The organism is Pseudomonas sp. AMR01 (genome assembly GCF_041946035.1).
Lineage (GTDB): Bacteria > Pseudomonadota > Gammaproteobacteria > Pseudomonadales > Pseudomonadaceae > Aquipseudomonas > Aquipseudomonas antarctica_B.
The window spans coordinates 170,029-225,439 of sequence record NZ_JAUTYR010000006.1 but is presented as its reverse complement, the minus strand read 5'-3'; the positions used below and the strand labels follow the sequence as shown (position 1 = coordinate 225,439).

General features: G+C 55.5%; 57 protein-coding genes, 1 tRNA gene and 1 pseudogene (2 of these 59 running past the window's edge). 24 read left to right on the top strand and 35 right to left on the bottom strand.

The genetic code is table 11. The features are described 5' to 3' along the window. Window positions 1–241 carry the 3' portion of a LysR family transcriptional regulator gene (locus Q7C20_RS08830; protein WP_375066792.1) on the top strand. 698 nt of this gene lie to the left of the window's left edge, so 241 of the gene's 939 nt are visible here — the last part of the coding sequence; its start codon lies off the left edge, out of view; its stop codon occupies window positions 239–241. Window positions 242–1,066: 825 nt separating this feature from the next. Here the strand turns inward: Q7C20_RS08830 and Q7C20_RS08825 are convergent. Beyond that, a complete protein-coding gene (locus Q7C20_RS08825) occupies window positions 1,067–1,264 on the bottom strand; it encodes a hypothetical protein (RefSeq protein ID WP_375066791.1) in 198 nt (65 codons plus the stop codon). Window positions 1,265–1,547: 283 nt separating this feature from the next. Further along, window positions 1,548–2,054, bottom strand: a complete 507-nt coding sequence (locus tag Q7C20_RS08820; RefSeq protein WP_375066790.1) for a hypothetical protein — start codon at window positions 2,052–2,054, stop codon at window positions 1,548–1,550. Between the two features lie 184 nt (window positions 2,055–2,238). Here Q7C20_RS08820 and Q7C20_RS08815 point away from each other — a divergent pair, with 184 nt between their 5' ends. Next, window positions 2,239–2,502 carry a hypothetical protein gene (locus tag Q7C20_RS08815; RefSeq protein ID WP_375066789.1) on the top strand — a complete coding sequence of 88 codons (264 nt, stop codon included), beginning with the start codon at window positions 2,239–2,241 and terminating at the stop codon, window positions 2,500–2,502. 3 nt (window positions 2,503–2,505) lie between these two features. Here the strand turns inward: Q7C20_RS08815 and Q7C20_RS08810 are convergent, their stop codons facing one another. From Q7C20_RS08810 to Q7C20_RS08795, 4 genes are all read right to left on the bottom strand, one after another. Then, window positions 2,506–2,961, bottom strand: a complete 456-nt coding sequence (locus Q7C20_RS08810) for a hypothetical protein (protein ID WP_375066788.1) — start codon at window positions 2,959–2,961, stop codon at window positions 2,506–2,508. A gap of 83 nt (window positions 2,962–3,044) precedes the next feature. Then, the gene (locus tag Q7C20_RS08805) at window positions 3,045–3,467 is read right to left on the bottom strand and encodes an RDD family protein (protein ID WP_375066787.1); all 423 of its coding nucleotides are present in this window, start codon (window positions 3,465–3,467) and stop codon (window positions 3,045–3,047) included. Window positions 3,468–3,549: 82 nt separating this feature from the next. Next, window positions 3,550–3,975 carry a hypothetical protein gene (locus Q7C20_RS08800; protein ID WP_348059345.1) on the bottom strand — a complete coding sequence of 142 codons (426 nt, stop codon included), beginning with the start codon at window positions 3,973–3,975 and terminating at the stop codon, window positions 3,550–3,552. Between the two features lie 172 nt (window positions 3,976–4,147). Continuing rightward, window positions 4,148–4,756, bottom strand: coding sequence for a TetR/AcrR family transcriptional regulator (locus Q7C20_RS08795; protein ID WP_375066786.1), 609 nt, complete (start codon window positions 4,754–4,756; stop codon window positions 4,148–4,150). Between the two features lie 462 nt (window positions 4,757–5,218). Between Q7C20_RS08795 and Q7C20_RS08790 the strand changes: the two genes are divergently transcribed. After that, a complete protein-coding gene (locus Q7C20_RS08790) occupies window positions 5,219–6,211 on the top strand; it encodes an LLM class flavin-dependent oxidoreductase (protein WP_375066785.1) in 993 nt (330 codons plus the stop codon). Between the two features lie 134 nt (window positions 6,212–6,345). Here the strand turns inward: Q7C20_RS08790 and Q7C20_RS08785 are convergent, their stop codons facing one another. From Q7C20_RS08785 to Q7C20_RS08760, 6 genes are all read right to left on the bottom strand, one after another. Beyond that, window positions 6,346–7,782, bottom strand: coding sequence for an NAD(P)(+) transhydrogenase (Re/Si-specific) subunit beta (locus Q7C20_RS08785; RefSeq protein ID WP_375066784.1), 1,437 nt, complete (start codon window positions 7,780–7,782; stop codon window positions 6,346–6,348). Next, window positions 7,779–8,102 (bottom strand): NAD(P) transhydrogenase subunit alpha, encoded by a 324-nt coding sequence (locus Q7C20_RS08780; protein ID WP_003170836.1) that lies wholly within the window; start codon window positions 8,100–8,102, stop codon window positions 7,779–7,781. The genes Q7C20_RS08785 and Q7C20_RS08780 overlap by 4 nt, the downstream gene beginning before the upstream one ends. 15 nt (window positions 8,103–8,117) lie before the next feature. Continuing rightward, entirely contained in the window at window positions 8,118–9,239 is a 1,122-nt protein-coding gene (locus Q7C20_RS08775; protein ID WP_375066783.1) for a Re/Si-specific NAD(P)(+) transhydrogenase subunit alpha, read from the bottom strand. A 273-nt stretch (window positions 9,240–9,512) separates the two neighbouring features. Then, window positions 9,513–10,307: an acetoacetate decarboxylase family protein gene (locus Q7C20_RS08770; RefSeq protein ID WP_375066782.1), complete on the bottom strand. Its 795-nt coding sequence runs from the start codon at window positions 10,305–10,307 to the stop codon at window positions 9,513–9,515. A gap of 56 nt (window positions 10,308–10,363) precedes the next feature. Then, entirely contained in the window at window positions 10,364–11,044 is a 681-nt protein-coding gene (locus Q7C20_RS08765) for a type 1 glutamine amidotransferase domain-containing protein (protein ID WP_375066781.1), read from the bottom strand. 38 nt (window positions 11,045–11,082) lie between these two features. Then, window positions 11,083–11,529: a cupin domain-containing protein gene (locus tag Q7C20_RS08760; protein WP_375066780.1), complete on the bottom strand. Its 447-nt coding sequence runs from the start codon at window positions 11,527–11,529 to the stop codon at window positions 11,083–11,085. 214 nt (window positions 11,530–11,743) lie between these two features. On the opposite strand from Q7C20_RS08760, the gene Q7C20_RS08755 reads away from it, so the two are divergent. Further along, window positions 11,744–12,625 carry an NAD(P)-binding domain-containing protein gene (locus tag Q7C20_RS08755; RefSeq protein WP_375066779.1) on the top strand — a complete coding sequence of 294 codons (882 nt, stop codon included), beginning with the start codon at window positions 11,744–11,746 and terminating at the stop codon, window positions 12,623–12,625. Between the two features lie 57 nt (window positions 12,626–12,682). Here Q7C20_RS08755 and Q7C20_RS08750 read toward each other — a convergent pair whose 3' ends face one another. Further along, window positions 12,683–13,660, bottom strand: coding sequence for a helix-turn-helix domain-containing protein (locus Q7C20_RS08750; RefSeq protein ID WP_375066778.1), 978 nt, complete (start codon window positions 13,658–13,660; stop codon window positions 12,683–12,685). Between the two features lie 285 nt (window positions 13,661–13,945). After that, window positions 13,946–14,710 carry an SDR family NAD(P)-dependent oxidoreductase gene (locus tag Q7C20_RS08745; protein WP_375066777.1) on the bottom strand — a complete coding sequence of 255 codons (765 nt, stop codon included), beginning with the start codon at window positions 14,708–14,710 and terminating at the stop codon, window positions 13,946–13,948. A 309-nt stretch (window positions 14,711–15,019) separates the two neighbouring features. On the opposite strand from Q7C20_RS08745, the gene Q7C20_RS08740 reads away from it, so the two are divergent. Next, the gene (locus Q7C20_RS08740) at window positions 15,020–15,241 is read left to right on the top strand and encodes a hypothetical protein (protein WP_375066776.1); all 222 of its coding nucleotides are present in this window, start codon (window positions 15,020–15,022) and stop codon (window positions 15,239–15,241) included. Next, window positions 15,238–16,731 (top strand): cytosine permease, encoded by a 1,494-nt coding sequence (locus Q7C20_RS08735; RefSeq protein ID WP_375066775.1) that lies wholly within the window; start codon window positions 15,238–15,240, stop codon window positions 16,729–16,731. The genes Q7C20_RS08740 and Q7C20_RS08735 overlap by 4 nt, the downstream gene beginning before the upstream one ends. 55 nt (window positions 16,732–16,786) lie before the next feature. Here Q7C20_RS08735 and Q7C20_RS08730 read toward each other — a convergent pair whose 3' ends face one another. Further along, window positions 16,787–17,434, bottom strand: coding sequence for a TetR/AcrR family transcriptional regulator (locus Q7C20_RS08730; RefSeq protein WP_375066774.1), 648 nt, complete (start codon window positions 17,432–17,434; stop codon window positions 16,787–16,789). 354 nt (window positions 17,435–17,788) lie between these two features. Between Q7C20_RS08730 and Q7C20_RS08725 the strand changes: the two genes are divergently transcribed. After that, window positions 17,789–18,658, top strand: a complete 870-nt coding sequence (locus tag Q7C20_RS08725) for an NAD(P)-binding domain-containing protein (protein WP_375066773.1) — start codon at window positions 17,789–17,791, stop codon at window positions 18,656–18,658. Window positions 18,659–18,719: 61 nt separating this feature from the next. Here the strand turns inward: Q7C20_RS08725 and Q7C20_RS08720 are convergent, their stop codons facing one another. Genes Q7C20_RS08720 through Q7C20_RS08710 form a run of 3 tightly spaced genes read right to left on the bottom strand, consistent with a single transcriptional unit; the run spans window position 18,720 to window position 20,532 of the window. Continuing rightward, on the bottom strand, window positions 18,720–19,616 hold the full coding sequence (locus Q7C20_RS08720; RefSeq protein ID WP_375066772.1) for an alpha/beta hydrolase: 897 nt from the start codon (window positions 19,614–19,616) through the stop codon (window positions 18,720–18,722). Window positions 19,617–19,653: 37 nt separating this feature from the next. Next, window positions 19,654–20,163 (bottom strand): phytanoyl-CoA dioxygenase family protein, encoded by a 510-nt coding sequence (locus Q7C20_RS08715; RefSeq protein ID WP_375066771.1) that lies wholly within the window; start codon window positions 20,161–20,163, stop codon window positions 19,654–19,656. 12 nt (window positions 20,164–20,175) lie between these two features. Then, on the bottom strand, window positions 20,176–20,532 hold the full coding sequence (locus tag Q7C20_RS08710) for a hypothetical protein (protein WP_375066770.1): 357 nt from the start codon (window positions 20,530–20,532) through the stop codon (window positions 20,176–20,178). Between the two features lie 197 nt (window positions 20,533–20,729). Here Q7C20_RS08710 and Q7C20_RS08705 point away from each other — a divergent pair, with 197 nt between their 5' ends. Then, window positions 20,730–21,476, top strand: coding sequence for an SDR family oxidoreductase (locus tag Q7C20_RS08705; protein ID WP_375066769.1), 747 nt, complete (start codon window positions 20,730–20,732; stop codon window positions 21,474–21,476). A gap of 205 nt (window positions 21,477–21,681) precedes the next feature. Here Q7C20_RS08705 and Q7C20_RS08700 read toward each other — a convergent pair whose 3' ends face one another. From Q7C20_RS08700 to putA, 3 genes and pseudogenes are all read right to left on the bottom strand, one after another. After that, window positions 21,682–22,410 carry a methyl-accepting chemotaxis protein gene (locus Q7C20_RS08700; RefSeq protein ID WP_375066809.1) on the bottom strand — a complete coding sequence of 243 codons (729 nt, stop codon included), beginning with the start codon at window positions 22,408–22,410 and terminating at the stop codon, window positions 21,682–21,684. 129 nt (window positions 22,411–22,539) lie between these two features. Further along, window positions 22,540–23,307, bottom strand: a pseudogene (locus Q7C20_RS08695) (MCP four helix bundle domain-containing protein); the annotation flags it as partial. Window positions 23,308–23,515: 208 nt separating this feature from the next. After that, entirely contained in the window at window positions 23,516–27,487 is a 3,972-nt protein-coding gene (gene putA / locus Q7C20_RS08690) for a trifunctional transcriptional regulator/proline dehydrogenase/L-glutamate gamma-semialdehyde dehydrogenase (protein WP_375066768.1), read from the bottom strand. A gap of 429 nt (window positions 27,488–27,916) precedes the next feature. Here putA and Q7C20_RS08685 point away from each other — a divergent pair, with 429 nt between their 5' ends. After that, a complete protein-coding gene (locus Q7C20_RS08685; protein ID WP_375066767.1) occupies window positions 27,917–28,693 on the top strand; it encodes a hypothetical protein in 777 nt (258 codons plus the stop codon). Window positions 28,694–28,824: 131 nt separating this feature from the next. On the opposite strand, the gene Q7C20_RS08680 is transcribed toward Q7C20_RS08685, so the two are convergent. After that, on the bottom strand, window positions 28,825–29,787 hold the full coding sequence (locus Q7C20_RS08680; protein ID WP_375066766.1) for a LysR family transcriptional regulator: 963 nt from the start codon (window positions 29,785–29,787) through the stop codon (window positions 28,825–28,827). Window positions 29,788–29,931: 144 nt separating this feature from the next. Between Q7C20_RS08680 and Q7C20_RS08675 the strand changes: the two genes are divergently transcribed. From Q7C20_RS08675 to Q7C20_RS08665, 3 genes are read left to right on the top strand one after another with little or no spacing between them, the layout of a single operon-like run. Next, window positions 29,932–30,183 (top strand): hypothetical protein, encoded by a 252-nt coding sequence (locus Q7C20_RS08675; RefSeq protein WP_375066765.1) that lies wholly within the window; start codon window positions 29,932–29,934, stop codon window positions 30,181–30,183. A gap of 26 nt (window positions 30,184–30,209) precedes the next feature. After that, complete coding sequence (locus tag Q7C20_RS08670; protein WP_375066764.1) at window positions 30,210–31,376, top strand: efflux RND transporter periplasmic adaptor subunit; 1,167 nt, start codon at window positions 30,210–30,212, stop codon at window positions 31,374–31,376. 10 nt (window positions 31,377–31,386) lie between these two features. Next, window positions 31,387–34,557, top strand: coding sequence for an efflux RND transporter permease subunit (locus Q7C20_RS08665; RefSeq protein WP_375066763.1), 3,171 nt, complete (start codon window positions 31,387–31,389; stop codon window positions 34,555–34,557). Between the two features lie 252 nt (window positions 34,558–34,809). Here the strand turns inward: Q7C20_RS08665 and Q7C20_RS08660 are convergent. Then, window positions 34,810–34,897, bottom strand: a tRNA-Ser gene (locus tag Q7C20_RS08660). Between the two features lie 284 nt (window positions 34,898–35,181). Between Q7C20_RS08660 and Q7C20_RS08655 the strand changes: the two genes are divergently transcribed. Next, window positions 35,182–35,853, top strand: a complete 672-nt coding sequence (locus Q7C20_RS08655; RefSeq protein ID WP_078743256.1) for a Bax inhibitor-1/YccA family protein — start codon at window positions 35,182–35,184, stop codon at window positions 35,851–35,853. Window positions 35,854–35,914: 61 nt separating this feature from the next. Here Q7C20_RS08655 and murB read toward each other — a convergent pair whose 3' ends face one another. The 8 genes from murB to Q7C20_RS08615 form a co-directional block, all read right to left on the bottom strand. Further along, a complete protein-coding gene (murB, locus tag Q7C20_RS08650) occupies window positions 35,915–36,934 on the bottom strand; it encodes a UDP-N-acetylmuramate dehydrogenase (RefSeq protein WP_375066762.1) in 1,020 nt (339 codons plus the stop codon). Beyond that, window positions 36,931–37,395: a low molecular weight protein-tyrosine-phosphatase gene (locus Q7C20_RS08645; RefSeq protein WP_375066761.1), complete on the bottom strand. Its 465-nt coding sequence runs from the start codon at window positions 37,393–37,395 to the stop codon at window positions 36,931–36,933. Before Q7C20_RS08645 ends, murB begins: the two co-directional genes overlap by 4 nt. Then, the gene (kdsB, locus tag Q7C20_RS08640) at window positions 37,395–38,159 is read right to left on the bottom strand and encodes a 3-deoxy-manno-octulosonate cytidylyltransferase (protein WP_375066760.1); all 765 of its coding nucleotides are present in this window, start codon (window positions 38,157–38,159) and stop codon (window positions 37,395–37,397) included. The genes Q7C20_RS08645 and kdsB overlap by 1 nt, the downstream gene beginning before the upstream one ends. Then, the gene (locus tag Q7C20_RS08635) at window positions 38,156–38,341 is read right to left on the bottom strand and encodes a Trm112 family protein (protein WP_003174668.1); all 186 of its coding nucleotides are present in this window, start codon (window positions 38,339–38,341) and stop codon (window positions 38,156–38,158) included. Before Q7C20_RS08635 ends, kdsB begins: the two co-directional genes overlap by 4 nt. Window positions 38,342–38,365: 24 nt before the next feature. Then, on the bottom strand, window positions 38,366–39,376 hold the full coding sequence (lpxK, locus tag Q7C20_RS08630) for a tetraacyldisaccharide 4'-kinase (protein ID WP_375066759.1): 1,011 nt from the start codon (window positions 39,374–39,376) through the stop codon (window positions 38,366–38,368). Beyond that, a complete protein-coding gene (locus tag Q7C20_RS08625; RefSeq protein ID WP_348061838.1) occupies window positions 39,376–39,804 on the bottom strand; it encodes a biopolymer transporter ExbD in 429 nt (142 codons plus the stop codon). The genes lpxK and Q7C20_RS08625 overlap by 1 nt, the downstream gene beginning before the upstream one ends. Next, window positions 39,801–40,436 (bottom strand): MotA/TolQ/ExbB proton channel family protein, encoded by a 636-nt coding sequence (locus Q7C20_RS08620; protein WP_348061839.1) that lies wholly within the window; start codon window positions 40,434–40,436, stop codon window positions 39,801–39,803. Before Q7C20_RS08620 ends, Q7C20_RS08625 begins: the two co-directional genes overlap by 4 nt. A 109-nt stretch (window positions 40,437–40,545) precedes the next feature. After that, window positions 40,546–42,771, bottom strand: coding sequence for a DNA internalization-related competence protein ComEC/Rec2 (locus Q7C20_RS08615; protein ID WP_375066758.1), 2,226 nt, complete (start codon window positions 42,769–42,771; stop codon window positions 40,546–40,548). 135 nt (window positions 42,772–42,906) lie between these two features. Here Q7C20_RS08615 and Q7C20_RS08610 point away from each other — a divergent pair, with 135 nt between their 5' ends. The 5 genes from Q7C20_RS08610 to Q7C20_RS08590 all read left to right on the top strand — a co-directional run bounded on the left by Q7C20_RS08610 (window position 42,907) and on the right by Q7C20_RS08590 (window position 48,435). Further along, window positions 42,907–43,431 (top strand): DUF2062 domain-containing protein, encoded by a 525-nt coding sequence (locus Q7C20_RS08610; protein ID WP_375066757.1) that lies wholly within the window; start codon window positions 42,907–42,909, stop codon window positions 43,429–43,431. 277 nt (window positions 43,432–43,708) lie between these two features. Next, window positions 43,709–46,462, top strand: coding sequence for a response regulator (locus tag Q7C20_RS08605; protein WP_375066756.1), 2,754 nt, complete (start codon window positions 43,709–43,711; stop codon window positions 46,460–46,462). A 70-nt stretch (window positions 46,463–46,532) separates the two neighbouring features. Continuing rightward, window positions 46,533–47,522 carry a 2-hydroxyacid dehydrogenase gene (locus tag Q7C20_RS08600; protein ID WP_375066755.1) on the top strand — a complete coding sequence of 330 codons (990 nt, stop codon included), beginning with the start codon at window positions 46,533–46,535 and terminating at the stop codon, window positions 47,520–47,522. Window positions 47,523–47,593: 71 nt separating this feature from the next. Further along, complete coding sequence (locus Q7C20_RS08595; RefSeq protein ID WP_375066754.1) at window positions 47,594–48,034, top strand: hypothetical protein; 441 nt, start codon at window positions 47,594–47,596, stop codon at window positions 48,032–48,034. After that, on the top strand, window positions 48,031–48,435 hold the full coding sequence (locus Q7C20_RS08590) for an META domain-containing protein (protein WP_348058692.1): 405 nt from the start codon (window positions 48,031–48,033) through the stop codon (window positions 48,433–48,435). Before Q7C20_RS08595 ends, Q7C20_RS08590 begins: the two co-directional genes overlap by 4 nt. 130 nt (window positions 48,436–48,565) lie before the next feature. Here the strand turns inward: Q7C20_RS08590 and Q7C20_RS08585 are convergent, their stop codons facing one another. Next, entirely contained in the window at window positions 48,566–49,027 is a 462-nt protein-coding gene (locus Q7C20_RS08585) for a TlpA disulfide reductase family protein (protein WP_348058690.1), read from the bottom strand. A 116-nt stretch (window positions 49,028–49,143) separates the two neighbouring features. Between Q7C20_RS08585 and arsC the strand changes: the two genes are divergently transcribed. Genes arsC through Q7C20_RS08570 form a run of 3 tightly spaced genes read left to right on the top strand, consistent with a single transcriptional unit; the run spans window position 49,144 to window position 50,511 of the window. After that, a complete protein-coding gene (arsC, locus tag Q7C20_RS08580; RefSeq protein WP_375066753.1) occupies window positions 49,144–49,497 on the top strand; it encodes an arsenate reductase (glutaredoxin) in 354 nt (117 codons plus the stop codon). Continuing rightward, the gene (gene wrbA / locus Q7C20_RS08575) at window positions 49,494–50,108 is read left to right on the top strand and encodes an NAD(P)H:quinone oxidoreductase (protein WP_375066752.1); all 615 of its coding nucleotides are present in this window, start codon (window positions 49,494–49,496) and stop codon (window positions 50,106–50,108) included. The genes arsC and wrbA overlap by 4 nt, the downstream gene beginning before the upstream one ends. Further along, on the top strand, window positions 50,092–50,511 hold the full coding sequence (locus Q7C20_RS08570; RefSeq protein WP_375066751.1) for a DUF2069 domain-containing protein: 420 nt from the start codon (window positions 50,092–50,094) through the stop codon (window positions 50,509–50,511). The genes wrbA and Q7C20_RS08570 overlap by 17 nt, the downstream gene beginning before the upstream one ends. A gap of 88 nt (window positions 50,512–50,599) precedes the next feature. Here the strand turns inward: Q7C20_RS08570 and Q7C20_RS08565 are convergent, their stop codons facing one another. Both Q7C20_RS08565 and ttcA read right to left on the bottom strand, forming a co-directional pair. Beyond that, complete coding sequence (locus tag Q7C20_RS08565; protein WP_348058682.1) at window positions 50,600–51,271, bottom strand: DNA-3-methyladenine glycosylase I; 672 nt, start codon at window positions 51,269–51,271, stop codon at window positions 50,600–50,602. A 67-nt stretch (window positions 51,272–51,338) separates the two neighbouring features. Then, window positions 51,339–52,163: a tRNA 2-thiocytidine(32) synthetase TtcA gene (gene ttcA, locus Q7C20_RS08560; RefSeq protein WP_375066750.1), complete on the bottom strand. Its 825-nt coding sequence runs from the start codon at window positions 52,161–52,163 to the stop codon at window positions 51,339–51,341. Between the two features lie 366 nt (window positions 52,164–52,529). On the opposite strand from ttcA, the gene Q7C20_RS08555 reads away from it, so the two are divergent. Beyond that, complete coding sequence (locus Q7C20_RS08555) at window positions 52,530–53,132, top strand: Yip1 family protein (RefSeq protein WP_375066749.1); 603 nt, start codon at window positions 52,530–52,532, stop codon at window positions 53,130–53,132. A 129-nt stretch (window positions 53,133–53,261) separates the two neighbouring features. Beyond that, complete coding sequence (locus Q7C20_RS08550) at window positions 53,262–53,756, top strand: SprT family zinc-dependent metalloprotease (RefSeq protein WP_375066748.1); 495 nt, start codon at window positions 53,262–53,264, stop codon at window positions 53,754–53,756. A gap of 103 nt (window positions 53,757–53,859) precedes the next feature. Here Q7C20_RS08550 and Q7C20_RS08545 read toward each other — a convergent pair whose 3' ends face one another. Continuing rightward, on the bottom strand, window positions 53,860–55,035 hold the full coding sequence (locus Q7C20_RS08545) for a CaiB/BaiF CoA transferase family protein (RefSeq protein WP_375066747.1): 1,176 nt from the start codon (window positions 55,033–55,035) through the stop codon (window positions 53,860–53,862). Window positions 55,036–55,192: 157 nt separating this feature from the next. Between Q7C20_RS08545 and tusD the strand changes: the two genes are divergently transcribed. Continuing rightward, window positions 55,193–55,411: the 5' portion of a sulfurtransferase complex subunit TusD gene (gene tusD / locus Q7C20_RS08540; protein ID WP_375066746.1), read on the top strand. It continues 174 nt past the right edge of the window; only the first 219 of its 393 coding nucleotides appear in the window; it begins with the start codon at window positions 55,193–55,195; its stop codon lies beyond the right edge, outside the window.

Here is a 55,411-nt window from a genome sequence, read left to right as displayed (position 1 = left end):
AGCACTGCGCGATTCGGCGCTCAACCACCTGGGCATCGCCCTGCTCCCGGACTTCAGCGCCCACGCCGCACTGGCAAGCGGCAAGCTGGTACAGGTGCTGGAAGACTGGACACTCAAGGGCGTGTTTGCCGATGAGATTTACTTGATTCGGCCTTACTCGCCGCATGTGCCCAAGTCGGTGAGTGCGTTGGTTGGCTATCTGAAGGAGAAACTGTCGGGCGGTTTTCGGTTCACCCGATAGTTATCAGGCATTGACCGAACAGCAGGCGATAGAACCCGTGGCGAGCGGGCTTGCCCCGCGTTGGGCTGCGAAGCAGCCCCAAAACCTGCGGCCGAAGAACGCCTGACTCACCGCATTTTTCCTTCCAGGGTCGCTTCGCAACCCAACGCGGGGCAAGCCCGCTCGCCACAGGGACAATGTTCGCCGTTAACGGGCTGGCATCAACCAGATATGGCCGGATTTCAAAGACGTTGAGAGGGCTGCTGCTTAGAGCCTTTGCTGAGCTGGGCTGTGATGATGACGACAAGGCGCACTTCATAGGACATGAACACAACGTTACGCGAAATGGAAAAGGGACGGGCACAGTAGGTGAGCATCCAACCTTGTTGCAAAAAACATATTCGCTACAAGCATTTCACGCGGTTTTCACAGTTGAGCGCCTAGTCTTAACACAGCTCCTAAGTGAACACCTTTTAAGCCCGCGCCCCCATCGTGGGCTTTTCTTTGTCCGGGATTTGGCGCTGCGTTCTACTGCGACACGCTCAATCTTCCCTCGCTAAAAATTGAGCGCCTTTACCTCGAGCAATCAGCGTTACACAACGTGCATGCCGACTGCATCTTGGCTACGTTTTGCCAGGCCGCACTGATGACAGTCGCGCCCATTCTCCGCGCAAGAAGCACAATGCAATGGTGTTCGGGCTCAAACTTGCTCCAACGTGAAGGGCCGTGCGCCTCGCAGTAAGGCCACCTTCTGGGGGGTTCTTAGGGTGTTGCCGTCGGTGCCGAGTTTACGGTCCCGTTTCAGCCGTAACCCGGCAGAAGCCGGGTTTTTTGACCTTAAAGTCATCAGCTGTGGGGGTGCTCGCTTGCCACTGAACCTGCAGCGTCCACGTCCGACATATCCTCCTCCAGGACTAACTCGTCTTCCGGCGGCGGCGCAGCCGTATTCTCGTCACGCGTAGAGTCGTGACCTGCCTCGTTATCGGTGCCGCGCGTCACGGCCTGCTGTGAAATGTTGCCCGGCGCTTTCTCATTGATTTCCATGTTGGCTCTCCACTTTTAAGCTCGGGATATCCGCGCTTAAGGTTAAGAGAAGTCACAGCATTCAGAGTGCCAAGCTTTAGACGAATGGGGGTGAGGAAATAGACGATTACTTGGGCTGGGGCAGCGCCCGCAGCGGGCCTGCTCATATTCGCCGCCCTGTTCGGCAGCGGCGAACGCGAGCTGCTTAACCGGTTGATACGCGTGAAGCGAGTCTTTGGCCAGAGAGGGAAGTCTTTTTTAGAGCTTCCTCAACTGGCAAAAGACGCACGCTCACGCGCAATCGTTATTTGGCTTGGCGAAGCACGAGCTCCGACAGACGAGTCTTAACCCGGAAGCAGAACTCACGAATTTGAAATTGATAAGCGGGCATGACCATGTAGTTTAAATCAGGACCTAACGAGTCTTTGATTTCCATGTATTTGGCAGTCTTGGCAGCAATGATTTGGTATTCCGCCTCGTACTTGTTGTAAGACGCTTTGTTGTAAACCTTCAAGACATCCAGCTCTTTACGGCATTGCTCGGCGCGATTCTGGTTCAAGTTCGTTTCTGATTCTGACTGAGCACTGTCTGCAGCGACTGGCGCTGCGGAATCAGCACTGGCGTGCGCAGGTGCAGCCTCATGGCGCACAGTCCAGTTTTCTGGTGTTGAATGTGCGGCTTCAGGGGGGGCTTCCTGGACGACGGCAGGAGGTGGAGCCACGTTAGGTTTTTCTGGCGTTTTCGTAGCGCATCCCGACAGGGCCAGTCCTACCACTACAACGATGCCACACATTTTATCCATCGGTTCCACCAAGAGGTCATTACGGTTGGCTGAGTCGTTAGGTTCTGGGTAAAAAGTAATAAATCACTCAATGATCGAGTGTAAATTTTCTACCAGCCTCAAGGTGCTCAGTCGCTCTTCCTTGAGTACGCAGATGAGCAATAGTAGTAAAAAAACAAAAAGATGACGAGTAAAAGCTCGCCAGAAAATCCACATGACCCGGATGCTTGCATCCAGCAGGCGGGACATGCCGCATTGGACCGAGGGATCAATTGCTATGGATGTTGTCCCGTACCTACTCTTGGCAGCTATGGTGGTGGTGATCTTCTACGCTCGCAAACGCGCGCGGCAAAAGCTGGATGCAGAGTTCCGCGCAGCGCTTGCGATGCTGAATATCGACCAGTACGAGTTTTTGGTTGATAAGGTGAAGACGCCCGGCAAAAAGCCAAGCGCAGCGCAGGGTTCGGTTCTTGCGTGACGATCAAGAACGTTCGGGCTTTGCCGCAAAGCACCCATCAACCTCATTCTGGCAATCAACCGTAATATCAGTCAGAAAAGGAGCTATCTCCACATGCCCCATCAGCTTAAGCAGAACTGTGGCTGACTCACGAATAGACTGCCAATCTTGATGATCGAATATCAGCCGGTCGCGACAACGAACAGCATCTTCAGACAGGCCATTGCATAGTTTCCAGAGATTTTTGAGGCCGCGTCTTAATTCGCTTGGCATAGCGTTACCACAGGCGACCAAAGTATGGTTCAAAGGCAACATTGTCATGGACCAGGCTTCGCATGCAGGGCAGTCCGGAATAGTTTCTCGCTGCTGGTCTGCACTCATCGCCAAGAATTCCAGAGCAGGAAACGCTTCACAAACGGCGAGCACCTGCTGGTATTCACCCTCCCCATACCACTCCCAGATTGTCGTCGCAAAGCCCATCTCGAAGCTCCTGAACCGTTTCCACCGCCATCCAAATCCGCCTGTCGTCCCTCTTTGGTTTTGCAGGCCTGCAGCATTTATAGTTACTTGGATCGCACAACTATAGTGGAGGCAAGCATGTCTCCTAAGCGCTTGCGTGAACCGAAGAAGATAAATATCCAGTCAACAATGCTCAGGATGGGCGTGGTGACATTTCGCATAAAGGATTGATATAGATTGCAGCTAAGGTAGCTGCGCTCGTCGATTACTGACATCCCCAGCAGCTTTTTACCGATGCTCTGACCGTTTGGCATTGCATCTGAAAACAGGTAATACGCCGCGGCGGATCCGAAAGCCAGGATCGCGACCGCGTTGGGAGATACACCGACAAACTCAGCTGCTCTTCCCACGACATACAACAAAAAGAAGGTGATTAAAGAGTCAATCCACTGCCCTCCCAGACGTCGCCCCAATCCGGCGAGGTTGTTTGGCTTTCGGTACTCAATTTGAGTATTACTCACTTCCATGCGTTAACGCTCCGAGGGTATTTGATTTAAATATTTACAGACAACAAGCCAAGCGCGGGCGCGGGATTTGAACATGTATGACTTACTTAAAGCAGCCCGTTCGGCGCATCTGCAGGCTGTAGATCCAAATAGCAAACAGCAGGACTGCTTGTTGGGTTGCCGGCAGCACGAACCAGAAAGCCTTCACGTACAGGTCGGACGTTATCAGGAAAATCTCCGGCAGCATCAGCGGGATCAGCGCCAGCCCGAAAACTAAAGAGCCCAATAGGAACCACGACGATTTCGCACTACGGCGACACAGCAACACGCCACTGATTGCCAACAGAATGCAGGTCAGTGCAGCGGGTGGCATCAGGATTACCGGAACATCACCCATTCTGGCCAAATTCCAGCCATCACCGACGAGCCAGTAACCGATTTTAATTGTGAGAAAAAAGCAATAGACCGCCGATAAGACGTCCACCACCTGGCTTGAGTGGTTTCGTCCCTGAGATATACTTTTGTCCATAAATACCAGATCTAGCGATAGGCCGGACAATCCAGCCAACCACTGCAGTTTACCAAACGTTCAACTGATCACGAAGCTACTCGGTGTTCGCCTGTTATCTGAGAAATTTCGATGTCGATGTGTTTAGTCTGCATCTATTGCTCATTTCCTTCAGCCATTTCAAGACAGCTACTTAGACTGTAGCGATAGTAACAAGGCCCAATACGAGCTTCACTAACCACTCTTCAGCAGTGTCCCGGCTGATTTGGCCGCTGCACGCGGACTCTGCAAGACGATCTGCCGCCCCAAATATTGCATTGACTACGGCAGTGGTAGTGCCCAAATCATCGCTCTGTTGAAAAAGAGAACGTCTGCATACTTGGATGTAAGCATTTTCGCACTCGTTTTTTGCTTTCTCCATTTCCTGGGAACCAGACAACGCAGCGGAGACACTCCAAAGCGTTGCACCCTGCCCCATTACACAGTTTAAGTGTGAGGCCGCTATTACCCGGGCTTTCTCTTCAGTGCCTTTAGGGCTCTGCGCGATAGCTGACTCCAAGGCCTCAAGTTGCTCCTTGGAAAACGCTCGATATAGGTCTGCCAGTAAAGCGGCCCTATCAGGAAAGTGGCTATACACCACCGGCTTGGTCACCTGGGCGCGCTCGGCTAAGCGAGGGAGGGTCAGAGCATCCGTGCCCTCAAGCTCGACAATTTCACAAGCCACAGAGATGAGCTGGTGATAGCGCTGCTCACGTGGCCATCTCTGACGCACTTTTTTTTCATCGTTCAAATTCTGACTCATGACCCTTGACGCCTATATACCCAATGTACATACTAAAAGTACATAAAGAACGGTGAAAAATCAATCGTATCGCGAACGCGACCAAATACAACGGTTAATCGAACTCGAACCTGACGAAGGTGAGCCTAACCAATTCCGTAGCGCCTCGAAATGAGCGATTACTCCTCTGACCATGGCCAAAAATAGGAAATTCACTCACTGGATTCAGCAGCGATGATTCGTACTGCGCGTCGCGGCGGGTAAACCGGCAGGACTTGAAGGTGACGAGCCTAGCCAGTCTTTTCGAAATTGAATTGCTGGAGGGAGTGAGGAGCGCGCCCTGCAGACAGGGTGCAGCATCCTCATGCTTTGATTCGGAGACTATCCCTGCGCAAGCCCAGGGGAAGCAGTCCTCCGAAATCGCAGGATTCACCAACCCAACGCAGAGATGACCTCTGCATGATTGGCTGTAAGGAGAGAAAATTGTCCGCAAAGAAAATACCACTGTCGCTTCTCGATCTCGTTAGAGTCAGACAAGGACATACACCTGTAGATGCGTTGGCAGAAGCCCAACAAATTGCATCCCATGTCGATGCGCTCGGCTTCAAACGCTATTGGGTCGCCGAGCACCACAATTTCTCGGGTATCGCTTCCGCTGCTACCTCAGTGGTGCTCGCCCACGTCGGCCAGCATACGAAAAATATTCGCCTAGGCGCTGGTGGCATAATGCTGCCCAATCATGCGCCATATATGATTGCTGAGCAGTTCGGCACTCTGGCCGCTATTTATCCAGATAGAGTTGATTTGGGTCTTGGTCGGGCGCCGGGAACGGACTCTCGTACGTTGGGCGCTTTACGAATCCCGAAGGGCGCAGCGGAGAATTTTGCAAACGATGTCCAGGAGCTAATGCACTGGTTTAACGCGGATGCCCAGCCTTTGGATCTCAAAGCTTGGCCTGCAACTGGAGATGATGCACAAATGTGGTTGCTGGGCTCTTCATTGTATGGCGCAACATTGGCCGCAGAGCTAGGTCTGCCTTACACCTTCGCGTCTCACTTTGCGCCAGCACTCCTCGATCAGGCGCTCGACGCTTATCGCTCTCGCTTCAAACCCTCAAGGTTTCTGAAGCGCCCGCATGCAATGATAAGTGTGCCCGTTGTGGCAGCCCAAACCACAGACGAAGCGAAAAGGCTGTTTACCAGCATGCAAATGGCGTACTCGGACGTCATTCGAGGCGAATCTAAGCCACTTCAACCGCCAGCAAGCCTGTCCAATTACTGGAGGCCCAGTGAGCTTTCCATCGTTGAACGCATGCTCTCTATTGCGGTTGTAGGCAATCCGGAGGAGGTACGTGAAGGACTTATCGCGCTGCAGCGTCAAACAGATATCGATGAGTTCATGCTTTCCACTGACATATACGATATCAACGCGCGACGTAACTCCCTTTCTTTAACAGCTCAAGTTTGGAATGCGTAGCACAAGACTTTCTGCAGCTCCGCCGCCAGCCATCCGGCTGGCGGCTGAAGCAAACGAATTGGACAGAGCAATATTCTTATAACCGCTTGATTCAGCAGGAACGTTAGAGAGAGGGCCATCCTTGGCCACTAACTTCAATCGACAGCCTTCACCATGTCTTCGATGACCTTTTTGGCATCACCGAAGACCATCATGGTCTTGTCCAGGTAGAACAACTCGTTGTCCAGGCCGGCGTAGCCGCTGGCCATCGAGCGCTTGTTGACGATGATGGTCTTGGCCTTGAACGCTTCGAGGATCGGCATGCCGGCAATCGGCGAGGTCGGATCATTCTTGGCGGCCGGGTTGACCACGTCGTTCGCGCCGAGCACCAGCACCACGTCGGCCTGGCCGAATTCGGAGTTGATGTCTTCCATCTCGAACACCTGGTCGTAAGGCACTTCCGCCTCGGCGAGCAGCACGTTCATGTGGCCGGGCATGCGGCCTGCCACCGGATGGATCGCGTACTTCACGGTCACGCCGCGGTGTGTCAGCTTCTCGGTCAGTTCCTTGAGCGCATGTTGCGCCCGGGCAACCGCGAGGCCATAGCCCGGCACAATGATCACGGTGTCGGCGTTGGTCAGCAGGAAGGTTGCGTCATCGGCCGAACCGGATTTCACCGGTCGGGCCTCTTTCGAACCTGCCGCTGCGCCGGCGTCCGGTGCGTTGCCGAAACCGCCCAGCAGTACATTAAAGAAGGAACGGTTCATCGCCTTGCACATGATGTACGACAGGATCGCGCCGCTGGAGCCCACCAGTGAGCCGGCGATGATCAGCATCGAGTTGTTCAGCGAGAAGCCAATGCCCGCCGCCGCCCAGCCAGAGTAGCTGTTGAGCATCGAGACCACGACCGGCATGTCGGCACCGCCAATCGGGATGATGATCAGCACGCCCAACACGAAGGCCAAGGCCAGCATCAGCGCGAAGGCTGTGAGGTTGCCGGTGAACATGAACGCCAGACCAAGACCCAACGTCGCCAGGCCCAACACCAGGTTCAGTTTGTGTTGACCGCCGAACTGCACCGGTGCGCCCTGAAACAGCCGGAACTTGTACTTGCCCGACAGCTTGCCGAACGCGATAACCGAACCGGAGAAGGTGATTGCACCAATGGCTGCGCCGAGGAACAGCTCCAAGCGGTTACCCGCCGGGATCGCGTCGCCCAAGTGTTTGACGATGCCCAACGATTGCGGCTCGACCACCGCCGCAATGGCAATAAACACCGCTGCCAGGCCGATCATGCTGTGCATGAATGCGACCAGCTCCGGCATCTTGGTCATTTCAACGCGCTTGGCCATGATCGAACCGGCAGTACCGCCGACCAGCAGACCCACAATCACATAGCCGATTCCCGCGGTGGCCAGCTCAGCGCCGAGCTTATAGATGAGGCCCACGGTGGTGAGCACCGCCAGCGCCATGCCGAGCATGCCGAACAGGTTGCCGCGTCGCGAAGTGGTCGGGTGCGACAGGCCTTTGAGGGCCTGGATAAAGCAGATCGACGCGATCAAGTAGAGCGTCGTTACCAGATTCATGCTCATGACGATGGCGCCTCTTCTTTTACTTTCGGGGCTTTCTTCTTGAACATCTCGAGCATGCGGCGCGTGACCAGGAAACCACCGAACACATTAACCGCCGCAAGCGCCACGGCCAGCGTCCCCATGGTTTTGCCCAGCGGAGTCACGGTGAGCGCCGCGGCCAGCATGGCGCCGACGATCACGATCGCGGAAATCGCGTTGGTCACCGCCATCAACGGCGTGTGCAGTGCGGGCGTTACGTTCCAGACCACGTGGTAACCGACATAAATCGCCAGCACAAAGATGATCAGGTTGTAGATACCGGGGGAGATAAGCTCTTCCATCGTCTGGATCCCTGCTTAGGCGTTTTTGCGGATGACTTGGCCGTCGCGGCACATCAGGCACGCGGCGACGATGTCGTCTTTGAGGTTGATTTCAAACTGCCCTTCCTTGTTGAAGACCAGCTTCAGAAAGTCCAGCAGGTTGCGTGCATATAAAGCAGAAGCATCGGCGGCGACGGCACCGGCCAGGTTGGTAGGGCCGCAAATGATCACGCCGTTCTGCACGACCACCTGGTCGGCGACGGTCAGCGGGCAGTTGCCGCCCTGGGCGGCGGCGAGGTCGATGACCACCGAGCCATGCTTCATTTGCGCGACGGTGTCGGCGCTCAGCAGCGTCGGCGCCTTGCGCCCCGGAATCAGCGCAGTGGTGATGACGATGTCGGCAAGCTTGGCGCGTTCGTGCACAGCCAAGGCCTGGCGTTGCATCCAGCTGCTCGGCATTGGGCGTGCGTAACCACCGACGCCGACGGCGCATTCGCGCTCTTCATCGGTTTCGTAAGGCACGTCGACGAACTTGGCGCCGAGGGACTCGATCTGCTCCTTCACGGCCGGGCGTACGTCAGACGCTTCGATCACCGCACCCAGACGTTTCGCTGTGGCGATGGCCTGCAAGCCTGCGACGCCTGCGCCGAGAATCAGCACGCGGGCAGCCTTAACAGTGCCGGCGGCCGTCATCAGCATCGGCATGAAGCGGGGGTAGTGATGGGCGGCCAGCAATACTGCTTTATAGCCGGCGATGTTGGCCTGGGACGACAACACGTCCAGGCTCTGGGCCCGAGAGGTGCGCGGCGCAGCTTCAAGCGCAAAGGCGGTGATGCCGCGCTCGGCCAGCCTGGCGGTGGTTTCGTTGCTGAACGGGTTGAGCATGCCCACCAATACGGTGCCGCTTTTGATTCGCGCCAGTTCGCTGTCGCTGGGGGCAACCACCTTGAGAATCAGCTCTGCGCCAAACGCATCGTTGGCACTGCCAATGGTCGCGCCTGCCGTTTCATAGGCACTGTCGACGATGCTGGCGTTAATGCCTGCGCCGCTTTGTACAGTGACCTTATGGCCCTGGCCGATCAGCTTCTTGATGGTTTCCGGTGTGGCGGCAACTCTAGTTTCCCCAAGATGCGTCTCTAATGGAACGCCAATTTGCACTATTAATCTCCTCGATTTCGCAACTTAGTTATTATTTTCAGGGGGTTACGTGCGACTTTTATCAGGCGTATGGATACAAAAACCCTAGCGGAAGCTATTAATTTTCATACTCATAAACTTAGATAACTCAAGGTTAAAAAGAAGGCGCCTATTTAGGCGCCAAAAATTTACCTCATGAAAATTTAATTCGTTTAGCCTCATAAACAGTCTGACACTGCTGATATATTTAAACTGACACACGCATTATTGAATGCGACGTGCGATCGAACGTTCTTATTTGTCGTTATCTTTAAAGCGCGCGGGCTTGCGAAATAGACGAAAATCGTCAAATTTCTGTCCATAAATGAACGGCAAATAAGCATCACCGCCTGGCAATACATCTAAACGCGGAACAGTCCAACTTGACTCCCCTTCCGTGTAATAGGCCGTCCCAACTGATACGACTGGAATGGTATGCAGAGGATCCAGCGACGTGCCGTTTAGCTTGAGCGTCCCTTTACCTTCACGCTTTACTCGGAGGTTTTCCTGGTTCTTCATGCAGTTCAGAATTGGATCATGTTGAAGTCCAAAACCGGTAGAGTGAGGCACCGCTTTGATTTCAAAATCGTAGCTCTCACTGCTTGAAGGGCCTAGGTCGTCTCCGAACTCGGCCTCAATCTCAATTAAACGTGTACCGTTGCGCTCGCAAAATCCGTACGCTTCATGACCATCCATGTAGACCTGAGCAATACCAGTTTTCTTTGCTTCGCCCCACATTTCCCGACCAATCGTGACTGGCATATCTCCGCTCACGATCAAAACGAGCATGGTTGTGCCTTCGAGCTCTTTATATCGGCATTTAAGCGAAATTATCCCGCAGTCAAACTCACCACACAGCTCGCTCTGCCAACGGGAAATGCTCGCTATGGCAGTAGGTGTTTCAGGCAATTCAAAACAAGGAGGCAGTACCGACCGCAAGAACTCAAACGTTGTCTCGAATTCGATCGATACAGCTTCGATTGTGCAACGTCCCTCAGAGAGGATTCGTTGAATTTCCTGAAGTTCTTCTTTCGTTTTTACGAAGCTCATGGCAGTCGGTATTCCTAATTTTTATAACGCTAAAAGGTGACTATCTAGCGTGAAATTCACGCTTTCAAACGCTTGATAACTTCTTCGGCGACGCCCAGAGAAGAAGCTGGATTCTGGCCCGTGATCAAAGCGCCGGAGACAACAACATGACTCTCCCAATCACCCGATTTCGAATACACAGCACCCAACGCTTTCATGTCAGTTTCCACGAGATAAGGAACTACCTTTTCCAAACCTACAGCAGCTTCTTCACTGTCACTAAACGCGGTTACCTGCACGCCATCTACCAATGGGCTTCCATCGCCTTGTCGCGCATTGAGCAACGCACACCCGGCATGGCAAATTGTGGCAACCGGTTTACCCGAGGAAATGAACGATTCTATAAGCGCAATAGAATGTGGATCAGTACGTAAGTCCCACAGTGGGCCATGGCCGCCTGGATAGACGAGCGCGCTGACATCCGACGCCGATATAGATGAAAGCTTTGCGGTGCCATTCATGCGCTCGGCCAAAGTGGCATCAGACTGATAGCGCAGGTAAAGAGGGCTATCCTTCAAAGCATCTATCGATGCAGGATCTACTGGAACGCTGCCTCCTTTTGGCGAGGAAAGACTCACCGGTAGACCTGCGTCAACGAAGCGGTAGTAAGGAGCTAAAAACTCTTCAAGCCATAGCCCTGTATCTCTTCCAGTGTCCCCGAGTGTCGCGTGCGAAGTTAAAACAAACAAAATAGACATCGTGTGCACTCCAGACCTTTCAGTCAAATGGTAGGAATTCAGGCAGCAGTTTGCTGCTCCCACAAGTCCTGAGCCGTAGACCACGTTTGGTTTACTTCAGTACCATTCGCGGTTTTCCACGTAATTGGGCCAACCATCTGAAGAATAAAAGTAGTGTCGGCTAACATTTTAGTTTCTTCATGATCGGCGCCAGTAGCTTCATAAAGAAAACCATGCTTGATACACAGAGCACCGCCGTTTTCAGGCCCACCACGCAACTCAAGAATGCCCTCAAACACATAGCCTTCGGCAGGGCCGTGGTGAATATGCGGCCGCAAAATAGAGCCGTTTGGACAGAAAAACATCACTGTCCATACGCCGAGCTCAGGAGAAACGTGAAGTAACTTCCACTTCACCCCGCCGGTGTGAAACTGCTCTGGAAATTCCTGCCACTCTACTGCGTCAACCTGCACGTAAGCGTCTTGCGGTTTCTGGATCTGGTTCATTTCAAGCCTCACGGATTGTGTATATCGGTAGGCACACGCTACATCCAGGGTTCAGTTCGTCCTATCCAAAATTGGCAACAGCCGCATCAGGCCAACGGCATTAAGGCAAATAATTAGAGTTGCCGAAAATGGCTATTGGCTTGCGGGTGCAGCGCTTAGCTTTCGGGCTGTAGATAACGCGGCGAATGCTCATCGCCCACTGAGGAGTAGGAAAATGGCTAAAACAATAACTGTAATTGGCACTGGCTTGATGGGCTCAGGCCTCGCCCGCACACTGCTTGCAGCTGGACGGAAAGTAACGGTGTGGGATGGTCGCCCAGAAGCTACTAAACCTTTGGTAGAAAAAGGCGCAACACTTTCCCCCTCCTTCGTAGAAGCAGTGCACGCGAGCGAGCTGACTATTCTGATTATCAGCAGCGCAGCTGGTGGTGTATCGCTTATCGAGAGCAATCTTGGCTCGCTTGATCTGACAGGGCGCCTTATCGCCAATCTCAGTACATCCATGCCAGAAGACGGAAAACGCTTCCGTAGCTTGATAGAAAGCAAGGGTGGGATTTTCATTAACGCGGCAATCTCTTCGTATCCTGATCTGATTGGCGGCCCGTACACCGCCATTCAATACGCGTGCGATCCAGTCGTATGGGACGAGATAGCAGAAACTGTTAAGCCGATGGCACCGCAAGGCACGATTTACACCGGTGCAGACCTGACGGTGCCCCCTATCGTGGATGCTGCGATGACAGGCAGCTTTTACGCCGTTGGCCTGGCAGGATTTCTTGAGGCAGCAGCTTATGCCAAAACTCAAGGCGTCAACGCCAGCCAGCTTTCCGAGTTCGCAGATAAAATGCTGGATCTGCTGCGCTACAAAGTGCAAAAGAGCATCAAGGAAATTGAGGCTAACGATTTCAGCACCATCCAGGCTACTGTCGATGTTTATCTGGATGCAGTTGTTCAGTGGCGAGATGCACTGAAGGCTAGCGGGCTTCGGGCAAGTCATATTTCTGCAGTCGCAGACGACCTCAAAACCGCTCAGGACGCCGGCCATGGAGATCTTGGATTTAACGCGCAATATCTGGTGGCAGGTGTAAAGCCTTAAAGATCAGACAGTGGACAATAAAAAGCCGGCCCCAAAGGGCCGGCTTTTTGCGTATGTTTAGCTGTGGGCCCGGTTGGCGCCGAGCCTGTTGACAGTCTGGGAAGGCAGCTCTCCGAAAAATTCATTGTAGTATTTAGAAAACCTACCCAGATGGCTAAAGCCAGCATCCAGCGCTGCACCTTGAATAGTGTCCTGAGGCGAGGAAATCAGTAAATTCCGCGCTGTATTCAGCCGTACAGACCTTACATAGTTAAGAGGCGTCATGCCTAAAACGTCCTCAAAACTATACTGAAGTGTCCTACGACTAATCCTGAGATGGTTACACAGGTCTAACACTCCGATGCTTTCATCCTGGACATGATTCGCGAAAAATTCGCAGCTCTTTTCAACGATATACGCCCTGGTTGAGGGGGGCAACACAACACGGCCAGAAGTTTCGAAATCCAGAATTTCCTGGACACAGCAAAATACTTTCTCCAAATCTGTACTGAAAGGAATTTGTCCGCTTCCCGACTGTATTTTACTTAAGTGAGACTTTAAATTGAGTTCGAAATCTATCTGAGTATCGGCGGAGGGCTTAATATATCGCTCGAACGGTTTGGTCTCGATGTTCAAAAAAGCTTCCGCTCGGAACCTCTCAAAAAAAGATTCCTTACTAACAGTGAGCATCAACGCTTCAATCGGTGATTTAGATACCGCGTGAAATGAACGTCCAGATGAAATATGAAAGGTGTCGGCATTGACGTATCTACCGTTCAGAAGAACATCTGTACTGGATCGCACGTTTACTATGACTATTGAATCAAGTGGAACATGGCAGATCTGCTCCACACATGCACTGTCCATCGTCTCCCGAGTTACCTGCACGCTACCCGCTATGGAATGACTCGCAATGGCACCATGAAAATGCGCATTCTTTTCGAGTTGATGATAACGATTATCGTCCCACTCATTTAAACCACCGGCGTGCTCATAGGCATTATGAGACTCCATGTACCGAAACTGGGTCTCATTTTGAGGTGCGTGCGTGGCCATCCTGAATCTCACTTTAGCGTTGTTTGACACAACTGCTTACGCAACCTTCATGCCGCAATTTTGCATTTACACGCTGTCCGTACCTTGCGCTGACACAAACGTGTCTAAAACGGGCGTCTCGAGCCGAGCAGAAAAAAACGCAAAGCCGTTTGCGACTTTGCGTTTTCTATAGGACGTTACTAGCAGTGCATTTTATTGGGTCATCCGACCCAGTATGGTGCGATTTTACTCACTTCAGTTTCAAGAATCCGTGAAGAAAATACTCACAAACACTCCAAAACCTAATCAACCAAAATGCCCAGCAGTCACTCCGCCATCCAATGAATAAACGATCCCGTTCGTGTAACTGGCATCTTCAGAAGCCAGGTGATAGATGACCTTCGCAACCTCTGCGGGCTGCGCGAATCTGCCCAAGGGTACCTCTTGGGCGTAAGACTTCATCTCAGCTTCAGGGTCACTCGCCTCCGCAAAAAGACTTTCCATCATGCGAGTCTGAACAAAGCCTGGGCACACAGCGTTGCTGCGCACACCTAGAGGGCCGTAGTCCAACGCTAAGCAGCGCACGAGCCCCAGCACACCGTGTTTAGACGCGCAGTACGCCGCATACCCAGAGGCACCACGCACCGAAGCGTCAGAACCTACCGCGACGAAAGCACCCGTTTTCTGCTTCATGAAAATCGGCATCGAATACTTCGACATCAGCCAAGTACCCGTAAGATTAACTCCCAGCATGAACTCCCATTCGTCCTTGGCCAAATCATGAACCAGTCCTGTGCGAGCTACGCCTGCGCAAGGAATTACAGCGTGAAGCGCAAGGTTGAAGGATTTTACGAACTCAAATAGCCCTCGAACCTCGTCTTCTCGGGCGACATCCACGATTTGTGCATGAAAGCTGCCGGCTTCAATCTTTTGGGCTGTTTCTTCCAATCCAGATTGCGAAAGATCGCAACCGATCACACAAAAATTATTCTTTGCAAAGTGAATCGCAGTGGCCTGACCGATTCCAGAGCCAGCTCCAGAAACAACGACAATCCGCATCTCCTCGCTCATGGCGGTACTCCTAGTATTTTTGGCTGAACTCACAACCTAGCCTTATGGAAGAGAGTATCCATAGCCAATATCGGCAAAATCGCGCAAAGGCTGTCAATAGGAGAGAGTCTGCCAATGGATTGCCGAAAATGGATACGAAGTAAAAGCTGCCGAGCGTAGGCTGATTTCAGGTCGCAATAGGACAGCTTTACTGACCATCGACGGGACACAACAACAAAGCGATCAGCATCACTTACAACCGCTGCCATAATAATTTTCTAAAACAGTCAAGCGGACGGCATCGTAAGAACTCGTCCAGAGAGCACTCACATGAGCAAAGCTGACGTTGAACACGGCACAGGGATGATGACTACGAGCGAGAGCTTGAACACGGATTTGTTGATGCAATTAGAGGCGATGAATCAGCCCGAACATACCTCCTCCGAATGCTGGAGCAGCGCCGCATCACTCGTTCGAGAAGCCTCTATATGGATTCTCCTTGGTGCAGCTCTCTGGATCGGCACCCTGCTAGCTGTAGGAGTAAACGCATGAATACATCACACAGCGTAGAGCAAGAAGCCCTCGCAGGCCGGCTTCCAGTTCTAGCAGGAAATCGGGTATACAAGACCTACGCCTCATTTCTCTGGACTTGCTGCGCATTTAGCGCCGCGACATGGGCATTTCTCATAGGTAGCTATCTACCCTTTGTGGGTGACTGGCGACTCGGGGTGATGGGTTATGTGGTGGGTCTCATCATCGGCCTAGCATTGGTGTCACTTGCTTCTGGAGCTCCTAGCTACAAATACGGTACAGAAACCATTGATAACGCCAAATCCTCTTTCGGCTATCGAGGGATCATAGTTCCGCTCTTCGGTTTGCTTGCAACCCTGATCGGTTGGTCTTATGTGGTGGAAGCTCTGACCGCCAGGGGAGCTGCCAACGTCGCCGCCACCTTGACTGGAAGCCAAGTCACAGGTGATTCACATGAGCACTTGGTGATCGGCGTTGGCTTGGCGGCATTGTTCCTTGTATGGTTTATCACCTGCAAAGGGCCAAAGTTTTTCGAACGCCTCAACGGCATCATTGGGCCGCTACACATGCTCATCACGTTGGTGATGTTTGGCATCCTGATCCATAAATTCGGGCTCGAAAACCTCTGGCACAATCAAGTGCCCCCAGAGCAAATGTTGTCGCATGACCCCGTTCAAGGCTTAGCACTTGCTGTCGAATTCGGTATGTCCAACGCAATGACTTGGTGGCCAGTCATGGGAGGACTTACCCGATTGGTAAAGCACAAAAACCATGTCATGGGCCCATCGATAATCGGTGCTGGCATCCTGGGAGCTGCGGTTGTCTCCACTGTTGCGGCACTCGCAGCAATCAGCGCAGGTACTTATGACCCAACGATTTGGATGATCGCCGTTGGCGGGCCAGCGTTTGGCTCAATCGTGATGACCGTCGTCCTGACTGCGAATATATCTACGATGGTTGTGATGATGTACTTGGCGGGGGTTTCAATTCAGCAGGTCAAGTTTTTCGCCAGACTGAAGTGGGAAATCCTTTTAGCACTGCTTCTGCTACCCGGTGTGTATTTTGCCTTCGAGACCGAATGGCTGCTTTCCAAGGTTATGAGTTGGCTGTCCTACAACGGCGTGATGTTTGTGGGTATCACCGGAATCACACTTGTTGACTACCTCATCCTGAGACGCGAACAGCTCGATGCTCCGAGTCTTTTCGCGACACGCAATAGCCATTACGCATACTGGGGCGGCGTGAACTGGGTAGCAGTAGTCATCTGCATTTTAGCTGTGATGGGTTACCTGGCGTTGTATGACCCAGTAACGAGCGCTATGAGCCCCTGGTTCCGCTATATGGGGGCCTCCATCCCAGTAATTGCCATTTCCGGAGTCGCCTACTACTTTGCAGTCCGACTCATTGTGGCTCCAATGGGGAAAGGTAACTATACGAAGGGACTAGCTTTGGCTAGCCGTCCCACGCTCGACTCAAAACCTGCTCCTGGAGCAATGAGGGTCAGCCTCTAGCCGATAGAGTCGGCTCAATTGTGATCGCCAGGGCGCCTGATAGGCGCCCTTCTCATTACGGCGCGGTAGGAACCAACGTGGCCGTCCAGAATAAGATGGCGGTCTCGATCATCTGCTCACGAAGCCCAGAGGTAGGGCTTAACTGATCTTGATAAAAGAAAATCCCCTCGATCTGCGTCGCAATTAAAGCAGCATATATACGGACTTTTTCAGCCTGTAGCTGCGGATTAATTTCAGTAATCAACCGGCAGATATTCGTAAGAAAGTGCTCGTACTGGACAGACATTAAATCCTTGATCGACTCGTCGTGACTGGCTAGAGCTCCCATTTGAAAAAAGAATTTTCCAGTTTCTGTATCAAACGAAGCAGATGAGTTCTCTCGAATGGCAACTGCCAAGCGCTCAATCGGCGTCTCGACTGAGGCATTCTCAACCAAGTGATTCACGGCATCTACGAAGTGACCAAGCTTGGCCTTGATCATTTGTCGGCAAAGATTTTCAGTGCTGCCACAGTAGTGCTGAAGGTTGTTGAGACTTATGCCTAACTCCTTGGCCACCTTACGGGCGGAAAATTGTGCGTAGCCGTCCCGAACGAAAATCACGGCAGCGGCATCGTTTATGTCCTCTATTTTTTTTTGCCGCTTGCCTGCGCGGCTGTAGGGGCTGACCTCCCCTACTTCACTCTCAGCATACTCATCGTGCACGTCTTGGCCGCTCCTAGGTCGCATTTTTTCCCCAGTCGTTCCTGAAGAATTTCCGGCACTTTCACTCATCTTAACCCTAACCAAAGCACGTAGTGCACAGCAGGGCAAACCTGCCCGTTCGACTTGCCAAATTCGGCTACGTCGCCCTATCCGCTGAGCGTAGAGTCGCTATCAACATCGCTGAAAGGTTGCATTAGCTGCAATTGCGAATCCGAACGCGGCTCGCGCCCTTCGTTCATTCGACACGTATTCGGGACGGAGAGTAACCCTAAGCCGTCACCAATATTTATTGCAAATCTTGCCGCCTCAATCGATGCCGTTCAACACACCGACTTATTACCTAAGGGGAATACCATGGTTCAAAATGTAACGCTTCTCGGCACAGGTTTAATGGGCTCCGCTTTCGCTAACCTATATCTAAATCACGGCGTGAACGTGACTGTCTGGAACCGCACACCTGGTCGGTGTGCGCCATTGGTTAAGAAGGGTGCTCAAGAGGCGGCAAGTATCGGCTCTGCACTGGAAGCCAGTCCGCTTGTGCTTGTTGTACTTCTGGACTACGACGTTTTCAAAAATGTCATGAGTGGTAACGAACATCTGATCGCAGGGCGTGACTTCGTAAACTTCATGACTGGATCGGCTAAAGATGCAACTCGACTGGAAGCTTACATCCACGCTCACGGAGGCCACTACCTCGACGCGGCGATTGAAGCTTACCCGGACGATATTGGTCACGAGAGTACGCTGATTCACTATTCGGGTGCCGAGGACATCTGGCTCCGTAACGAAAAACTTCTGAAAATGCCTGGGGCAGCGTCACGCTGGATCGGTGATTTGGTCAGTGCAGCGAATGTGCTGGATGCCGCTATGGCTGGAGCATTTTACAACACCGGTATCGGCGCATTTCTAGAGGCTGTAGATTTCGCAAAAAAAGCCGGTGTAGGTATCGAGCAGCTTGAAGGATGCCTGGATTACTTCCTTGCTCTCCTCAAAACCGAGCTTACGGCCGTCATCAAGCACCACAAATCTGATGACTACCGGACAGATCAAGCAACCCTCTCCATCTACGTAGCCGCAGTAAAATCGTGGCGCCAGACCATGCTTGATTCAGGACACCGTGCCAGCCTCTTCACAGCCAACCTTCACTGCATGGAAGTCGCCGTGGCTGAGGGTCGCGGAGACCTCGGGATCGCGGCCACACATGCCAACCACATCAAAAACTGACCGCTAAGAACATAACAAAAAAGCCCCGGATTTTCCGGGGCTTTTCGCTTCACACCCAAGTCTAGAGGTGCTGTATAAACCAATCCTTCGCAGCCTTGCTGGAAGCCTCGAAGTGTTTGATGTAAGGATCGAAGTGGCCTCCCTCAAGCAGCACAAGAGCCTTTGGCTGAAGCGCTTGCTCGTAGGCTTTGAGGGCCAGATCAGTGACCGTCAATGTATCGTGCTTGGCGACCAGCATCAGCAGCGGTGTGGGGCTTATACGATCAATGACAGAACCCGGCTCATATTCATTCAGCATTTCCACGCTCTTGAGTGTTACCTCGTTGCGCCAGGCAGGAGCGATAGTTCGGCCGCTGTGGACGAAGAATTCATAGGAGTCCTGTCCTGGAAGAGCACAATCACTTGTTGGGTCTTCATTAACGACCTCGAGCATCATAGGAGGATTGCCCGCATAGCGATCCGCCCGATCAACCTCAAACGCTGCAATGACTGAAGGCAGCAAGTCGGGCCGAATAGCGAGGCGCACATCCATAGACCCGCTTATATCGGGTACTTGCGCGGCTACACACTTAACTCTGCGGTCAAAGGCCGCTACCTGTAAAACATGCCCACCGCTGTAGCTCGACCCCCAAATACCAATCCGCCCACTGTCGATCTGCTCTAGTGAACAAGCGAACGTGATGGCGTCGCGGTAATCGCGGATCTGGAGGACAGGGTCAACCTCCTGCCGAGGAATACCTTCACTCGCTCCGAAATTGCGGTTGTCATAGATCAATACGGCAAAACCATTTTGCGAAAACACTTCGCCATACTTGTCGAGGTACTGCTCCTTTACAGCGGTAAACCCGTGGGCCATGACGATGGCTGGACACTTCTTTTCTGCATGTCCTTCGGGAGTGTACAACCAACCTCGGAGCGTCAAACCATCGGTGGTTTCAAAGCTGATGTCACTACGCATTATGAGCTCTCCCAGCGTTAGCGCCGGTTAATGACTGTCAAAGGATGTCTTCGGCGGTAGTGTTCAAAGCGGCATCCTGCGCAACCAAGTAGTTAGGATCTCGCATCTCAATCCACCCACAGAATGGCGGGTTGGTGCTCCAGCCCAACAGGCGCTGAACGCGCTCAGGGAACTCACGGACACGCTCACGAGGGACAGCGATGTATTGGTTTTCCTCTTGGCGCAAGTAGCCCAACACCAAGGTAGTTGCGATCGCGGTGCGCGGCTTGTCCAGCGTCGTATTTTTGCCACCACCGTGGTAAGTCGATCCGAGGTAAATCAGACCGTCACCAACACTCATTTCAGCCGCAACGGATTCATCGTAGCTAGGCGCTCGGTCGTCATCCCATTTATGGCTACCCGGAATGACTCGCGTCGCACCATTTGCCTCGGTGTATTCGCTCAGTGCATACAGCACTTGGATTTGACTGTCAGGGCCGGGATGCCGGCGATGGTGAGCAATATCGTCGCGGTGGAGCGGCTGCGCTCCTTCGCCAGGCATAATCATGATTGCTTGAGTCTATGACATCTGCAGCGCCGGGGTAGATACGTGCTGGACACCGTCAAGCCAATACTTGAAAGGTGTGCACAGGTGTTTTTCTGCTGCACCGAAAAATTGGGGCTGGGTGATAAGATTTTGCATATGCCGCGACCGGGAAAACAGTCCCGATATACGTTTGGTTTTACGCCCCACAAAGGAACCATCGCCGTTAGGAGCAACGTCCAGCACATCAGCCAGATCAGACCACAACCCGTCGATGGTCACCTGCGGGAGCATGTTTTTAACAATGCATCCACCATCGCGCTCAAGGCACTCAAGAATGTCGTCAATGCTGGCGTCGCCAGCCAGAGTGACCAACGCTTTTTTACTACTCATCTTGCCCTCCGGAAATTTCTAGTTTCGTGGAGTGTTTATACAAGGTGACGAAACATTCCCTTATCCAGAAACGGCAATGCGACAGGTAACCGATATCGCCTCTCGTACCGCTCATCCATTGCCAATACTGGCTAGGTGAGTTGAGAGAGTGCGTATAGCTTTTCTCCAATATTTCCAACCGCTAAGGATCGTTAGTAATGAAAAGATTAGAGACTAAGGTAGCGTTGATTTCCGGAGCGTCATCGGGCATTGGCGCTGCAAGTGCCATACGATTTGCGCAGGAGGGCGCTAAGATTGTCATCTGTGATATTGACGAGGCAAAGGCTACTTCCGTTGTGCAAGAGATCCAGACTGCAGGGGGCGAGGCAATTTTTGCACGGCTGGACGTCCGAGATGAGAGTCAATGGATTTCAGCGTTTCAAGTGGGAGTATCAAAGTTTGGTTATGTGAACGTTGTCATGAATAGCGCTGGCATCGCGGTACCCGGCAACGTCGAAACCATGAGCTTTGACGACTGGAATAAAGAGCTTTCAGTTAACCTCAATGGCAGCTTTTTCGGCGTAAAACACGCTTTCAAAAACCTGAAAGAAAAAGGTGGCTCGATCATCAATCTTTCCTCCATCGAGGGCATCGTCGGCCATCCTGAGTACGCGGCTTACTGCGCGGGTAAAGGTGCAATACGCAATCTTACTAAGTCTGCTGCGCTGCACGCTGGTCGAAGTGGCTACAGGATTCGGGTCAACAGCATTCATCCTGGATACATCATGACGCCAATGGTTGGGAATGACCCAGTTGAGCTGGAGCGTTTGGCGAAGCTTCATCCAATTGGTTTCCTGGGAGAAGCAGTCGACATCGCCAACATGGCGCTCTTCCTGGCTTCGGACGAATCGCGCTTCGCCACAGGAGCTGAGTTTGTGGTCGACGGTGGATTTCTTGCGCAGTAGATAGACAGACACTTTTGCTTTCACGAAGGATGGTGAAAGCAAACGGGTCAGCCAGTGCACCGTTCTTGTCGCTGAGTGCGAATTTCCCCAAACAAGACTCTGTCAGCGCGAAGTAAACTTCGCGCTGACCCTTATTTAGTTTTGCAAACTAGGTGCGCTGAAGTCCCCTGAAGCGAAAACTCAACACACTGCTCAATCAGCAACCCTACATTTGAAATTGCTTGACCAGCCTGTTCAACTCTACAGCGAGCTTCGTCAGTTCAGACGTTGCAATAGCTGTCTGACTTGAACCCTCCGAAGCTTGATTTGACAGATCTCTAATACTGATCAGACTGCGGTCAACTTCCCTTGCAACCTGAGCCTGCTCCTCTGACGCTGTTGCAATCAGGACATTGCGCTCAGTGATGTTGTCGATGGATTCAGTGATTTCCACTAATGCACTACCGGCTCCCTGCGCAGTATCAAGCGTTCTCTGAGCTTGACCGTTGGTTTGGGTCATTGCCGAGACAGCAGCTCCCGTTCCCTTCTGAATCGAGCTGATCATCTGTTCGATTTCACTGGTTGACTGTTGCGTACGATGAGCCAAAGCTCTCACCTCATCCGCCACTACAGCGAAGCCGCGACCAGCATCGCCGGCACGCGCTGCTTCGATAGCAGCATTCAACGCAAGAAGATTTGTTTGCTCTGCGATAGCGCGTATCACATCCAGCACCTTGCTGATGTCAGTCGCCATAACGGCGAGCCCCTGTACTTCCTGGGATGCATTTTCAACATTTCCGACCATCAAAGTGATTGCGTGAACGGTCTCATCTACACGTGCCCGACCGTCCAACGCGGCGGAATTGGATCGACTGGCTGCCTCAGATGCGGCTGAGGCATTCCTGGCCACTTCTTCAACGGCGGCGCTCATCTCGGTAACAGCAGTCGCGGCCATCTCGACTTCGTTATTCTGACGCATCATTCCCTTGTTTGCGTCTTCAGTGACTGCGTGCATTTCCTCAGAAGTGGAAGCCAGCTGATTCGACGAGTCCGATATTTGAACAAGTGTTCCTCGTAACCCTTGCTGCATGGCTTTCAATGCAAGCATTAGCCTGGCAACTTCGTCGTGCCCTTCCACTTCTATAACCTCGCTGAGATCATTTTTTGCGATCCGTTCAGCGATAGCAAGTGACTGGCTAACTGGATTGGCAACGCTACGTGTGTACATCAGAGCAAGAACAATCGCGGCTAAAGTGCTGAGCACTATAAAACCGCCAACGATAATTTTTGCCTGTTCATAGATGTGAGTGGCCTCCTCACCTGCCACTTTAGCCTTGTTATTGTTCCGTTCAATCAGGTTTTTTATATCACGCTCTACGGCATCGGCCGAAAGTTTCATCTCTTCGCTCGATATTTTTACAGCTTCATCAAGCAGTCCAGAAGAGATAAGTGAGAGGTACTTATCCTGTATCAGCTGATAAGCGGTATAGCTACGGGATAACTCATCAAACAGATGCCTTCCAGCAGATGTTACGATTAAGGGCTCTAACTTTGAAAGCAGCCCCGAGACGTCTGACCGAGCTTTCCTTAAATCTTCCAGCGCCTGAGCCTTACGACTTTCAGGTTCTACTGGATTACGCAACCGCGCATTGCTACCTCGAATGCTGACAATCTGCCTATCAATCATTCCCAACAGGGATATGCTAGGCACGACATTAGTTTCTACAAATTTTTCGGAATCGTTCAAGCTCGACGCTTGCTTGAGGGCTATGAGCCCCAATGCGACGATCATAAGACAGAAAAATCCAAAGCAAAGCGCCGAGCGTGGAGCCAGGTTGAGCTTACGCAACATCATAGTGATATCTCTCGTTGTTTAAGTTATCTCGTCGTTTGCGATGATGTCTCAAGTATCGTTCGCCCGATCGATAAATACGGCTATGGATGTGGCTCACTGACGGCCAGCATCGATATTGACTTATTTATGTAATCCTTATTAGTCAAGCACATGATCAATCGTTGCGAAGTTGCCCACGCAACGACTCAGGTTGCTAGTCAGTAATTTAACTGATAGTCATCAGACTCGCGTTCCCTCCCGCTGCTGCGGTATTTACACTGACTGCCCGCTCGATCACTAGGCGCTCAAGAGCTATGCAAGCCTCACCATGGGACAAGCCCTGCACGCCAATAATTGCACCTTTTCGTATCGAAACTTGCTGGCACACAGCCCTTAGTTCGTCTGAATCACCGTGATGGAGAACACCATCAAAAATAACTTCATCTTTCTTCCAATCGGAAACTAGCTTAACTCGAGACGCTACATTTTTGGGCAACATGGCATGCAATACTTGACTGATTTCTGTGTTCATCAAAACTGCAGTGCTGCCCACAGCTAATACTGCGGCAAGCTGCGTCAAGAGGTCACTTTCGTATTCAGCCAAACAAAGAATCGCCTCACGAGGCAAGATCATGTAAGTGTTCCTCTCACCAGTAGGGCCCTGCAGCAAGCGGGTGATACCGGACTGAGACTCACGTTCAAAATCTTCACAAAGGCTAACTAGGTGATGCCGTTCACTCGCTTGAGCCCAATCCTTGAAAGCAAGCAGCGCACGCTTCAGATCCAACCGGAGCGGGCTATCAAGAGCTGTTTCGCTTTCTTCTCGCTCCAATGAAGCGCGTACAGAATTGGCCGGACGGGTTGATAGCAGCCGATAAAGATAAAGAGGGCCTCCTGCCTTTGGCCCGGTACCGGATAACCCTTCACCACCAAAAGGCTGCACGCCGACAACAGCACCGACAATATTCCGATTCACGTAAATGTTGCCTACATGAGCCTGGTCGAGCACCTTAGAAATTGTCTCGTCGATTCGCGTGTGAATTCCTAGAGTCAGGCCGTAACCAGAAGCGTTGATCTGGGCGATCAATTTGTCCAAGTCATTGCGCTTGTAGCGCACAACGTGAAGCACAGGGCCAAAAATCTCGCGCTCAAGCTCGCCCAGACTGTCGAGTTCAATCAGCGTAGGCGTGATGAAAGTGCCACGCCGAATTTCGTCCGCATCGCTCAGTGCTACCTGGAAAACCGGGCGCCCCTTCTCTTTCATCGCCTGAATATGCAGATCGATCCCCGATTGAGCATCAGCATCAATTACAGGCCCGATATCGACGCTCAACCGCTCCGGATTGCCCATTCGGTACTCAGCCATCGCGCCTTTAAGCATCTCAATCACCCGATCAGCGCTGTCAGTCTGCAAACACAAGACTCGCAACGCAGAGCAACGTTGGCCAGCGCTATCGAACGCAGATGTCACGACGTCCATCACAACCTGCTCAGTTAAAGCAGATGAGTCGACAATCATCGCGTTCTGACCACCAGTTTCAGCAATAAGCGGGATCGGACGTCCTTGGCTATCCATTCGGCCAGCAATATTACGCTGCAGCAGTCGCGCAACTTCCGTAGAGCCCGTAAACATCACGCCCTTGACGCGATCATCCCCAACTAATGCGGCACCCACTGTCTCGCCTTTACCAGGCAACAACTGAACGACACCTTGCGGAACACCTGCTTCCAGCAAAATGCGAATTGCCTGTGTAGCGATCAGAGGTGTTTGCTCCGCAGGTTTCGCAAGAACAGAGTTGCCAGCTGCGAGGGCCGCTGCGACTTGCCCTGAAAAAATTGCTAATGGGAAGTTCCAGGGGCTTATGCATACCACTGGGCCGAGCGGACGATGAACATCATTTCTAAAATCGTATTTAGCCTGTCCAGCGTAGTACCTCAAGAAATCAACAGCCTCGCGCACCTCTGCGATTGCGTTGGCAAAGGTTTTACCCGCTTCACGTACCAGAATGCCGATCAGTTGCTGAATTTGGCCTTCCATGAGGTCTGCGGCACGCTCCAGAATCGTCGCACGTTCAGTGGGCCGTGTGGACTGCCAGATGGCCCCGCTACTCGCCGCAGTCGAAATGGCGTTACCGACATCCTCAACACTTGCCTCTTGGACGTATCCGACCACATCGCGATGATCCGAGGGATTCAGAATCGCACGAGCTTCACCCTTGCTGACAGCGCATCCAAGAATTGGCAATGCCTGCCACGACTCACTGGATGAGGCTAATAGCGCGCTGGAAAGTGAGGCCAAACGATGTTCATTAGCCAAGTCAATCCCGGCAGAATTAGGTCTTTCACTACCATAGATATTTTTAGGCGAAGGTATCCGGGGATGGGGGAGTCCAAACCCACCTTCCTTGACGGCGATTTCTTCGATAACGGCTACTGGATCAGCAACCAACTCCTGAATGGAAATAGAGTGATCAGCTATACGGTTAACAAACGAGGTGTTTGCTCCGTTTTCAAGCAGCCTGCGAACCAGATAGGCGAGCAATGTTTCATGGGTACCTACCGGCGCGTATATCCGACAAGGACGGTTTAGCTTGCCGTCAGAAATATTGCCCACGACTTGGTCATACAGCGGTTCCCCCATCCCATGGAGGCACTGGAATTCGTACTGTCCCGCGTAATAGTTTTGTCCAGCTATCTGATAAATCGCGGCCAAAGTATGAGCGTTGTGAGTGGCGAACTGAGGATAAATAGCCTCTGGCACTGACAGTAGTTTTTTGGCGCAAGCAATATACGAAACGTCGGTGTAGACCTTACGTGTATAAACCGGATACCCCTCTAAACCTTCGACCTGAGCGCGTTTGATTTCGCTGTCCCAGTACGCCCCCTTCACCAGTCGGATCATCAAGCGATGGCGGCTTCGACGCGCCAGATCGATGACATAGTCGATTACGTAAGGACAACGCTTTTGGTAAGCCTGGATAACGAAGCCGATGCCATTCCATCCCGCAAGCGCAGGTTCAAAGCAGAGCCGTTCCAAGAGATCCAAAGACAGCTCTAGGCGATCTGCTTCCTCAGCATCAATGTTTAGGCCGATATCGTATTTTTTAGCGAGCATCGTCAACGAGAGAAGACGCGGATAGAGTTCTTCCATCACTCGTTCGAACTGGGCTCGGCTGTACCTTGGATGCAGTGCAGAAAGCTTTATGGAAATCCCAGGGCCTTCGTAAATACCACGACCGTGGGAGGCCTTACCGATTGAATGAATCGCCTGTTCATAAGACGCCAGGTAGCTCTGAGCATCATGCTCAGTCAATGCAGCCTCACCGAGCATGTCGTAGGAGTAGCGAAAACCTTTGGACTCAAACTCTGAAGCGTTCGCGAGCGCCAGAGCAATGGTTTCGCCGGTCACAAATTGCTCCCCCATCAAGCGCATTGCCATATCGACACCTTTGCGGATGATCGGCTCTCCACCTTTGCCGATCACACGGCTCAACGAAGATATGAGGCCTGTCTCGTTGTGCGTAGACACCAACTTGCCGGTAAGCACGAGCCCCCAAGTCGCCGCATTTACGAAAACGGAGGAGCTATTACCTACGTGTTTTTGCCAATTCCCATTACTGATCTTGTCGCGGATTAATGCGTCACGAGTACCTTTATCGGGGATCCTCAACAACGCTTCCGCCAGGCACATGAGTGCCACGCCTTCCTGAGAGGAGAGAGAAAACTCCTGCAGCAACCCTTGCACGAGACCGGCACGACCGCTTGCCCCTTTCTGGTTGCGCAACTTGCCTGCAATCATCGAAGCAAGTTCATTCGCCGATGCTTCCTGTACAGCAGAGAGCCGAGCCTGCTCCAACAACATTGCTACCATTTCTTGCTCAGGGCGCCGGTAAGCAGCAGTGATTGCCGAGCGAAGCACAGACTGAGGATGGATGCTCTCAGCAAAATCGAGAAACGGCTGAAAGCTGTCGACAACGTCAGATCCAGAGACATCAGAATCAGCGCTACCGCATGTACCGGCAGAGATGAATCCCAAAAGCTCATCGGATCCAGCCCCCAGCTCTGAACGCTCGATAAAATTCAGAATAAGCTGCTTGATGACCCAATGAGGGGTTCGCTCTACAGCTTCAGAGGCCTTTTTCAAACGCTCCCGAACATCGGTCGATAACTTCACGCCGACAGTAGTTACAGAACTCATATTTGCACCCGTATGTGTAAATTTCTTGCGGCAAAAAGCCCCAAAGGTTCCAGCGAAAACCTATCCGGCACATTTCTCGACGTAGAGGTGAAATCGCAATCATCTCGCTGGAGTTGCGAAAAGACGCAATCAACCCAGGATTGAAAAGGGCGTCTCACAAAACGCTCACAACCACCCTCGCTGACGTAAGAAGATTGAGCATCAGCAGAAATTTTCTCGCCTAAGATCGGTTTGATGGTAGGTGCAGCTACTGAATCCACCTATCCAGAAAGCGAAACCGGTCTGACTACAGATCCTGAGGCAGGGCTCCTAAACATCGGGAGATGTCTTACCTTCTGAGCACACGCAACAGCTATTGCCATAATCGGGGTCTATCTGGGATCGTGCCCTCGACCTTTACGACCCAATCAGTTCAATCAGGAAATATCCATGAATCAAGTTGACCAGTGCTATCTCGGTGTGTGGAAGCGGAGGTTGATCCAACACAGCTCCGGGCGCTCGGACAGCGAAACGGCTGTGTATTGGCTACAGACACCTCGACTGTTTGGAGACCTACGCATCCCGTCGAGCTCACTTCCATCGCTAGCGCTCGAAGACCTCAACGACGCTCAGCGATTGGCATTGTGCGAACAGCAGGGTTTTGCGGGTGTGACCCAGATTGACGCCAACATTTGCCAATGGCATCGCAAAATGGACTATCAGCCAGTGAATGGAGAGGAGGACATTGGTCGCATGCACTTTGAAAACAGCGAGCACCTGATAGAGACAGCTCTGGACGAAAGTTATTACGAAATATGGGAACGCTTGCCTGACTCCCTAGGACTATGTCGAGGCCAATGGTTACTGGGGGTGGATGACCAATCCCGCCAAGGTTGCCTGTTGTTGGCCGGCGACTATTTTCTATTCGCCGCCAACCGCCCCGTTCCGCTGGCTCCCGGTAATCACTTGCGCGAAAAGCTCGCTCAATCTGAAAATACAACAAATCCTGCGACACTTTTTTCATGCGAATTGTCTTTCGGTCGGCATCACGACGGACAAACCCCATGGGAAATCCAGTGTTCAACGCTCCCAGGCAGAACTGGCCAACGCCTACTGCCATCATCAGTAGACCCGTTTGCCCCGGCTGTTTTTGATAACCAAGCCGTGTTGTCTTCAGTCGGCGCGTACATTCCAAATGGAGGTTGGCGCTGCGCGCCCGATCCGTGATCGTAGCCGCCCCTCCAAACCTTGATGGGCATACTCTCACTTGTTCCACGGCCATCCGTACAACCATAAACAGCCGACACCGGTGGACTATTAGCTACTGTAGGCCTCTCTTTTCAAAGCACCGCAGAAAGCTAGTGGTTCGTCGTGTTGTGAGACTCGTCATACTGTGAGTTCTCTCGCTCAAGCCGCCAACAGGGATCATCGCGCATCAACGTTGTCACCCAGTCGGCGAAAGCTCTGACGCGAGCTGACAAATGTCGGGTATGTGGGTAAACCAAAGAGAGCGGAATCGATTCCAAAGTCCAGTCCGTCAGAACTTCCTCGAGCATCCCTTTAGCAAAATATTGCTGCGCTTCCGCACGCGGCAAGAAGGCGATACCGAGCCCTGCGACTGCCGCTGCGGTGTACGCGCCGCCATTGTTGAAATACATGGATACCGGAACATCCAGACTAAACGAGTCGTGGCCACGAAACATCTGAGGCAAATACCGCCGGTTATTCGCCGAGAATCGGTACCCCAGATTCTTGTGGACTAGTAAATCCTCAGGTGAGGAGAGACCGGGAGATTCTTTTAAATAATTCGGTGAGGCGCACAGTGCGAGTTGAACACGCCCGATGACTTTGCACACAAGGTTGGGGTCTGAGACAACACCACCCCTGATTGAGCAGTCGATGCCCTCTTCCACCAAATCCACTACCCGATCGCTACAACCCACATCCAGATGAGTCTCCGGATACTTCGCCGTAAAGTCGCGTAGCGCCGGGACGACTAACGACAACCCAACAGCGGGAGGCATTTCAATACGTATACGACCACGCACAATACTGCGGTTCATCGATACGGAAGCTTCCAAATCGTCAACATCGTCCAGTACGGCTCTTGCACGAAGGTAATAAGCCGATCCTTCCGTTGTAGGTGATACTTTTCGGGTAGTGCGGTGTAACAGCTTCATACCCAATAGCACCTCCAAAGCCTGAATTTGCCCCGAAACTGTCGTTTTCGCTAATCCCAATGATTCGGCGGCGCCACCGAAACTCCCTACTTCTACGATCCTGCAGAACGCACGCATCGCTTCCAACCGATCCAACGCCATTGTCCGACTTCCCGTACGATAAAACCGAATACAGCTAGTTTATCTTACCTTTACGTTCAAATAAAGTGCGCCCCTGCTGGCCACTACCTATGTACTGAATCGTACGCCCAGCGAATTTTTCCATCTAAATTCGAGACACAAATCATGAAAAAGACATTGCTGCTTATTGGGGTTACTGCTGGCCTATTCGTGGGAAATGCAACCTTTGCAAGCGATGGTGCCGAGGCATTGCAGCGCTTTAATGAACGCAACAAACAGTTCTTTCAACAACAACAGGAAAATAAGGAGAAAAGCGAAAAAAAGGCAGAGCTGGCGCGTCAAACCTCTGAAAGAGAGACTCTGTCGACCGCTCAAGGAGAAGTAAACGTTTCAAACAGTAACGAAAAAACCAACTGAAGTAGTAATACAGTGGAGCTGCAATAATGGTTGGTAACTCTTCCCGCTTTTTTTTGACTACAAGTGCCCTTCTCACCTCCATACTCTTATCTGCCTGCAGACAGGAAAGCACACCAAGCGTTGAGACGGCCGCACCCGTTGTGAATGTGGCTAGCGCTACCAGCGCAAAGATAGCTGACTGGGAAGAGTTCAATGGTCGTGTAGCAGCGGTCGAGTCTGTCGCCATCAGACCGCGCGTCAGTGGATACATACTCAAGGTGGTGTACCAAGAGGGTGCGGAGGTAAAAAAAGGCGACCTATTGTTTGAAATTGATCCACGCCCTTATCAAGCGGCCGTCAACAGCGCCAAGGCTGATAGAGAGAGGGCCAAAGCTAATCTTGAGTACGCCCAGAAAGATGCGATCAGAGCCGAAAAGCTCCTACCTTTCAAAGCCATCTCTCAAAAAGTCGCTGATGATGCTCTGCGAAGTCAGCGCCAGGCTCAGTCCGAGCTTGACGCGGCACAGTCCTATCTCGCCGTTGCGCAGCTCAACCTTGAGTTTACAAAAGTTCGGTCGCCGATCAATGGGAAGACGAGTAAGGCTCAATCAACGGTGGGCAACCTTGCCATCGCGGATCAAAGTGTAATGACAACCGTTGTTTCGCAAAATCCGGTCTACGTATATTTCGATCCAGACGAAAAAAGCTACATACGCAACAACATTAAAAGTAGAGATTCACAAAAGTTTCTGGCTCGTGTAGGGCTTGCTGATGACGCCAACTACCCGCACAAAGGCGTATTAAGCTTTATTGACAATGAGGTGAATGCCTCTACCGGCACTATCCGTGCGCGCATCACCATCGATAACTCAGACCGCAGCCTCACGCCGGGTCTCTATGCAAAAGTACAACTGGCTGCAGAAGACAAGAGTGAAGTTGTTCTTATTGAGGAGACTTCGATTATTACAGATCAAGACAGAAAATATGTTTATGTCGTGACCTCAGAGAACGTTGCTCAGCGTAGGGATGTGAAGATTGGGAAGGCATATAAAGGTTTAAGAGTCGTAACAAGCGGCCTACTCGCCGGCGATACAGTTGTGACATCCGGTCATCAGCACATTACTGGAGCGGAGGTTGCAGTAATTCCGATGTACTCGGCCGCAGAAAAGAAAGTGGCGGAATTCAATACTTTAGATCCGTCTGCATCACGTTAAGGGCATATCTGTGGACTTTTCAAAATTTTTTATCGATCGTCCGACCTTCGCGATCGTCCTGTCGGTACTGATATTCCTCGCTGGCCTGATAGCGATACCGTTGCTACCAACGGGTGAATATCCCGACGTGATCCCTCCTACGGTAGTGGTCAAAGCAAACTATCCCGGTGCTAATCCAAAGGAGATCGCCGAGTCAGTTGCCATACCGCTGGAAGAAAACATCAACGGCGTTGAGGACATGTTGTACATGAAGTCAGTGGCAAGCTCCGACGGAAGCTTGCAGGTGACTGCGACATTCAACACCAGCGTAAACCCCGACGATGCCGCTGTTCGCGTTCAAAATCGCGTAAGCCAAGCATTGTCACGCCTACCGGAGGCGGTACAGCAATATGGGGTTTCGACTCAGAAGCAATCCCCAACACCACTGATGTACGTGAGCTTTTTCTCAAAAGACGACAAGTACGACACACTGTACTTGCGTAACTACCTGCGACTTCACGTAAAAGATGAACTCACGCGTCTATCCGGGATAGGCGACGTAGTCCTTTACGGCGCGGGTGATTACGCCATGCGTATCTGGCTTGACCCGAACAAACTAGCGGCACGTGATCTCACCGCACAGGACGTGGTCAGTGCGATTCGCCAGCAGAATGTTCAAGTCTCCGCCGGGCAATTGGGTGCAGAGCCCTCACCCGCAGGCACTGACTTTTTGGTTTCGATCAACGTTCAAGGCCGACTTACGTCCGCCCAAGAGTTTGGCGACATCTCTATCAAGGCGGGTGGTGACGGGCAGATTATCCGCCTCTCTGATGTAGCCCGCGTTCAGCTAGATGCGGGTGACTATACGATGCGAGTGCTACGCGGAGACAAGCCCGAAGTCTCCTTCGGTATTTTCCTCACCCCTGGGGCGAATGCCTTAGGCGTCGCTGACGCGGTCTATAGCAAACTAGATGCACTAGCCAAAAATTTCCCGGCGGCCGTCGAGTATAAAAGTGTTTGGGATCCGACAATATTTGTCAGGACGTCAATTTCAGCCGTCGAGCATACCCTGATAGAGGCGTTGATCCTGATCGTATTGGTCGTGGTGGTTTTTCTGCAAACCTGGCGGGCGTCAATCATCCCACTGGTGGCAGTTCCCGTCTCGATCGTAGGCACGTTTGCATTTCTTTATTTGTTTGGGTACTCGATCAATACCCTCACTCTGTTCGGCATGGTCTTGGCGATAGGCATTGTTGTCGATGACGCCATTGTGGTGGTGGAAAACGTAGAGCGAAACATGGAACTTGGGCTAGATGCGCGACGCGCGGCCCACCAGGCGATGAAAGAGGTTTCAGGGCCTATTCTGGCTATCGGTATAGTCTTGTGCGCGGTATTCGTGCCAATGGCCTTCCTAGGCGGTGTGACGGGTAGTTTTTACAAACAGTTTGCGGTGACGATAGCCATTTCGACGGTGATCTCGACTCTCAATTCGCTAACCCTTTCCCCTGCGCTGGCGGCCATTCTGCTCAAGCCACATAGCGCGCCCAAGGACAAACTGACGCGAGCTATGGACTTCGCGCTAGGTTGGATGCTGCGACCCTTTAACCTGTATTTCCTACGTAAATCGATTGCATACGAACGGACGATTGGAAGGCTCATACCCCGCCGTGGCCTGGTTATGGCCGTATACGTCGGCATGCTGGCGCTAACCGGTGTGCTATTTAACGCAATTCCCGCAGGCTTCATCCCCAATCAAGACAAGCTATACCTGTTCGCCGGCGCGACGCTGCCGGGGGGCGCTTCGCTTTCCAGGTCGGAGGACGTTGCCCGAGATATCTCCGAGATTGCCAGCACAGTGGAGGGCATTGATGTCGCGAGTTCTTACATTGGCTTCAATGCGCTCCAAAACACGAACACGTCGAATCTAGTCACGTCATACATCATTCTCAAACCTTTTGAAGAACGTAAGCGTAGCGCGGAGGAGATCAATCGAGAATTTAACGCCAAGCTGGCTGCAGTTACAGATGGGGTCGCTTATTCGCTACTACCGCCACCGATCCAGGGCTTTGGTAACGGCTCAGGCTATTCACTTTACCTAAAGGATCGGGAAGGGCTCGGCTATGCGGCACTTCAGCAAGCAGTCGAAAATTTTCAAACTGAGGTTTCGGCAATTCCGGGTATGACTTGGCCTGTGAGCTCTTATCAGTCGAACCTGCCTCAACTTGACGTTAAGGTTGATAGAGTCAAAGCGAAAGCGCATGGCGTGGAGTTATCGGCAATATTTGACACGCTGCAAACCTTTATGGGCTCGGTTTACATCAACGACTTTACGATGTTCGGACGGGTATACCGAGTGGTAGCGCAAGCAGACGCCGAGTTCCGGCAGACACCGTCCGATATTTCCCAGTTGCGTGTCAAAAACGCTAAGGGTGAGATGGTACCGTTGGGAGCGTTCGTCACTATCTCCTCGACATTCGGCCCTGACCCAGCCATGCGCTACAACGGCTATCCAGCAGCAGACATTATTGGAGATGCAGATCCTTCGGTATTGTCATCAGCTCAAGTAATCAAGGCCATCGAAGAAGTTGCTGCACGCACGCTTCCCAAAGGCATCGAACTCGAGTGGACAGACCTGAGCTACCAGCAAACCACCCAGGGCAATGCATCATCTGTGGTGTTTTCCGTCGCAGTGCTGCTGGTATTCCTGGTGCTTGCTGCTCTGTACGAGAGCTGGCTGTTGCCTTTCGCAGTAATCCTGATCGTGCCTATCTGCGCCTTCGCAGCGTTGACCGGCGTGTGGATTTCAGGCGGGGACAACAACGTGTTTGTTCAAGTGGGCTTGGTGGTATTGATGGGGCTGGCGTGCAAAAACGCGATTCTGATCGTCGAATTTGCTCGGGAGCTTGAGATGGCAGGCAAGAATACGATGGCAGCCGCATTGGAAGCGAGCCGCCTGCGCCTGAGACCGATCATCATGACCTCCGCAGCCTTTATTGCCGGTGCCGTACCGCTCCTAATCAGCTCCGGCGCCGGGAGTGAAATCCGCTTCGCGACGGGCGTGACAGTCTTTTCAGGAATGCTTGGTGTCACCGTTTTCGGACTATTCCTCACGCCGATTTTCTACGTAATTCTACGTAAGGCCGGTGCGAATCTTCCGCAGCATCATTCCACGCTCGATACTCATGAACCTACTCATGGCTGATAGGCAGCGAGTGGAGTCAACCACCGCTATCAACAGCCTCACAGCATTCACCTGACGTTAACTCCTTTGGTTAAGGTGAGTACCTTTGCGCCCTCTTGAGGGCGCTTTTTTTATTCGAGCTTAATGTGCCAATTCGAGTCAGTGGGCAGTTCGATGCAAGGGGTGGCGCCCCCTACCCCAGGCAGTAGCTGAAAAAGCATAAAAAAAGGGCCTAGATTTTCATCTAAGCCCTTGATTTTATTGAGTTCGCGGCGGGAAACCAGGGATTCGAACCCTGGAGACGCTATTAACGTCCGCCGGTTTTCAAGACCGGTGCATTCAACCACTCTGCCAATTTCCCGTGTATTCCGATGACGCGATGAAGCGATACCGCAAGGTGCAACTGGAGATAGCCTTAGTTAAGAACCCTGAGACGCTATTAACGTCCGCCGGGTTTCAAGACCGGTGCACACAACTACTCTGCCAATTTCCCTGTTGCATCACAGGATTATAGTAGCCCATCCTGTCTCAGCGGGCGCCATAATACCCGAATGAAACACACTGTCAAACTCTCGGCATGGCTTGTTACAGAGCGTCTGTTATGATCTTTGCGACTGAACGTTTCAAAACTGAAGGAGTGTCGCCATGCGCGAACAGAATTACGCAGTGAATGGTAACGCGCAGGCTGAGCAGCTTGAAGTCAGCCGCGTATTGCGCAACACATACGGCTTGCTCGCCCTTACCCTCGCATTCAGCGGCGTAATGGCGTTCATGGCTCAGCAGATGCACGTCCGCTACCCGAATATCTTTGTCGTGCTGATTGGCTTTTACGGTCTGTTTTTCCTGACCAACAAGCTGCGTGACTCGGCCTGGGGCCTGGTGTCGGCGTTTGCCTTGACCGGTTTCATGGGCTTTATCCTCGGCCCAATCCTCAACCGTTACCTCGGCATGGCCGGCGGCGCTGAAGTGGTCAGCTCGGCCTTTGCCATGACGGCACTGGTGTTTGGTGGTTTGTCGGCCTACGTGCTGATCACCCGCAAGGACATGAGCTTCCTCGGTGGCTTCATCACCGCAGGCTTCTTCGTGTTGCTGGGTGCAGTGGTTGCCAGCATGTTCTTCCAGATCAGCGGCTTGCAGTTGGCGATCAGCGCCGGTTTCGTGCTGTTCTCCTCCGTGTGCATCCTGTTCCAGACCAGCGCCATCATTCATGGCGGCGAGCGTAACTACATCATGGCGACCATCAGCCTGTATGTATCGATCTACAACCTGTTCATCAGCCTGTTGCAGATCTTCGGCATCATGAGCCGTGATGACTGATTGTTAGCGGCATAAAAAAGCCCCGTATCGAAAGATACGGGGCTTTTTATTGCCCGCCGATTCAGTACCGGTTGGGTTCCATTTCCAGGTTTACCTTGAAGCGCTCGGCGATGTCCTGCTGGATACGCAGCGCCAGGTTCGCAATGTCGTGCCCGGTGGCAGTGCCATAGTTGACCAGCACCAGCGCCTGTAGCGCGTGCACGCCCGCGTCACCGTCGCGAAAGCCCTTCCAGCCGGCCTTGTCGATCAGCCAGCCAGCGGCGAGCTTCATCTGCCCATCGGGCTGTGGGTAGGCCACCAGATCCGGGTACAGCGCTTGCAGCTCGGTTGCGAGTGCCTGGGACACCAGCGGGTTCTTGAAGAAGCTCCCGGCATTCCCCAACTGTGCAGGGTCCGGCAGCTTTTCACGGCGGATGCTGCAAATCGCTCGGCTGACGTCGCTTGGCGTTGGCTCGCTAATCCCCTGCGCCGCCAAGCGCTGTTGCACCGGGCCGTAGTCGAGTTTCAGGTGGCTGGCCCGGCTCAAGGCAAAACGCACGCGCAGAATCAACCAACGCCCGGTTTGGTGCTTGAACAGGCTGTCGCGGTAGGCGAACTGGCAGTCTTGCAGATTGAAATCGCGCAGCTCGCCGGTCTGACGATCCAGCGCGGTCAGGCCGGAAAATACGTCCTTGATCTCAATGCCGTAGGCACCAATGTTCTGCATCGGCGCCGCACCGACGGTGCCGGGGATGAGGCTTAAGTTTTCCAGGCCGCAAAAGCCGTGCGCCAGGGTCCACAGCACAAACGGATGCCAGGCCTCGCCCGCTTCGGCCTCGACCACCACGTGCACACCGTCATCTTGCAGCACCCGAATGCCCTGGGTCGCCATGCGCAGCACCAGTGCCGGAATGTCCTGGGTCAGCAGCAAGTTGCTGCCACCGCCGATGACCAGCAATGGCAGCGCTTGCGCGGCCGCATAGGCCAGGGCATCACGCACCTCGGCGTCGCTGTGCGCTTCGGCGAACAGTTGGGCGCGCACGTCGATGCCAAAGCTGTTGAAGGGCTTGAGCGATACCTGCGAGAGCACTTGCAAGGTCATAACTGCCCCTTCAATTCAATGACCAATAAATCACAGGCTGTTTCGATCAGGTCCAGGACTCGTTCAAAGCCTTGTTCGCCTTCGTAGTAAGGGTCTGGCACTTCGTCCACTTCACCGTCGTAGCGGCGCAGGAACAAATCCAGCTCGGCCTTGCCCTGACCCGGCTGCATGGCCTTGAGGTTGCGCAGGTTGCTGTGGTCCATGGCCAGAATCAGGTCATAACGCGAGAAATCGGCGCGGCAAACCTGTTGGGCACGCTGGGCCGACAAGTCATAACCCCGCGCCAGCGCAGCTTGCTGGCTACGCCGGTCCGGCGGGTTGCCGACATGCCATTCGCCTGTTCCGGCAGACGCCACCTCGACCTGGCCCGCCAGGCCCGCGGCGCGCAATTTATGGCGCAATACGCCTTCAGCGGTGGGCGAGCGGCAAATGTTGCCCAGACAGACGAACAAAACGTCCATCAAGCCCCCAGCAGGCGACGGACGCGCTCAAGGTCTTCCAGGGTGTCGACGCCAGCTGGCGGCGCTTCCAGGGCATCGCCCACATGGATGCGCACGCCGTGCCACAGGGCACGCAGTTGCTCCAGGGATTCAGTGTTTTCCAGCCAGCACGGGCCCCAGCTCACGAAGTCATGCAGAAAACCCGCGCGATAGGCGTAGATGCCGATGTGACGGCGGTACGGCACGCCTTCCGGCAATACGTCGCGGCTCTTGGCGAATGCGTCACGCGCCCACGGCAAGGTGGAGCGGCTGAAGGTCAGCGCCAGGCCGTTGATGTCGGTGACCACTTTCACCACGTTCGGGTTGAACAGGGTGTCGATGTCTTCGATGGGTTCGGCGAGGGTCGCCATGCGCGCTTCGCCATGGGCGGCCAGGTTGGCAGCCACCTGATCAATCACGCTTGGCGGGATCAGCGGCTCGTCGCCCTGTACGTTGACGACAATGGCATCAGGCGCCAGGCCCAGGTGCGTGGCGACTTCGGCCAGACGGTCGGTGCCGGAGTTGTGGTCTTCGCGGGTCAGCACCGCTTCGGCGCCAAAGCCCTTGCAGGCCTCGATGATGCGCGGGTCATCGGTGGCGACCACCACGCGTTCGGCGCTGCTTTTGCAGGCCTGTTCCCACACCAACTGGATCATCGGCTTGTCGCCGATCAATTGCAGCGGTTTGCCCGGCAGGCGGGTCGATGCGTAGCGGGAGGGAATGACAACGGTAAAGGCTGTGGTCATTTATCCAGGCGCTCGTCGGTGGTCAGTGTGCGCGCTTCGCTTTCCAGCATCACCGGGATGCCATCACGGATCGGGTAAGCCAGGCCAGCGCCTTTGCTGATCAACTCGGTTTTGTCGGCGCTGAGCTTTAGCGGGCCTTTGCAGATCGGGCAAGCGAGGATATCGAGCAGTTTGGTGTCCATGAATGTTTCCTGGAAAAAAGCGGGTTAAGGCAAAAGACGGGCGGGCAACAGGCGCATCAACTGTGTGTCGAACCAGGCGACAAACGCCGGCGACGGCACCGCATCCACCGCAAGGTACCACCAGTCGGGCCTGGCAAAGGCGCGGCACTTCACCGCGTCCTTTTCAGTCATGACCAGTGGCAATGACGGCGTAAAATTCAGGACCTCTGCGCTATAGGGCGCGTGGTCGGCAAACGCATGGGGTACTGGCCGCCAGTGTAGCGTTTCAAGGGTAGTGAAGAAACGTTGCGGGTTGCCGATGCCGGCGACCGCATGCACCTGCTGGCCAGCGGGAAAATAATCGACCGGCTGGCGCTCGGCGGTTTTCAGATTGATCAGCGCCGCAGGCATCAGCCGAAAGGCGAAACCATCCTCGCGATCCGCTGCGGCGCCGTTATAGAGCAGCGCATCGACACTCTGCAAGCGCTCAACCGGCTCACGCAACGGCCCGGCAGGCAGGCAACGGCGGTTGCCCAGGCTGCGCGCGGCGTCGATCAGCACCAGTTCAAGGTCGCGAGCCAGGCGGTAATGCTGTAACCCGTCGTCGGAAAGAATCAGGTCAAGCGGCTCGCTGGCCAGCAGCGCTTCTACCGCGCGACCGCGATCGGGGTCGATCATCAACGGTACGCCGCAACGCTGCACGATCAGCAACGGCTCATCACCGGCCACCTCGGCGCTCTGGTCGGCTTCGACTCGCCACGGCAATTGCGGCGGTTTTGCACCGTAGCCACGACTGACCACGCCGACACGCAAGCCACTGCGCCGGCAATGCTCGATCAGCCACAGAATCATTGGCGTCTTGCCCGTACCGCCCACCGTAATGTTGCCGACCACCACCACCGGCACCGGCGATTGATAGATTTCGCCCTCGCCCGCCAGGAAACGCGCGCGCTTGCGCTGCACCACTCGGCGGTACAAAGACTCCAACGGGCGCAAAAGCGCGAGGGCAGCATGGCCTTCGTACCAGGCTTTGAGCAAACGATCAGACATGGCCATCAGGGTTGGCTCGCCGCCTCTACGGTGGTCATGCGCAAATGGCTGAAGCCCAGCTTGCCGGCGGCATCCATTGCGGTGATCACGGCTTGATGCTGGGTCTTGCCATCGGCACTGATCGACAGCGGCAGGTTGGTATCACCGCCAGACTCTTTCTGCAGGGCGTCCATCAGGCTTTTGAGGTCGTTTTTCTCAAGCAACTGGTTATTCACCGAAAACACGCCATCGGCGCTGATGGCGACGTCCAGCTGTTTGACTTCCTGGTCCTCGGCTGGCGAACCGCTTACCGCTTCCGGCAGGTCAACACGCAGCTGGGTTTGCCGGGTAAACGTGGTGGTGACGACAAAAAACAGCAGCAGGATAAACACCACGTCGATCAGGGACGCGAGATTGATATCGACGTTTTCCCGGCGCTTGCGGCGAAATTTCACGCTCGGCCCTCGACGAAGTCAACATCACGGTCGCCCTGCACCACTTCCACCAGCTTAATGGCTTCCTGTTCCATACCGACCACCAATTCATCGATGCGTCGTTGCAGGAAACGGTGGAAGAACACCGAAGGAATACCCACCATCAAGCCCGCAGCCGTGGTGATCAATGCCTTGGAAATGCCCCCCGCCAGCACAGCGGCGTTGGTGGTCATGCCCGAGCCCATGAACGAGCTGAAAATGTCGATCATGCCCAGAACCGTCCCCAGCAAACCGAGCAACGGTGCCATGGCCGCAATGGTGCCGAGCGCATTGATGTAGCGCTCCATTTCATGGATAACCCGGGCGGCGGCCTCCTCGATGCACTCTTTCATGATCTCGCGACCGTGTTTGGAGTTGGCCAAGCCCGCCGCGAGAATTTCACCCAGTGGCGAGTTGGCGCGCAGCTCCTTGAGTTTGTCCTTGTCCAGCTGCTTGTTTTTGATCCAGCCCCAGACCTGCCCCAATAGATGATCGGGCGTGATACGGCTGGCGCGCAGGGTCCACAGGCGTTCGGCAACGATGCCGAGTGCGGCGATGGAGCTCAAGATGATCGGCAACATCATCCAGCCGCCGGATTTGACCAATTCCCACACAGTGAATGTCCCCTCGAAAAAGTGCGCCACTTTACCATATAGGTTCAGTCGCGGGGTTCGTCCGCCCTGGACCCGCCCGTCGCGGGCTCCAGTCTTTGGTAACGCAGGATTACGGTAACGCTTCGCGCCAGAAACGGCGTTGACTGCGCGCAACCATCGGTGCTTGAAACGCGCCCAATTGCAGCCGCACAGCCCCCTGCTCGGCGCTGTCATACACCTGGCTGCCCACTGCCTGATAACGCGCCACCACCTGCGGATGGGGATGACCGAATGCGTTGCCACGGCCTCGGGAAATCAGCACTGCCCCTGGCGCGAGGCGCTGCACAAAGGCGACGGATGAAGAACTGCGACTGCCATGGTGGGGCGCTTGCAGCCAGTCGGTGCGCACTGCCAGGGGTGAGGCCAGGAACGCTGTTTCGGCTGCGCGATCTATATCGCCGGTCAGCAGCAGGCCCTCGCCATTGGCCTGCACCCGCAGCACACAGGATTTTGGGTTGCTGGCAGTGGCGCCAGGCCACTGCCACAGCTCAAACAGCACGCCATCCCACGCCCAACGCTCACCGCTGATGCATGCTCGAGCCTCGAGAAACACGGGCAAGCCGTCGGTTTCCCCGCCGACCACTCGCTTGACAGAAAGCCCACGGGCCACTGCCGCCGCCCCGCCCGCGTGATCGGCATGGGCGTGGCTGAGCACCATCATGTCCAGCGCACCTACCCCGAGTTTTCTCAACGACGGCAGTACCACACGGGCGCCAAGGTCAATCGCACCCGAGCGCGGACCCGCGTCGTAGAGCAGCGCGTGGTTGCGGGTGCGCAGGATGACCGACTGCCCCTGGCCAACATCCAGTTGCACCACGTCCACCCGCCCATGGGGCACCTGCTCTTTAGGCGGGAAAACTGCCAGCAACAGCATTGGCCAGCCCAGCAGCCGAAAGGGCACACCTTTGGGCAGCAGCAGCAACACCGCGCCCGCTACACTCACGCACCAAAAGCCCAAGGGCACTTCGGCGGGTATCCAGGCCGGGCGTTGCCCGGCCAACAGCGTCAGCAGCTTGAACAGCCAATCCAGCGCACCACCGGCCAACCACAGCAGCGCTTCGCCCACCCAAGGCACCGCCAGCAGCGCAGTGCCAAGCAACGCCAACGGCAACACCACCAGGCTGATCCACGGCACCGCAAACAGATTCGCCACGGGCGCGCTGAGACTGATCGGCAACCCCAGCACCAGCAACACCGGAAACATGCCCACGGCGATCAGCCACTGCGGACGGGTCCACACCTGCCAGACACTCCAGGGCCCCAGGCGCCCGCCGAAGGCCACTATCAGAATTGCGACTGCCGTAAACGACAACCAGAACCCCGGCTGCAAGCTGGCCAGCGGCTCAAGCATCAACACACTATTAAGCGCCAGCAACAGCGGCAACCAGACGCCCAGATGCCGAAAACGCAAGCGCCAGAGCAACACCAGCCCAACCATTACACACGCACGCTGCACCGGCACACCGAACCCCGCCAGCAGGCCGTAGCTCAGCGCCGCAGCAAAGGCCAGCCCGCACGCCCACGGCAGCCACGGCATGCTGCGCGGCCAACACCCGTATCGCGCCAACCCTGCGATCAGGCCGTAGATCAGCCCGGCCAGCAAACCGATGTGCTGGCCGGAAATGACCAGCAAATGCACGGTGCCGGTGTCTTGCAGCACTCGCCACTCTTCAGCCTCCAGCCCGGCGCCGTCCCCCAGCACCAACGCCGCGACCGCCGCTTCACGGCCTTGTGCATCAACAGCCTGCAGCCGCTGGCGCAGCGGATCGCGCCAGGCATTGCGCGCCGGCACCAGGCGTTCGCCGTCCTTCACCGACGCAGTGGCACCCACGCGCTGGGCGAGCAGCCAGGCTTCATAGTCAAAACCGTGAAAGTTGAGCAAACCAGACGGCCGCTTAAGCGTCAGTGCCAGACGCCAGCGCTCGCCGCTGTTTATCGGCGGGCCACCGTGCCAGGACACGCGGATGCGCTGGGGTAATCGAGCAGTACGCGACCGACTGTCGGCCAGTTCGAAGCGTACGCCGGCCGGCGTCTGCTGCGGCAAACCGACCACACGGCCTTCAACCCAGCGCGTTTGCCCGTCCAGTGCGGGGTTGAGGCGATCGTCCAGCGCCCACTGCGCACTCATGCACGCCCAGCTCAACACCAGCAGGAAAAACCCCAGCGGATAGGTACGAAACGGCAACAGCATCAAGGCCATGACCGGCATGGCAAACAGCCCGCCGGTTGACGGCAGTGCCGGTAGAAACCGCAGCGACAGTAAGCCGATGCTGAGTGCGAACAGCCCTGTTCTCATGAATCATCCTTTTCAAGTGATCCACTCAGTCTTAGCCGTTCGCGGTGCTCGGCCTATGATGTTTTGTCACAAAGTCTGAATTTTCTGTTTATGGAATGCGGGCATACTTGCCCCTCGAACTGACCTGGACCCCTTATGCCCCGGCGCCTATTCAAGCGGTACATGCCCGATCCCAGCAGCATCCGGGAACACAAGTCATTACAGTTTCTCGGCACCTTGCTGCACGATCCAAACCTCTGGCACCTGAACCGGCACTCTGTCGCGCGCGCCATGGCGGTGGGTTTGTTCGCGGCGTTTATTCCGATCCCACTGCAGATGTTGTTGGCGGCAGTGCTGGCAATTGCCGTGCGCGGCAATATGCCCATCGCCGTCAGCCTGGTGTGGCTGACCAACCCGATTACCATGCCGGTGGTGTTTATCTGCACCTACATGACCGGTGCGTGGCTGATGAATGTGCCGCCGCGCAGCCTGCCCGACAACCTCACGTGGGAGTGGATCAGCGGGCAGTTGAGCACGCTGTGGCAGCCCTTCCTGCTGGGGTCCGTGGTGTTGGGGCTGGTATTGGGCGCGCTGGCCTACCTCCTGACCATGGGCTATTGGCGCTGGTGGGTCGCGCACCAATGGAAAAAGCGCAAACAACGCCGCGCGCGTGGAGGTTAACGGGCCGGCAGTTGCAGATGCACGCTCAGGCCCTGACCGGAGTTTTCCGCCCACATGCGACCAACCTGACGCCAGCGTCTGCAGGACATTCTCAATAGCTGCTTGTTGAAGATTAAATGCCCACAGGCAATCGCCAGCCACCGGCGAATGGCCCGAAGATTGCCGCAAGTCATGAATTTGCAAGATTCCACAGCCAGCAAATGGCTACACTGCGCAGGTGGCGCGGGCCGGATGCCCGTGCGGATAATTGATAACCGCGTGGTAGCAGGAGAGTGGCGTGCTTAGAAGAATGGGGATAAAAGGCCGCGTACTGTTGCTGACCTTATTACCGACCAGCCTGATGGCCTTGCTGTTGGGGGGCTATTTCACCTGGATGCAGCTCTCGGAGTTGCAGACCCAGCTGCTGCAACGCGGCGAAATGATCGCCGAACAACTGGCGCCGTTGGTGGCCCCTGCCCTCAGCGTCAAGAACACCGACCTGCTCGAGCGCATTGCCACCCAGTCCCTGGAGCAAACCGACGTGCGTACCGTGTCGTTCCTCGCCCCGGACCGCTCGCCCCTGGCTCACGCCGGCCCGACCATGCTCAACCAGCCACCGGTCGGCAACAGTTCGCACCTGTTGCAGCGCACTGGCAATGACGCCACGCGCTACTTGCTGCCGGTGTTTGGCCGCCATCGCAACCTCGCCGGTGAGTTGATCCCCGATGAAGCCGACCGCCTGCTGGGCTGGGTGGAAGTGGAGCTGTCCCACAATGGCATGCTGTTGCGCGGCTACCGCAGCCTGTTTGCCAGCCTGCTGCTGATCGCCATTGGCCTGATCTGCACCGCTGTCCTGGCGCTGCGCATCAGCCGCACCATCAATTCGCCGATTGGCAAGATCAAGCAAGCCGTGGCCCAGCTTAAGGACGGTAACCTGGAAACCCGACTGCCACCGCTTGGCAGCCAGGAATTGGACCAGTTGGCTTCGGGCATCAACCGCATGGCCGAAACCCTGCAAAATGCCCAGGAAGAACTGCAACACAGCATCGACCAGGCCACCGAAGACGTGCGCCAGAACCTGGAAACCATTGAAATCCAGAACATCGAGTTGGACTTGGCGCGTAAAGAGGCCCTGGAGGCCAGCCGCATCAAGTCGGAGTTTTTGGCCAACATGAGCCATGAAATCCGCACCCCGCTCAACGGCATCCTCGGTTTTACCCACCTGCTGCAAAAAAGCGAACTGTCGCCGCGCCAGCTGGATTACCTGGGCACCATCGAAAAATCCGCCGACAACCTGTTAGGCATCATCAACGAAATCCTCGACTTCTCGAAAATCGAAGCCGGCAAACTGGTCCTCGACAGCGTGCCGTTCAACTTGCGCGACTTGCTGCAAGACACATTGACCATCCTCGCCCCCGCCGCGCATGCCAAGCATCTCGAACTGGTCAGCCTGGTCTACCGCGACACCCCGCTGGCCTTGGTGGGCGACCCGTTGCGGCTCAAGCAGATCCTGACCAACCTGATCAGCAATGCGATCAAGTTCACCCGCGAAGGCACGATTGTGGCCCGCGCGATGGTCGAGGACGAACAGGAAGACAGCGTGCAATTGCGCATCAGTGTGCAAGACACCGGCATAGGCCTGTCCAATCAGGACGTGCGCGCGCTGTTCCAGGCGTTCAGCCAGGCCGACAATTCGTTGTCACGCCAGCCTGGCGGCACCGGTTTGGGGCTGGTGATCTCCAAACGTTTGATCGAGCAAATGGGCGGTGAAATCGGCGTGGACAGCACGCCGGGCGAAGGCTCGGAATTCTGGATCAGTTTAAGCCTGCCCAAAACCCGCGACGACGTCGACGACCTGCCCTCCGCGCCGCTGCTCGGGCGGCGCGTGGCAGTGCTGGAAAACCACGAACTGGCGCGCCAGGCCCTGCAACATCAATTGGAAGACTGTGGCCTGGAAGTCACGCCGTTCAATACCCTGGAAAGCCTGACCAACGGCATTACCAGCGCCCATCAGACCGAGCAGGCAATTGACTTGGCGGTACTCGGCGTCACCGCCAACGACATTCCGCCTGAACGCCTTAACCAGCACCTGTGGGACCTTGAACACCTGGGCTGCAAGGTGCTGGTGCTGTGCCCGACCACCGAACAGATGCTGTTCAACCAATCGGTGCCCAACCCCAACAGTCAGTTGCAGGCAAAACCTGCGTGTACACGCAAGTTGCGCCGCGCCCTCGCCGACCTGATCAGCCCGCGCCCGTTGCGCAACGAGCCCGGCGAACCGCTGTCCAGCCGGGCGCCGCGCGTGCTGTGCGTGGACGACAACCCGGCCAACTTGTTGCTGGTGCAAACCCTGCTTGAAGACATGGGCGCCAAGGTCCACGCGGTCGACAGTGGCTACGCGGCCATCGATGCGGTGAAGCAGGAAACCTTCGACCTGGTGCTGATGGACGTGCAAATGCCGGGCATGGACGGTCGTCAAAGCACCGAGGCGATCCGCCAGTGGGAAAGCGAGCGCCACGGCACGCCGCTGCCGGTGGTTGCCCTCACCGCCCACGCCATGGCCAACGAAAAACGCGCGTTGCTGCAAAGCGGTATGGACGACTACCTGACCAAGCCGATCAGCGAACGGCAACTGGCCCAGGTGGTGTTGAAATGGACGGGGCTGGCACTGCGCAATCAAGGCCCGGAACGCAACAACGACAGCGTGGGCCCGGGCGTGAAACTGGTGGTGCTGGACCACGAAGAAGGCCTGCGCCTGGCGGCCAACAAAAGCGATCTGGCCGCCGACATGCTCGCGATGCTGCTGGCCTCACTGGAAGCCGACCGCCTGGCCATTACCGTCGCGCGCGAAGCCAAGGACAACAACGCGTTGATCGAACGCGTGCACCGCTTGCACGGCGCCACCCGCTACTGCGGCGTCCCGCAATTGCGCGCCGCCTGCCAGCGCGCCGAGACGCTGCTCAAACAGGACGACGCCAAAGCCATGGCCGCACTGGATGAGCTGGACATGGCGATTGCCCGGCTGGCCAGTGAGGCGCGGGTCAGCGCCTGACTATTCTGTGGGAGCGGGCTCCCACAGGGGGAGTTATGGGTTTATTTCAGTGAGTGCAGGGAGCTTTTTGATGCGCGTCATTCTTTTCAGCAGCCAGACCTACGACCGCGACAGCTTTCTCGGTGAGCCCCTGCCCTCGGGCATCGAGCTGCAATTTCAGCCCGCCCGCCTCAACCTCGACACCGTGGCGCTGGCGGAGCACCACGAGGTGGTTTGCGCGTTTATCAACGATGACCTCAGCGCCCCGGTGCTGGAACAGTTGGCGAATGGCGGCACCCGTCTGATTGCCTTGCGCTCGGCCGGTTACAACCATGTCGACCTCGCCGCCGCCAAGCGCCTGGACCTGACCATCGTGCGCGTTCCCGCTTACTCGCCTCACGCGGTGGCCGAACACGCGGTTGCACTTATTCTCGCCCTCAACCGCCGCCTGCATCGCGCCTACAACCGCACCCGCGACGGCGATTTCAGCCTGCACGGGCTGACCGGCTTCGACCTGGTGGGCAAGACCGTCGGCGTAGTGGGCACCGGGCAGATCGGCGCCACGTTCGCCAAAATCATGGCCGGTTTCGGTTGCCAGTTGCTTGCCTACGACCCCTTTCCCAACCCGCAGGTCGAAGCCCTCGGCGCCCGTTACGTGGGCCTGCCCGAGCTGCTGGCCAAGGCGCAGATCATCAGCCTGCACTGCCCGCTTACCGACGACAGCAAACACTTGATCAACGCCGAGTCCCTGGCGCATATGCAGCCCGGCGCGATGTTGATCAATACCGGGCGCGGCGGTTTGGTCGACACACCGGCACTCATCGAAGCGCTCAAGAACGGCCAGCTCGGCTATCTGGGGCTGGATGTATATGAGGAAGAAGCTCAGTTGTTTTTCGAGGACCGTTCCGACCTGCCCCTGCAAGATGACGTGCTCGCCCGCCTGCTGACCTTCCCCAACGTCATCATCACCGCCCACCAGGCGTTCCTCACCCGCGAAGCTCTGGCAGCCATCGCCGGCACGACCCTGGCCAACATTGCGGCATGGGCAAAAGGCCAGCCGCAGAACCTTGTCCACGGATGATCAGCGGTCACATACGGGGCTCATGATGAGCCGGCACCCGTGATAGGATGCCGCGCCTATTTGGAGGATCCATGGCCGAACACGATTTCCGCTTCAGCTTGCTGAGCCCGCAACACACCCTGATCGAATGCCGCGCCCTGGTGCCGGGCCGTTACCAAATCACCGGCAACGGAGGTTCGATCAAGCATGGCGACGTCTTGATCGTCACCTTGCGCGGCAGTAAAACCCTGTCGATGCGACTGACCGTCGAAGGTGACGCGCGTTACTCCATCCGCCCGGCGGGCCAATGGGTCGCCATGGCGCAGGGGCCGAAGTTCGGCGAGTTGGAGATTCACACCTGGAAGGTTAACTGCGACAGCTGCGACAAGGTGCTCGACTTTGAATTTGCGGTGGAAACCAAGCTGAGCAAAGAGCCGCTGCAACCGGCTGCCACTGCGCGCATCAAGGAACTGGGCTGGGCCACCGCAGGCGACAAGCACCGTTGCCCGAAATGCCAGCAGGCCGGGCAATGAAAGGCCTGCTGCTGCTCGCGGCCGTCGGGGTTGCCCTGACGGGCTGCGCCGGCGACGCGGTGAAGTTAGAGAAGGATCACAGCTACGTGGTGGAATGGATTGGCGAGCGGCCGTTGATGGATTACGCGCACCTGACCGTCACCCTCGGCGCTGATGGCCGCGCCTACGGCAATGGCGGCTGCAACCATTGGTTTGCGCCGTACACCGTGAATGGCGACAAGCTCAGCTTCGGCAAGGTCGGCAGCACCCGCAAACTCTGCGCCGAGGCCTTGATGGAGCAGGAACACCGCTTCTTCCAGGCCCTGCAAGGCGTCGAGCGCTGGGACATTTCGCCGATCGAGCAGGCGCGTTTCTGGCCGGCTGAAGGCAAGCCGATTCGCCTCTGGCGCGAAGAAGGCTGATCCTGGGTTTCCACGATCCAAATGTGGGAGCGGGCTTGCTCGCGAAGGCGGTGTGTCATTCGCACCTTAAGTAGACTGACCCACCGCCTTCGCGAGCAAGCCCGCTCCCACACTGGTTTTTATTGTCGCTCTAACCGCGCAAGGCCTTGAGCTTGGCCAGCACCCCTTCCGCCGTCTGCTCGCCCATCAACTGCTCACGCACCTTGCCCTTGTCATCGATGATGTAGGTCACCGGCAGCGCCTCACTGCGCGGAATGTCGAAAATCTCTTCCGGGTTCTGCGCCAGTACGGTGAACTTGATCCCCAGCTTCTCGCTGGCAGCTTTAAGCTCTTCACCCTGCACGTTGTCGAAGTTGACCCCGAACACGCCCACATTCTGCCCTTTCAATTGCTCGGCCAAGGCGTTGAGCTCGGGGATTTCCGTGCGGCACGGGCCACACCATTCGGCCCAATAATTGACCACCACCCAGTGTTTGTCCAAGCGCTCGGCCGCTACTTTCTTGCCATTTTGGTCAACGCCGTAATCGTTACCGCAGCCGCTGAGCAGCAGGGTTGTGATGATCGCCAATGCACCGATCAGTCGCCTTGTCATGGGGTAATCCTTCGCAAAAAATGAACGTTGGCTGCGACCTATCGCCTCTTACGGTTTAAGGACAGGTTGCTGCGCAGGTAGAATACCCGCCACCTTACGCAAGATGCGACCCGCACATGACCGATCTGACGCTTTATCACAACCCGCGCTGCTCGAAATCCCGCGGTGCGCTCGAACTGCTGGAAGCCCGTGGCCTCAAGCCGACCGTGGTGCGCTACCTGGAAACCCCGCTGAGTGCCGCGCAATTAAAGGCGTTGATCGGCAAGCTCGGCATCGGCGCGCGCCAACTGCTGCGCACTGGCGAAGACGAATATAAAGCCCTCAACTTGGCCGACGACAGCCTCAGCGAAGGGCAACTGATTGCCGCGATCGCCGAGCATCCGAAGCTGATGGAACGCCCGATCCTCGAAACCGCGAGCAAAGCCATCATTGGCCGGCCGCCGGAAAACGTGCTGGAGATTCTGCCGTGACTGCGCCGTATGTGCTGGTGTTGTATTACAGCCGCAATGGCTCGGTGAGCGAGATGGCGCGACACATTGCGCGCGGTATCGAGCAAGCCGGGCTGGAAGCGCGCCTGCGCACCGTGCCGGCGGTCTCCACCGAGTGCGAGGCCGTGGCGCCGAGCATCCCGGAGGAAGGTGCGCTGTATGCCAGCCTCGACGACCTGAAAAACTGCTCGGCCCTGGCGCTCGGCAGCCCGACGCGCTTCGGCAACATGGCCGCACCGCTCAAATACTTTATCGACGGCACCAGCAACCTGTGGCTGACCGGCGCGCTCGTCGGCAAACCGGCCGGAGTATTTACCTCCACTGCCAGCCTGCACGGCGGCCAGGAAACCACGCTGATGTCGATGCTGCTGCCGCTGCTGCACCACGGCATGCTGATTACCGGCCTGCCCTACAGTGAACAGGCCTTGCTCGACACGCAGGGCGGCGGCACGCCGTATGGCGCCAGCCACCACGCGGGGCCGGACGGCAAGCGCATGCTCGACCCCCATGAAATTACCTTGTGCCGCGCCCTTGGGCTGCGCCTGGCGAAAACCGCGATCCTGCTGGAGAACGGCCGTGGCCCGCAAACCTAAGGTCCTGCCGCCCCAGGCGTGGCTGGAGCCGCGAGTCAAAATCGCCAGGGTCTTGAGCCTGCTGGCGTTTTTGGGCCTGGTGGGGTTGCTGTGCGGGTATTACCTGTTTTTGGCCGACCTGCACGGCGCGCGGCCCTGGGTGATTCTGCTGATCGAACTGGTGCCGCTGCTGGTGCTCGCGCCGGGAATGCTGCTCGGCAGTGCGCGCGGGCATTCGTGGATGTGTTTTGTGGTGAATTTGTATTTCATCAAAGGCGCGCTGGCAGCCTATGACCCGAACCGGCAATGGTTTGGGGTGCTGGAAATGCTGGCGAGCCTGGCGGTGTTTTGTACCGCGTTGTTGTATGTGCGCTGGCGGCATCAGTTGAACCGGCGGTTGGTGGCAGAGGCTGTGTCTGCCTGACAATCGCCATCGCAGGCAAGCCAGCTCCCACATTTGGAATGCATTCCCCTGTGGGAGCTGGCTTGCCTGCGATAGGGTCACCTCGGTCTCAATGATTCACCGTATAAGCCAGCATCATCGACAGCTGGCACATTGGTCGCCCACTCTCGGCATGCCATTGATTGAAGGCCCCCTGCACCGCCGCCAGATCCCGCAGGCTGGTCGGCGCTTTGTCGACGATCTTCTGTGCGTTCAACGCCGCCACCACGTCATAGCTCGGTACAAAAGTATCCTTGCCGACCATGCGCAAGAAGCGCGGGGCCGACAAACCGCCCAGTTGATGGCCGTGTTTGCTCAGGTACTTCCACAACCCGACGATATCGGTCACCGGCCATTCGGCGATAAACGCGCCAAAGCTGCCCTTTTCCTGCTCGATATCCAGAATCATCTGCGCATTGCGTGGCACACTTTTGAGTTTGCCCAGGTGCCGGATAATGCGCGTGTCCTGCATCAGGCGCTCCAGGTGCTCGGCGCCCATCAACACGACTTTTTCCGGATCGAAGCCGAAAAATACCTGCTCGAACGCCGGCCACTTGCCGTCCACTACGCTGTGCTTGAGCCCGGCGCGGAATACCCGCAGCGCCAGGGTCGACAAGTAGCGGTCATCGCTGATCTTGCGCAGTTGCGCCGGGGTCTTGGGTACAGGCAGGTGGGCGTTCAGTTCGGCCGCCGAGCCGAAGCGGTTCAGACAAAATTCGTGCAACCACTTGTAATCGCGCATGCCCTCTCCCGGGAATCAAATTGAAAACGGCGCCCGCAAGCGCCGTGTGTCAGAGCGTTGAAACCGCTTAGAGGTTCACTACATTGACAAAGCGCGAAGCGGCGCTCTCGTCGATCTTGAGGCTGTTGAAGTCAAACAGGTTGCGGTCAGCCAGTTGCGACGGCTGCACGTTCTGCAAACTGCGGAAGATGCTTTCGGTGCGGCCAGGGGTCTTGCGCTCCCACTCCAGCAGCATGTCCTTGACCACCTGGCGTTGCAGGTTTTCCTGGGAGCCACACAGGTTGCACGGGATGATCGGAAACTGCTTGAGGTCGGAGTAGGCCTGGATGTCTTTTTCGTTGCAATACGCCAGCGGGCGGATCACCACGTTGCGGCCATCGTCGGCGCGCAGCTTGGGCGGCATGGCCTTGAGGGCTCCGTTGAAAAACATGTTGAGGAAAAAGGTCTCGACGATATCGTCGCGATGATGACCCAGCGCCATTTTGGTTGCGCCGATCTCATCGGCAAAGGTGTACAGCGTGCCACGGCGCAGGCGCGAGCACAGCGAACAGGTGGTCTTGCCTTCCGGGATCAGCTCCTTGACCACCGAATAGGTGTCTTTTTCGACGATGTGATAGTCCACGCCCAGTGTTTTCAGATAGGCCGGGAGTACATGCTCGGGGAAACCTGGCTGTTTCTGATCCATGTTGACGGCGACGATTTCGAACGTGATGGGCGCGACCTTTTGCAGGTGCAGCAACACATCGAGCATCGTGTAGCTGTCTTTGCCGCCGGAAAGGCAGACCATCACCTTGTCGCCGTCCTCAATCATATTGAAATCGGCGACCGCTTCACCGGCCAGGCGACGCAGGCGTTTTTGCAGTTTGTTCTGGTTGACCGTAAGAGTGCCCATGGCGCTTGGATCCGCTGGAGGTGTGTGACGAAAAACGCGGCATTTTACCGATAAGGATGCCGAAGTTCCAATGTGGGAGCTGGCTTGCTCGCGAAGGCGGCGTGTCAGTTGATACCTGCACGACTGACACGCCGCCTTCGCGAGCAAGCCCGCTCCCACATTTTCGATTGAGTATTGCCAGACAGACCTCACCGCGATTAACCACACTGTTTACAGCGCGATTTGCTCTAAAGGCCCTACGGTTTTTCCGGTCATCACTTCCTATACTCCAGCTTGAGGTCGCACAACTATCCGGGACCTTTGAGGCCATTTGGCCCGTGGGCGCTCCGATGGGGGGCGATGGTAACAACGACAGGAGTGACTGGCATGATCCATCACGTCGTGGGGCTATTTACCCATCCCGACAGGGAATGGCGGGAAATTCGTGGCGATAAAGAAGAAAGCATCAGCCACATGTACCTCACTCACACCTTGATTCTCGCGGCGATCCCCGCCGTTTCCGCCTTTATCGGTACTACGCAGGTGGGTTGGGTCATCGGCAACCGCGCGCCGGTGATGCTGACTCAGGAAAGTGCGCTGTGGATGACGATCATGTCGTACGCCGCCATGCTCGGCGGTGTAGCGGTGATGGGCGCGTTTATCCACTGGATGGCTCGCACCTACGACGCCAACCCGAGCATGGCGCGGTGCGTGGCATTTGCGACCTACACCGCAACACCGTTGTTTATCGGCGGGCTTTCAGCGCTCTATCCGCATATGTGGCTGGGCATGGTCGTGGGCACGGCAGCGATCTGTTACACGGTTTACCTGCTGTATGTGGGGCTGCCGACCTTCATGAGCATCGACCCGGACGAAGGGTTCCTGTTTTCCAGCTCGGTGCTGGCTGTTGGGCTGGTGGTGCTGGTGGCGATCATGGCGTTTACCGTGATCGTCTGGGGCCTGGGCGTAGGGCCGATCTACACCAACTGATTCACCGAACACTGCAGGAGAAGCCACCGAAAGGTGGCTTTGTGCGTTATGCATGACCATTCGGCGCCTGACAGATTCGGAAACACTCAGCTTTGCGGCATACTGGACGTCTCTGGAGATATGTACAGCATGCCCGAGCAACTCAATACCCGCGTCGAAGATTGTTTCCTGCAAGCCGAATCCTTTTTTAAACGAAGCTTCAAGCGCCCCCACGTCAGCCTCAAGCTGCGGGGCCAGAAGGCGGGTGTCGCGCATTTGCACGAGAACCTGCTGCGCTTCAACCCACAGTTGTACCGTGAAAACAGCCAACACTTCCTCAAGCAAACCGTGGCCCATGAAGTGGCGCACCTGATTGCGCACCAATTGTTTGGCGAGCGCATCCAGCCCCATGGCGAGGAATGGCAACTGATCATGCGCGGGGTTTACGAACTGCCGCCGGACCGGTGCCATACCTATCAGGTCAAACGTCGGCAGGTGACCCGCTATATCTACCGGTGCCCGTGTGCGGACAGTGATTTTCCGTTTTCGTCGCAGCGCCATGCATTGGTGGGTCAGGGACGGCGGTATTTGTGCCGTCGGTGTCGGCAGACCTTGGTGTTTACCGGGGAAACTCGAGTGGAATGAGGGCCTCATCGCAGGCAAGCCAGCTCCCACAATTGGACTGTGTTGTCCGGTCGATCACCGATCAAATGTGGGAGCTGGCTTGCCTGCGATGGCGCCCGCTCAGTCACCCCACCACTTTGGCCTGCCGCAACTCGGCTATGCGCTGAGCACTGAACCCCAACTCCAGCAACACTTCATCACTGTGCGCTCCCACCGCAGCCCCAATATGCCGAGGCGCCGGCAAGCCCTCTGAAAACTTCAACGGGCACGCTATTTGCGCCTGCGTCGAGCCATCGCCCCTGGGCACCTGGCTGACCAGTTCCCGCGCCTTCAACTGCGGATGGTCCAGCGCTTCACTCAAGCTCAACACCGGCTCAACACACGCATCCACCCCGGCAAACAGCACGCGCAGTTCCTCAAAGTTGCGCTTTTCAAACTCAACCTGCAGCGCCAGTTTGAGGGCCTTTTGTTGATCGGGCTTCAAGCTGTACGCGGCTAACTCTGGCTTTCCCAGCGCTTCGCACAATGGCTGCATAAACGCCGGTTCCAGGCTACCGACCGACATCCAGCGCCCATCGCGAGTGCGGTAATAATCGTAAAAACTGCCGCCATTGAGCACATGGCTCTCCCTCGCCGGCTCAACCCCACAGGCCAGGTAACCGGCACCGGCCATGGCGTTCAGGCTGAACGAGCAGTCGGTCATGCTCACATCCAGGTATTGCCCGACCCCGCTTTGCTGCCGCGCGATCACCGCCGCGAGCAACCCCACCACGGCGTGCAGCGAACCACCGGCCACGTCGGCCACTTGCACACCCAGCGGCAACGGCCCCGTGTCCTTGCGCCCGGTATGGCTGGCCACGCCGGCCAACGCCAGGTAGTTGATATCGTGCCCGGCGCGGTCTTTATAGGGCCCGGTCTGCCCGTAGCCGGTGATCGAGACATAGATCAGCCGGGGATTGATCTCCTTGAGGGCTTCGTACCCCAGGCCCAGGCGCTCCATCACGCCGGGGCGAAACTGTTCCAGGAGGATGTCGTAGCCCTTGACCAGCTCGCGCACGATCTCCAGCGCTTCGGCCTGTTTAAGGTCCAGCGCAAGGCTGCGTTTATTGCGGTTGAGGTAAGCGTGGCTGGCCGAAGTGCCCTGATCATGGGGCGGCAACACGCGCAGCAGGTCCCTGCGCGTGGGCGATTCGATGCGCAGCACCTCGGCGCCCATGTCGGCCAGCATCAGCGACGCGAACGGGCCGGGCAGCAAGGTGGAAAAATCCAGCACTTTAAGGGACGCCAAGGGGCCTGACATAGGGACTCCAGTTCCGTTTCGAATACCCACAGACTAGGCAGCCCTGGGCCTACCGGCAATCGTCAGAACGATCAACGACAGTGACCGTTTTGATCACGGCGGGCTTTTTCGTGGCGGCGGCTTTATCATTGGCCCACGTTTGCGCTCAGAGTGTTCCATGAAGTTTGCAATTGCCCTGTTTTCCGCCGCCCACGCGCCCTCCTCACGCCGCGCCCTGCTGTTCGCCCAGGCGGCGTTGGCTGGCGGGCATGATATTGTGCGGCTGTTTTTTTATCAGGACGGCGTGTACAGCGCTGCCAATAACAGTGTTACGCCGCAAGACGAGCAAGATATCGCCCGCCAATGGCGCGAGTTTGTCAGCGAACACCAGCTCGAC

What these genes read in the sequence shown, in the direction of transcription:
- Q7C20_RS08685 (WP_375066767.1), top strand. Translation starts at nt 27,917, where the DNA reads ATGAATCAAGTTGACCAGTGCTATCTCGGTGTGTGGAAGCGGAGGTTG.
- Q7C20_RS08555 (WP_375066749.1), top strand. Translation starts at nt 52,530, where the DNA reads ATGATCCATCACGTCGTGGGGCTATTTACCCATCCCGACAGGGAATGG.
- Q7C20_RS08720 (WP_375066772.1), bottom strand. Translation starts at nt 19,616, where the DNA reads ATGCGTAGTGACATCAGCTTTGAAACCACCGATGGTTTGACGCTCCGA.
- Q7C20_RS08780 (WP_003170836.1), bottom strand. Translation starts at nt 8,102, where the DNA reads ATGGAAGAGCTTATCTCCCCCGGTATCTACAACCTGATCATCTTTGTG.
- lpxK (WP_375066759.1), bottom strand. Translation starts at nt 39,376, where the DNA reads ATGGCCATGTCTGATCGTTTGCTCAAAGCCTGGTACGAAGGCCATGCT.
- Q7C20_RS08800 (WP_348059345.1), bottom strand. Translation starts at nt 3,975, where the DNA reads ATGGACAAAAGTATATCTCAGGGACGAAACCACTCAAGCCAGGTGGTG.
- Q7C20_RS08655 (WP_078743256.1), top strand. Translation starts at nt 35,182, where the DNA reads ATGCGCGAACAGAATTACGCAGTGAATGGTAACGCGCAGGCTGAGCAG.
- Q7C20_RS08550 (WP_375066748.1), top strand. Translation starts at nt 53,262, where the DNA reads ATGCCCGAGCAACTCAATACCCGCGTCGAAGATTGTTTCCTGCAAGCC.
- Q7C20_RS08725 (WP_375066773.1), top strand. Translation starts at nt 17,789, where the DNA reads ATGGTTCAAAATGTAACGCTTCTCGGCACAGGTTTAATGGGCTCCGCT.
- Q7C20_RS08715 (WP_375066771.1), bottom strand. Translation starts at nt 20,163, where the DNA reads ATGATTATGCCTGGCGAAGGAGCGCAGCCGCTCCACCGCGACGATATT.
- Q7C20_RS08770 (WP_375066782.1), bottom strand. Translation starts at nt 10,307, where the DNA reads ATGAGCTTCGTAAAAACGAAAGAAGAACTTCAGGAAATTCAACGAATC.
- Q7C20_RS08810 (WP_375066788.1), bottom strand. Translation starts at nt 2,961, where the DNA reads ATGGGCTTTGCGACGACAATCTGGGAGTGGTATGGGGAGGGTGAATAC.
- Q7C20_RS08635 (WP_003174668.1), bottom strand. Translation starts at nt 38,341, where the DNA reads ATGGACACCAAACTGCTCGATATCCTCGCTTGCCCGATCTGCAAAGGC.
- Q7C20_RS08545 (WP_375066747.1), bottom strand. Translation starts at nt 55,035, where the DNA reads ATGTCAGGCCCCTTGGCGTCCCTTAAAGTGCTGGATTTTTCCACCTTG.
- Q7C20_RS08745 (WP_375066777.1), bottom strand. Translation starts at nt 14,710, where the DNA reads ATGAGCGAGGAGATGCGGATTGTCGTTGTTTCTGGAGCTGGCTCTGGA.
- Q7C20_RS08585 (WP_348058690.1), bottom strand. Translation starts at nt 49,027, where the DNA reads ATGACAAGGCGACTGATCGGTGCATTGGCGATCATCACAACCCTGCTG.
- Q7C20_RS08610 (WP_375066757.1), top strand. Translation starts at nt 42,907, where the DNA reads ATGCCCCGGCGCCTATTCAAGCGGTACATGCCCGATCCCAGCAGCATC.
- Q7C20_RS08680 (WP_375066766.1), bottom strand. Translation starts at nt 29,787, where the DNA reads ATGGCGTTGGATCGGTTGGAAGCGATGCGTGCGTTCTGCAGGATCGTA.
- Q7C20_RS08785 (WP_375066784.1), bottom strand. Translation starts at nt 7,782, where the DNA reads ATGAGCATGAATCTGGTAACGACGCTCTACTTGATCGCGTCGATCTGC.
- Q7C20_RS08805 (WP_375066787.1), bottom strand. Translation starts at nt 3,467, where the DNA reads ATGGAAGTGAGTAATACTCAAATTGAGTACCGAAAGCCAAACAACCTC.
- Q7C20_RS08815 (WP_375066789.1), top strand. Translation starts at nt 2,239, where the DNA reads ATGACCCGGATGCTTGCATCCAGCAGGCGGGACATGCCGCATTGGACC.
- arsC (WP_375066753.1), top strand. Translation starts at nt 49,144, where the DNA reads ATGACCGATCTGACGCTTTATCACAACCCGCGCTGCTCGAAATCCCGC.
- Q7C20_RS08590 (WP_348058692.1), top strand. Translation starts at nt 48,031, where the DNA reads ATGAAAGGCCTGCTGCTGCTCGCGGCCGTCGGGGTTGCCCTGACGGGC.
- Q7C20_RS08740 (WP_375066776.1), top strand. Translation starts at nt 15,020, where the DNA reads ATGAGCAAAGCTGACGTTGAACACGGCACAGGGATGATGACTACGAGC.
- Q7C20_RS08670 (WP_375066764.1), top strand. Translation starts at nt 30,210, where the DNA reads ATGGTTGGTAACTCTTCCCGCTTTTTTTTGACTACAAGTGCCCTTCTC.
- Q7C20_RS08645 (WP_375066761.1), bottom strand. Translation starts at nt 37,395, where the DNA reads ATGGACGTTTTGTTCGTCTGTCTGGGCAACATTTGCCGCTCGCCCACC.
- Q7C20_RS08595 (WP_375066754.1), top strand. Translation starts at nt 47,594, where the DNA reads ATGGCCGAACACGATTTCCGCTTCAGCTTGCTGAGCCCGCAACACACC.
- putA (WP_375066768.1), bottom strand. Translation starts at nt 27,487, where the DNA reads ATGAGTTCTGTAACTACTGTCGGCGTGAAGTTATCGACCGATGTTCGG.
- kdsB (WP_375066760.1), bottom strand. Translation starts at nt 38,159, where the DNA reads ATGACCACAGCCTTTACCGTTGTCATTCCCTCCCGCTACGCATCGACC.
- ttcA (WP_375066750.1), bottom strand. Translation starts at nt 52,163, where the DNA reads ATGGGCACTCTTACGGTCAACCAGAACAAACTGCAAAAACGCCTGCGT.
- Q7C20_RS08735 (WP_375066775.1), top strand. Translation starts at nt 15,238, where the DNA reads ATGAATACATCACACAGCGTAGAGCAAGAAGCCCTCGCAGGCCGGCTT.
- Q7C20_RS08760 (WP_375066780.1), bottom strand. Translation starts at nt 11,529, where the DNA reads ATGAACCAGATCCAGAAACCGCAAGACGCTTACGTGCAGGTTGACGCA.
- Q7C20_RS08755 (WP_375066779.1), top strand. Translation starts at nt 11,744, where the DNA reads ATGGCTAAAACAATAACTGTAATTGGCACTGGCTTGATGGGCTCAGGC.
- Q7C20_RS08600 (WP_375066755.1), top strand. Translation starts at nt 46,533, where the DNA reads ATGCGCGTCATTCTTTTCAGCAGCCAGACCTACGACCGCGACAGCTTT.
- Q7C20_RS08795 (WP_375066786.1), bottom strand. Translation starts at nt 4,756, where the DNA reads ATGAGTCAGAATTTGAACGATGAAAAAAAAGTGCGTCAGAGATGGCCA.
- Q7C20_RS08565 (WP_348058682.1), bottom strand. Translation starts at nt 51,271, where the DNA reads ATGCGCGATTACAAGTGGTTGCACGAATTTTGTCTGAACCGCTTCGGC.
- Q7C20_RS08750 (WP_375066778.1), bottom strand. Translation starts at nt 13,660, where the DNA reads ATGGCCACGCACGCACCTCAAAATGAGACCCAGTTTCGGTACATGGAG.
- Q7C20_RS08675 (WP_375066765.1), top strand. Translation starts at nt 29,932, where the DNA reads ATGAAAAAGACATTGCTGCTTATTGGGGTTACTGCTGGCCTATTCGTG.
- Q7C20_RS08615 (WP_375066758.1), bottom strand. Translation starts at nt 42,771, where the DNA reads ATGAGAACAGGGCTGTTCGCACTCAGCATCGGCTTACTGTCGCTGCGG.
- Q7C20_RS08710 (WP_375066770.1), bottom strand. Translation starts at nt 20,532, where the DNA reads ATGAGTAGTAAAAAAGCGTTGGTCACTCTGGCTGGCGACGCCAGCATT.
- Q7C20_RS08700 (WP_375066809.1), bottom strand. Translation starts at nt 22,410, where the DNA reads ATGGCCGCGACTGCTGTTACCGAGATGAGCGCCGCCGTTGAAGAAGTG.
- Q7C20_RS08765 (WP_375066781.1), bottom strand. Translation starts at nt 11,044, where the DNA reads ATGTCTATTTTGTTTGTTTTAACTTCGCACGCGACACTCGGGGACACT.
- murB (WP_375066762.1), bottom strand. Translation starts at nt 36,934, where the DNA reads ATGACCTTGCAAGTGCTCTCGCAGGTATCGCTCAAGCCCTTCAACAGC.
- Q7C20_RS08705 (WP_375066769.1), top strand. Translation starts at nt 20,730, where the DNA reads ATGAAAAGATTAGAGACTAAGGTAGCGTTGATTTCCGGAGCGTCATCG.
- Q7C20_RS08825 (WP_375066791.1), bottom strand. Translation starts at nt 1,264, where the DNA reads ATGGAAATCAATGAGAAAGCGCCGGGCAACATTTCACAGCAGGCCGTG.